Annotated in this window: 47 protein-coding genes and 1 tRNA gene; 23 read left to right on the forward strand and 25 right to left on the reverse strand. The window is 59.0% G+C overall.

The annotated features are described in order from the left end of the window. Positions 1 to 123: 123 nt before the first annotated feature. The 10 genes from Q672_RS30130 to Q672_RS30175 all read right to left on the reverse strand — a co-directional run bounded on the left by Q672_RS30130 (position 124) and on the right by Q672_RS30175 (position 10,650). Entirely contained in the window at positions 124 to 456 is a 333-nt protein-coding gene (locus tag Q672_RS30130) for a Spy/CpxP family protein refolding chaperone (RefSeq protein ID WP_022986250.1), read from the reverse strand. Positions 457 to 689: 233 nt separating this feature from the next. Beyond that, positions 690 to 1,364 carry a response regulator gene (locus Q672_RS30135; RefSeq protein ID WP_022986251.1) on the reverse strand — a complete coding sequence of 225 codons (675 nt, stop codon included), beginning with the start codon at positions 1,362 to 1,364 and terminating at the stop codon, positions 690 to 692. Next, positions 1,361 to 2,713, reverse strand: a complete 1,353-nt coding sequence (locus Q672_RS30140) for an ATP-binding protein (RefSeq protein WP_022986252.1) — start codon at positions 2,711 to 2,713, stop codon at positions 1,361 to 1,363. Before Q672_RS30140 ends, Q672_RS30135 begins: the two co-directional genes overlap by 4 nt. Before the next feature lie 177 nt (positions 2,714 to 2,890). Further along, positions 2,891 to 3,448, reverse strand: a complete 558-nt coding sequence (locus Q672_RS30145; protein ID WP_022986253.1) for a cob(I)yrinic acid a,c-diamide adenosyltransferase — start codon at positions 3,446 to 3,448, stop codon at positions 2,891 to 2,893. Positions 3,449 to 3,659: 211 nt separating this feature from the next. Beyond that, the gene (locus Q672_RS30150; protein ID WP_022986254.1) at positions 3,660 to 5,564 is read right to left on the reverse strand and encodes a TonB-dependent receptor plug domain-containing protein; all 1,905 of its coding nucleotides are present in this window, start codon (positions 5,562 to 5,564) and stop codon (positions 3,660 to 3,662) included. A 127-nt stretch (positions 5,565 to 5,691) separates the two neighbouring features. Then, the gene (locus Q672_RS30155) at positions 5,692 to 6,570 is read right to left on the reverse strand and encodes a ketopantoate reductase family protein (RefSeq protein WP_031226850.1); all 879 of its coding nucleotides are present in this window, start codon (positions 6,568 to 6,570) and stop codon (positions 5,692 to 5,694) included. A gap of 31 nt (positions 6,571 to 6,601) precedes the next feature. Further along, positions 6,602 to 7,552: a GGDEF domain-containing response regulator gene (locus Q672_RS30160; protein WP_022986256.1), complete on the reverse strand. Its 951-nt coding sequence runs from the start codon at positions 7,550 to 7,552 to the stop codon at positions 6,602 to 6,604. A 95-nt stretch (positions 7,553 to 7,647) separates the two neighbouring features. Continuing rightward, positions 7,648 to 9,192 carry an AmpG family muropeptide MFS transporter gene (locus tag Q672_RS30165; RefSeq protein WP_022986257.1) on the reverse strand — a complete coding sequence of 515 codons (1,545 nt, stop codon included), beginning with the start codon at positions 9,190 to 9,192 and terminating at the stop codon, positions 7,648 to 7,650. A gap of 73 nt (positions 9,193 to 9,265) precedes the next feature. Then, a complete protein-coding gene (locus Q672_RS30170) occupies positions 9,266 to 9,574 on the reverse strand; it encodes an MGMT family protein (protein ID WP_022986258.1) in 309 nt (102 codons plus the stop codon). 314 nt (positions 9,575 to 9,888) lie between these two features. Continuing rightward, positions 9,889 to 10,650 carry an SDR family oxidoreductase gene (locus tag Q672_RS30175; protein WP_022986259.1) on the reverse strand — a complete coding sequence of 254 codons (762 nt, stop codon included), beginning with the start codon at positions 10,648 to 10,650 and terminating at the stop codon, positions 9,889 to 9,891. 184 nt (positions 10,651 to 10,834) lie between these two features. On the opposite strand from Q672_RS30175, the gene Q672_RS30180 reads away from it, so the two are divergent. From Q672_RS30180 to rimI, 9 genes are all read left to right on the forward strand, one after another. Continuing rightward, a complete protein-coding gene (locus Q672_RS30180; protein WP_022986260.1) occupies positions 10,835 to 11,536 on the forward strand; it encodes a HugZ family pyridoxamine 5'-phosphate oxidase in 702 nt (233 codons plus the stop codon). A gap of 187 nt (positions 11,537 to 11,723) precedes the next feature. Continuing rightward, on the forward strand, positions 11,724 to 12,014 hold the full coding sequence (locus tag Q672_RS30185) for a co-chaperone GroES (protein ID WP_022986261.1): 291 nt from the start codon (positions 11,724 to 11,726) through the stop codon (positions 12,012 to 12,014). Positions 12,015 to 12,106: 92 nt separating this feature from the next. Then, positions 12,107 to 13,753, forward strand: a complete 1,647-nt coding sequence (gene groL / locus Q672_RS30190; RefSeq protein ID WP_022986262.1) for a chaperonin GroEL — start codon at positions 12,107 to 12,109, stop codon at positions 13,751 to 13,753. A gap of 1,094 nt (positions 13,754 to 14,847) precedes the next feature. Then, complete coding sequence (ltrA, locus tag Q672_RS30195) at positions 14,848 to 16,506, forward strand: group II intron reverse transcriptase/maturase (RefSeq protein ID WP_011587920.1); 1,659 nt, start codon at positions 14,848 to 14,850, stop codon at positions 16,504 to 16,506. 663 nt (positions 16,507 to 17,169) lie between these two features. Further along, positions 17,170 to 17,775, forward strand: a complete 606-nt coding sequence (gene rrtA / locus Q672_RS30200) for a rhombosortase (RefSeq protein WP_035482493.1) — start codon at positions 17,170 to 17,172, stop codon at positions 17,773 to 17,775. Then, positions 17,741 to 19,489, forward strand: coding sequence for a DUF3592 domain-containing protein (locus Q672_RS30205; RefSeq protein WP_235047204.1), 1,749 nt, complete (start codon positions 17,741 to 17,743; stop codon positions 19,487 to 19,489). The genes rrtA and Q672_RS30205 overlap by 35 nt, the downstream gene beginning before the upstream one ends. Positions 19,490 to 19,586: 97 nt before the next feature. Next, the gene (locus tag Q672_RS30210) at positions 19,587 to 21,137 is read left to right on the forward strand and encodes a 2-isopropylmalate synthase (protein WP_022986266.1); all 1,551 of its coding nucleotides are present in this window, start codon (positions 19,587 to 19,589) and stop codon (positions 21,135 to 21,137) included. Positions 21,138 to 21,194: 57 nt separating this feature from the next. Further along, the gene (locus tag Q672_RS30215; protein WP_022986267.1) at positions 21,195 to 21,941 is read left to right on the forward strand and encodes a hypothetical protein; all 747 of its coding nucleotides are present in this window, start codon (positions 21,195 to 21,197) and stop codon (positions 21,939 to 21,941) included. Beyond that, entirely contained in the window at positions 21,928 to 22,413 is a 486-nt protein-coding gene (rimI, locus tag Q672_RS30220) for a ribosomal protein S18-alanine N-acetyltransferase (protein WP_022986268.1), read from the forward strand. The genes Q672_RS30215 and rimI overlap by 14 nt, the downstream gene beginning before the upstream one ends. Positions 22,414 to 22,495: 82 nt before the next feature. On the opposite strand, the gene Q672_RS30225 is transcribed toward rimI, so the two are convergent. Continuing rightward, positions 22,496 to 22,912, reverse strand: a complete 417-nt coding sequence (locus Q672_RS30225; RefSeq protein WP_022986269.1) for a hypothetical protein — start codon at positions 22,910 to 22,912, stop codon at positions 22,496 to 22,498. Positions 22,913 to 23,066: 154 nt separating this feature from the next. Here Q672_RS30225 and Q672_RS30230 point away from each other — a divergent pair, with 154 nt between their 5' ends. From Q672_RS30230 to Q672_RS30245, 4 genes are all read left to right on the forward strand, one after another. Then, positions 23,067 to 23,402 (forward strand): DUF2834 domain-containing protein, encoded by a 336-nt coding sequence (locus tag Q672_RS30230; protein WP_022986270.1) that lies wholly within the window; start codon positions 23,067 to 23,069, stop codon positions 23,400 to 23,402. Between the two features lie 69 nt (positions 23,403 to 23,471). After that, positions 23,472 to 25,052, forward strand: a complete 1,581-nt coding sequence (prfC, locus tag Q672_RS30235) for a peptide chain release factor 3 (protein ID WP_022986271.1) — start codon at positions 23,472 to 23,474, stop codon at positions 25,050 to 25,052. Positions 25,053 to 25,157: 105 nt separating this feature from the next. After that, positions 25,158 to 25,559: an MmcQ/YjbR family DNA-binding protein gene (locus tag Q672_RS30240; RefSeq protein ID WP_031226859.1), complete on the forward strand. Its 402-nt coding sequence runs from the start codon at positions 25,158 to 25,160 to the stop codon at positions 25,557 to 25,559. Continuing rightward, the gene (locus tag Q672_RS30245; protein WP_022986273.1) at positions 25,556 to 25,861 is read left to right on the forward strand and encodes a hypothetical protein; all 306 of its coding nucleotides are present in this window, start codon (positions 25,556 to 25,558) and stop codon (positions 25,859 to 25,861) included. The genes Q672_RS30240 and Q672_RS30245 overlap by 4 nt, the downstream gene beginning before the upstream one ends. Before the next feature lie 8 nt (positions 25,862 to 25,869). Here Q672_RS30245 and Q672_RS30250 read toward each other — a convergent pair whose 3' ends face one another. The 4 genes from Q672_RS30250 to Q672_RS30265 form a co-directional block, all read right to left on the reverse strand. Then, positions 25,870 to 27,045, reverse strand: a complete 1,176-nt coding sequence (locus tag Q672_RS30250; protein WP_022986274.1) for a magnesium transporter — start codon at positions 27,043 to 27,045, stop codon at positions 25,870 to 25,872. An 81-nt stretch (positions 27,046 to 27,126) separates the two neighbouring features. Beyond that, complete coding sequence (locus Q672_RS30255; RefSeq protein WP_022986275.1) at positions 27,127 to 28,545, reverse strand: phospholipase D family protein; 1,419 nt, start codon at positions 28,543 to 28,545, stop codon at positions 27,127 to 27,129. Positions 28,546 to 28,709: 164 nt separating this feature from the next. After that, positions 28,710 to 30,518, reverse strand: coding sequence for a beta-ketoacyl synthase (locus Q672_RS30260; protein ID WP_031226863.1), 1,809 nt, complete (start codon positions 30,516 to 30,518; stop codon positions 28,710 to 28,712). Between the two features lie 225 nt (positions 30,519 to 30,743). Continuing rightward, positions 30,744 to 31,925 carry an acetyl-CoA C-acyltransferase gene (locus Q672_RS30265; RefSeq protein ID WP_022986277.1) on the reverse strand — a complete coding sequence of 394 codons (1,182 nt, stop codon included), beginning with the start codon at positions 31,923 to 31,925 and terminating at the stop codon, positions 30,744 to 30,746. Between the two features lie 341 nt (positions 31,926 to 32,266). Between Q672_RS30265 and Q672_RS30270 the strand changes: the two genes are divergently transcribed. The 6 genes from Q672_RS30270 (at position 32,267) to Q672_RS30295 (ending at position 35,827) form a co-directional block, all read left to right on the forward strand. After that, entirely contained in the window at positions 32,267 to 32,854 is a 588-nt protein-coding gene (locus Q672_RS30270; protein ID WP_022986278.1) for a superoxide dismutase, read from the forward strand. A 215-nt stretch (positions 32,855 to 33,069) separates the two neighbouring features. Beyond that, the gene (locus tag Q672_RS30275; protein ID WP_022986279.1) at positions 33,070 to 33,597 is read left to right on the forward strand and encodes a hypothetical protein; all 528 of its coding nucleotides are present in this window, start codon (positions 33,070 to 33,072) and stop codon (positions 33,595 to 33,597) included. A 103-nt stretch (positions 33,598 to 33,700) separates the two neighbouring features. Continuing rightward, positions 33,701 to 34,570 carry a hypothetical protein gene (locus tag Q672_RS30280; RefSeq protein WP_022986280.1) on the forward strand — a complete coding sequence of 290 codons (870 nt, stop codon included), beginning with the start codon at positions 33,701 to 33,703 and terminating at the stop codon, positions 34,568 to 34,570. Positions 34,571 to 34,648: 78 nt separating this feature from the next. Further along, on the forward strand, positions 34,649 to 35,317 hold the full coding sequence (locus Q672_RS30285; protein ID WP_152521842.1) for a hypothetical protein: 669 nt from the start codon (positions 34,649 to 34,651) through the stop codon (positions 35,315 to 35,317). A gap of 69 nt (positions 35,318 to 35,386) precedes the next feature. Further along, positions 35,387 to 35,471: transfer RNA gene (locus Q672_RS30290), tRNA-Leu, on the forward strand. 155 nt (positions 35,472 to 35,626) lie between these two features. Further along, positions 35,627 to 35,827, forward strand: a complete 201-nt coding sequence (locus Q672_RS30295) for a hypothetical protein (RefSeq protein ID WP_022986282.1) — start codon at positions 35,627 to 35,629, stop codon at positions 35,825 to 35,827. Positions 35,828 to 35,836: 9 nt separating this feature from the next. Here the strand turns inward: Q672_RS30295 and Q672_RS30300 are convergent, their stop codons facing one another. The 5 genes from Q672_RS30300 to Q672_RS30320 all read right to left on the reverse strand — a co-directional run bounded on the left by Q672_RS30300 (position 35,837) and on the right by Q672_RS30320 (position 40,430). Continuing rightward, the gene (locus Q672_RS30300) at positions 35,837 to 36,772 is read right to left on the reverse strand and encodes a patatin-like phospholipase family protein (protein ID WP_022986283.1); all 936 of its coding nucleotides are present in this window, start codon (positions 36,770 to 36,772) and stop codon (positions 35,837 to 35,839) included. Between the two features lie 2 nt (positions 36,773 to 36,774). After that, positions 36,775 to 38,259, reverse strand: coding sequence for a flavin-containing monooxygenase (locus Q672_RS30305; protein ID WP_022986284.1), 1,485 nt, complete (start codon positions 38,257 to 38,259; stop codon positions 36,775 to 36,777). A gap of 11 nt (positions 38,260 to 38,270) precedes the next feature. Beyond that, positions 38,271 to 39,044, reverse strand: a complete 774-nt coding sequence (locus Q672_RS30310; protein WP_022986285.1) for an SDR family NAD(P)-dependent oxidoreductase — start codon at positions 39,042 to 39,044, stop codon at positions 38,271 to 38,273. Continuing rightward, positions 39,041 to 39,682, reverse strand: coding sequence for a TetR/AcrR family transcriptional regulator (locus Q672_RS30315; RefSeq protein ID WP_022986286.1), 642 nt, complete (start codon positions 39,680 to 39,682; stop codon positions 39,041 to 39,043). Before Q672_RS30315 ends, Q672_RS30310 begins: the two co-directional genes overlap by 4 nt. Before the next feature lie 247 nt (positions 39,683 to 39,929). Next, entirely contained in the window at positions 39,930 to 40,430 is a 501-nt protein-coding gene (locus Q672_RS30320) for a DUF1289 domain-containing protein (protein WP_022986287.1), read from the reverse strand. A gap of 202 nt (positions 40,431 to 40,632) precedes the next feature. Here Q672_RS30320 and Q672_RS30325 point away from each other — a divergent pair, with 202 nt between their 5' ends. Continuing rightward, complete coding sequence (locus Q672_RS30325; protein ID WP_022986288.1) at positions 40,633 to 41,226, forward strand: DUF2846 domain-containing protein; 594 nt, start codon at positions 40,633 to 40,635, stop codon at positions 41,224 to 41,226. Between the two features lie 106 nt (positions 41,227 to 41,332). Here Q672_RS30325 and Q672_RS30330 read toward each other — a convergent pair whose 3' ends face one another. The 3 genes from Q672_RS30330 to egtB form a co-directional block, all read right to left on the reverse strand. Then, positions 41,333 to 41,857, reverse strand: a complete 525-nt coding sequence (locus tag Q672_RS30330) for an acyl-CoA thioesterase (protein WP_022986289.1) — start codon at positions 41,855 to 41,857, stop codon at positions 41,333 to 41,335. 152 nt (positions 41,858 to 42,009) lie between these two features. Next, complete coding sequence (gene egtD, locus Q672_RS30335) at positions 42,010 to 43,029, reverse strand: L-histidine N(alpha)-methyltransferase (RefSeq protein ID WP_022986290.1); 1,020 nt, start codon at positions 43,027 to 43,029, stop codon at positions 42,010 to 42,012. Next, positions 43,026 to 44,270 carry an ergothioneine biosynthesis protein EgtB gene (egtB, locus tag Q672_RS30340; RefSeq protein WP_022986291.1) on the reverse strand — a complete coding sequence of 415 codons (1,245 nt, stop codon included), beginning with the start codon at positions 44,268 to 44,270 and terminating at the stop codon, positions 43,026 to 43,028. The genes egtD and egtB overlap by 4 nt, the downstream gene beginning before the upstream one ends. A 270-nt stretch (positions 44,271 to 44,540) precedes the next feature. Here egtB and Q672_RS30345 point away from each other — a divergent pair, with 270 nt between their 5' ends. Continuing rightward, positions 44,541 to 45,311, forward strand: coding sequence for a 3-hydroxyacyl-CoA dehydrogenase (locus Q672_RS30345; protein ID WP_022986292.1), 771 nt, complete (start codon positions 44,541 to 44,543; stop codon positions 45,309 to 45,311). Positions 45,312 to 45,524: 213 nt separating this feature from the next. Here Q672_RS30345 and ppnN read toward each other — a convergent pair whose 3' ends face one another. Further along, entirely contained in the window at positions 45,525 to 46,892 is a 1,368-nt protein-coding gene (gene ppnN / locus Q672_RS30350) for a nucleotide 5'-monophosphate nucleosidase PpnN (RefSeq protein WP_022986293.1), read from the reverse strand. Positions 46,893 to 47,199: 307 nt separating this feature from the next. Here ppnN and Q672_RS30355 point away from each other — a divergent pair, with 307 nt between their 5' ends. After that, positions 47,200 to 47,415, forward strand: coding sequence for a hypothetical protein (locus tag Q672_RS30355; protein ID WP_022986294.1), 216 nt, complete (start codon positions 47,200 to 47,202; stop codon positions 47,413 to 47,415). Between the two features lie 145 nt (positions 47,416 to 47,560). On the opposite strand, the gene dinB is transcribed toward Q672_RS30355, so the two are convergent. Further along, positions 47,561 to 48,664, reverse strand: a complete 1,104-nt coding sequence (gene dinB, locus Q672_RS30360) for a DNA polymerase IV (RefSeq protein WP_022986295.1) — start codon at positions 48,662 to 48,664, stop codon at positions 47,561 to 47,563. A 94-nt stretch (positions 48,665 to 48,758) separates the two neighbouring features. Here dinB and Q672_RS30365 point away from each other — a divergent pair, with 94 nt between their 5' ends. Continuing rightward, entirely contained in the window at positions 48,759 to 50,378 is a 1,620-nt protein-coding gene (locus Q672_RS30365) for an FAD-dependent monooxygenase (protein WP_031226872.1), read from the forward strand. Positions 50,379 to 50,428 lie beyond the last annotated feature (50 nt).

Raw genomic sequence — 50,428 nt, forward strand, 5'->3', positions numbered from 1 at the left:
CCGGCTTTCTTCGTTCTGGGCTGGTCTGACGTTGGATGACAAACCCGTCACTTCAAATTGATCCTCAAAGCTATTCAGGCTTTAGCATCAAACGTCCGACTTCAGACGTCCGACCACACCCTGTTACTCGCCGCGCTTCTCTCGTTTCTCCTTGCGCTTGTCCTTGCGATCCTCCATCCGCTCTTTACGCTTCTCTTTCATCTCTGCCATTTTTTCCTGCTGTTCGGGGGTCAGGATAGCGTTGATCTTTTCCTGGGTCTCATCGTGCAAGGCTTTCATTTTTTCACCCTGCTCATCGAACACGGCTTGTAGTTGCGTACTTTGCGCTTCGCTCAGATCCAGCTTCTTGGTCATGTGCTCAACCATGCGTTCGCCACCCCGGTGATCCGGGCCATAAGCAAACGCGGTGCCAGTGATAGCGAAAACAGCAACAGCAACGATAGCGATCTTTTTCATGGTGCTCTCCTTCTGGACATGAGTCCCTGTGTTTTGATGGAGTCAGTATCACTGTAAAGATTGCAAGGAATATGCAGGGAATGTGGAAGAGCAGTTGAAAGTTTAAACGCGGATCAGGGCAGCAGGTTGTGAGCCGCTGTGCCTGCGTGTCCCAGTAATGGCGCGGGGAACAGCGTTCCATTTCAGGAAGGCCCCAGATGGCGCTTTTCAACTTTGAAAATTAAACTTTTCACTCAAGGCGTTTCCAGCCGGTAGCCGACGCCGTAAACACTGCCGATCCAGTCGTGGGCATCCGGGCTGCCGTCACTGAGTTTACGGCGCAGTTTGCGGATGTGGCTGTCGATGGTGCGGTCGGATACCACGCGATGATCATTGTAGATTTCATCCATCAACTGGTCCCGGGACCAGATACGGCCGGGGTGGCGTGCCAGGGTGTTGAGCAATGCAAATTCGATGGCGGTAAGGGCGATGGACTGGCCGGCAATGCGCGCTTCAAAACGGTCGTCATCCAGCACCAGTGCGGGTTGTGCTTCTTCTGCCGGTTGCGGGTTGGCGCGGCGCAGCACGGCTTTCACCCGGGCTACTACCTCACGGGGGCTGAAGGGTTTGCAGATATAGTCGTCGGCACCCAATTCCAGTCCCAGCAGCCGGTCCACTTCATCCACCCGTGCGGTAATCATCAGGATGGGAACCTGGCTGTGCTGGCGGATGGATTTGCACACGTCCATGCCATCGCCATCGGGCAGCATCAGATCAAGCAGAATGGCATCAAAGCCACCGTCCCGTGCCAGTGCCATGGCGGTTTGAGCACTGTCGGTCTGCTCGGTGTCGTAGCGGGCGTGTTGCAGGTAGTCGGCCACCAGCTGGGACAGGCGAGGTTCGTCTTCCACGATCAGGATACGGCTCATACGGACTCTCCCGGCAGGGTCAGGGTAATGCGTACACCGCCCAGGGGGCTGTGTTCAGCGCGGATACTGCCACCGTGGGCTTCGGCAATACGCTGGCAGATGGCCAGCCCCAGCCCGGCCCCGCCAGTGCGTCGGTTGCGCGAGCTTTCGACCCGGTAGAGGTGATCAAACAGATGGGGAAGGGAGGCGTCCGGGACGCCGGGGGCGCTGTCTTCCAGAACCAGGGTCCACTGTTTGCCGGTGCAATCCAGCCTGACACGCAGTTGACCACCGTCGTGGGTGTATTTGAGGCTGTTCTGCAGCAGGTTATCCAGCAGCTGGCGAATGCGTACCGGGTCCATCAATAGCCAGGCGGACTCCGGTAGCCAGCGGTCGACGATGAATTGCTTCTCGTCGAACAGGTGGCGATAGCTGTCCAGCACGTCGTGAGTCAGTTGCGCCAGATCTTCCTCAACCAGCTGGTAGCGCAGGTTGCCGCCATCTGCCAGCGCCAGGTCGTGGAGATCATTCACCAGATGGGTGAGCTGTCGCGTTTCGGTTTCCAGCGCCTTGATGGCATCGAGCGTCAGTGGGCGAATGCCGTCGCTGAGGGCTTCCAGTTCCCCTTGCAGAATGGCCAGCGGGGTGCGCAGCTCGTGGGCAATGTCAGAGAACCAGCGCTGGCGGGCTTGCTGCCCTTGCTCAAGGCGCAGGGACAGCTGGTCGAGCTGGTGCCCCAGACGGCCCAGTTCGTCGCGCCGTGGGCTGTTCAGGCGGCCGCTGTAATCGCCTTCCTGCAGGGCACGGGTGTGGTGGGTCAGGGCCAGAATCGGGGCGACCAGGTGACGGGCCAGCAACCAGGAGACCAACAGCGAGAGTACGACACCCACCGCGAGCATCCACAAGACAAACCGCAGTTGGCGCTCCAGAAAGCGGTCGTCCAGCTTGTCACGAATGGCCTCCTGATTGGGGTAGGTGAGATAGCCGGCCAGTTGATTGTTTGCCAGAATCGGAACTTCTACCCGGAGTCGTGGTGGGGCAGGCGGGCCCATTAACAGCTCTTTGTCGGTATCGAGCAGCTGCAAGTGGCGGTGATCATCATTTTTGCCGCGGTGACGGTCTTCGTCACCCGCCAGGCGATACAGACGTTTCAGGCGGCGGGGTTCTTCGAGCAGAAAATTCCAGCTGCCGGTTTGTTGGTACAGGGAGCCAAGGTGCTCGGCGAGACGTTCCACCTGTTCCTGCTGACGTTCGTCCAGGTAAGTGTTGAGGCTGCGGACAAATGACAGGTAATAAAACCCACTGGCCGCCAGGATCAGGACCAGAAAGGTGCCAAGAAAAATCAGGAACAACTTGTTGCGAATGCCCATGGCGACAGTTCAACGGTTTTGGAACACCCAGTGTACCGCGCCGCTGTGGGCGGGGGAGCATTTGCACAATGTTTTCATAAAGCGAGCGGAGCATAGCGACGAGCTATGCTCGATTGGATAGAAAAACCAAATTCGTTCCCGGTTTTCAGAAGAACGGAAAAGCCTTCCAACTCGTCCCTATCCCTTCGGTTGCCACAGGGTTTCGGGATGTTCGTGCCGCAGGTTGATCAGCCGTGCCATGACAAACAAAAGATCGGAGAGGCGGTTGACCAGTGCCTGACTCACCGGGTTTACGGCATCCTCATCGGTATCATGCAGGGAAACCAGGACGCGCTCGACCCGTCGTGCGACGGTGCGGCAGTGGTGACACCAGGCCGCATCGGGATGGCCACCTGGCAGGACAAACTCCTTCAGGGGCGGGAGTTCGGCATTGATCATGTCGGCCTGGGACTCCACTTCCACCAGGTCGTGGTCATCAATCACAGCGCGTCCGGGCACGGCCAGTTCTCCACCGATATCAAACAACCGTTGCTGAATGCCATCGAGCGCCCTGTCCAGGTCGGCATCCAGTGAGCGCGCACGGAGTACCCCAAGGGCACTGTTGAGTTCGTCCAGTTCGCCCAGAGCATGAATGCGCGGGTGTGCCTTGCTGACGCGGGAACCGTCCGCGAGTCCGGTATCGCCTTTGTCGCCGGTTCGGGTAATGACGCGATTGATACGGGTTTTTTCAGTCATACAAGCATCCTTTCCTGGGGCTCGATGTGGGAGCTTGCCTGCAAGCGATGGAGCCGCAAGCTTCACGCTACAAGCTGCAACACGGGAAAGCCAGGGGCTGGAACCTTGGACGCCGCGCCCGTGCACAATTTCTAAGCCCGCGGGCAGGGCGTTTACGTTGCGATGAGCTTATTTCGCGTTGCCGCTTGTAGCTTGGAGCTTGAGGCTGTCCTTAAAGTTCGAACCCGACCGCGATACGGTAATGGCGCTCCGGCAAGGGATACAGGGTGGCGCTGTTGGTCGTGGCGTTGTAGTTCCCGTAATCCGCGACCTGATGGTTCTCGAGGTTGTAGGCGCCGGCGCGCAGGTAAAGTCCGCGGTAGCGGGCGGTCAGCTGCAGGTCCGTGGTGCGATAGTGTTCCAGTTTCGTGTACTGGTTGGCCAGATCGCCGTCGTAATGACGGTCGCCCACATAGCGGTGGCTGAGCTGCGCAGACAGCCAGCGCAGCGCTTGCCAGTCGGCGATCAGCGCCATCGTGTGCTCGGGCACCAGCGGGACATCGTTGCCACTGTATTGGCCACCATCAAAACGGGCCTGTTGGGCACTGGCGTTGGCGGTGAACGTCAGGTCCTTGTCGACCTGCCAGCGGGAATTGATGCTGATGCCTTTGTGGACGGTGGGGTCGTCCAGGTTGCGATTGGTGAACGTGGCCGGGTCAAACAGGATTTCATTGTCGATCTCGCTGCGCCACAGGGTCAGGGTCGAATACTGGAATCCCTGAGACCAGCTGGCGCCGACGGTATAGGTTTTGCCTGTTTGGGGATCCACTGGCGGGTTGAAGGGCGACAGTTCATCCAGGTTGGCAATGCGCACGCTGCGCTGCGCGCCGGCGAACAGGGCCAGATTGCCGGTGAAGGTGTATCGCAGGCCGCCTTCATACATCTCGCCGTCCTGGTCCTTGTTGGCCCCTTCACCGCTGAGTGTGCTGTCCAGCTTGCGGGCACCGGCACTGATGGAAAATTTCGGGGTGAGGCTGATCAGGTCGTGGATATACCAGGCACGCTGGGACTGTTCCAGATCCCGGTTTCCGAAGCTGGTAATGCTGCGGTAGTCATATTCATAAAGATCGACACCCAGGGTCCAGTTATGCACTGCGCTGCCGGTGGCGCTCTGGCCTTCCAGCTTGGGGGTGACACTGTAACTGTCTACCCGGGTGTCACCGAAGCTGCTGCTGGAGACATAGTCGAAATCCTGGTGTTGGCGTCGACGGCTGACATCCAGGGTCAGGGCGCTCTGGTCCCCCAGGGCAATACGGATTCCCGGCATCAGCCAGTAGTTGTCCTGCTCGGCTTCATCCTGAGGGGTGCTGGTGCCTTGCGGGTCGTCGCGGAATTGGTTCTGGCTCGCATCGATGGTACGGCCACCGGGGAGCCCCAATGATTGTTGTTCACCGGTGGCGGTAAAGTAGGCTTGGAAGCCCTCTCCCTGATAACGCAAATCGCCGAAGACACTGTGATTGCGGGTGTCGTTATTGTCCCGATAGCCGTCGCTGATCAGGCTTTGAGAGGCCAGTGCGCCACTGATTCTGTCGCGGTTCCCGGTGGCATGGAACTGTCCTCCCAGTGCGTTATAGCTGCCACTGCTCACTTCCAGTCCGGCGCTTTGTTCGTATCGCTGCCGGGTGACGATGTTGATGGTGCCACCTGTAGCGCCATTGCCGTACAGGGCGGCCCCGGCGCCGGGAAGGATTTCGATACGCTCAATGGCCGCAAGAGGGATGCCGGTCAGGTTTGGCGAGCCAAGATCGATGCCGCTGAGGCGCCGGCCGTTGAGCAGAATCAGGGTGTTCTGGTTGCCGGTAGCGCCAAAGCCCAGCAAGTCCAGGCTGGCGCCGCTGCCATTGATGCCGTACAGCTGGCTGGCTTGCAGGCCGCCCACCGTGTCGAGGACCTCACTCAGGTCGCTGGCAGGCAGGCTGTTGAGGGTGTGACGGTCGAGGATCACTGCGCCAACGGGCAATTCCCGCGCCAGACTGGTGCTGGTGGCACCACTGACCTTGACGGTCTGGAGTTCATTGGCGGCCAGAAGTTGACCAGAAGCAAGCAGGCTGACAGCCACAACAAGAGAACGCTGCATCGGGATTCCAGGACAGATGACAGAAGTAGGCGAACAATGCTGGCTACGATGGCGAAAAACGCGGCTCAATGCCAGTGCAGAAGGGTAAAAAGTAGCAGGGTAAAAAACCTGGGTCGGGTGACCGTCGTCACTGGCCGCGCGTGAGTGACGCAATGATCGCCAAGTGTGCCGGCACGGCGATGCCAAGCCTGTTGGCTTGTGTCACCAACCAGCCATTGATGGCATCGATCTCGGTAGGCGCGCCGCGCTGTCGATCAGCCCGCATGGAGGAGGTGTTGCCCGCCGTGGCTTGCGCGACGGCTAGCACATTGTCCAGGGAATGCCCCGGCCAGTCCGGGTTCAGGGCTTGCAGTACCCGATCCGCTTCCTGGCAAAGGCGTGTAGCAGCGTCTCGCAGGGCTGGGTCGCTGACAATATGGCCATTGGGCACATCGTGGAGCGCGGTGAGCGGGTTGATGACTGCGTTGGCCACCAGCTTTTTCCACTGCGGTTCGCGGATATCGTCACACCATTGAAGATCTGGCCAGTGCGGGGTCAGGCTGGCAAACCAGTCGGGTTGTGGGCCGTTGCCCCCCATCCAGGTGGTGTTTTCGGCAATGATCTCATGGTCGGGATGCTGGCCCTTGACGGCACTGGTGGAGACGGCTTCTACCACCTGCCCGGAAGGTAACAGCTCATCCAGGGCTCCCAGCCCGTTTTGCAGTCGCAGCACCTGTGTCTCCTCGTTTATCCAGGGCAACAAGGGGCTTAACGAGGATCGCGTGTAGGGGGTTTTAACCGCCACCAGCAAATGCCTCACAGGGCCTGTAATAGCTTCAGGGGCCAGGGTGGGCAGTTGCAGGGCAAGCTCCGGGTTACCGGCGCGATGGAGTTGTTTTTTCAGGTCTGAGGACGCGCCGGAGCGGACGACAGTGACGCCATGACCGGCCCGGGTCAGGTACCAGGCGGCCAGGGTGCCCATATTGCCAGCGCCCAGCAAAAACCAGTGTGGGAGAGAGGATGTCATGGCCGCATGGTATGCCAGCGACCAGTGAAAGTCAGGCGCTGGCGGAGACGGCCACGATCCGTTTGCCGGACAGGGACTGGTCCAGTTCGGCACTGGCCTGGTCGAACATCTGCTCGGCACTGGTCCCGCCCTCGGTGGCGGTGAGGGCCATGCTGACCTGCAGGCTGATAAAACCGGCGGCGGTCTGGTAGGCACGATGGTTCAGATTTTCATACAGACGACGGAAACCAGAGGGGTCGCAGTTATCCAGATGGGGTTGCCAGGTGACCAGGGCAAAGAGGTCGGGTTGCAGGCGACATAGATGATCCAGCGGCCGTACCGCCTGACGGAGGCGACGACTGAAGGCGAGTACTCCCTGTTGCATGACCTTTTGACCGCGCTCACGTAGCAACGATTCGTAGCCTTCCACGCGCAGCAGGATCAGGCAGGCCGCGCCACTGCGTTTCTCTGCCTGCTTGATGGTGCTGTTGAGTGCGCGAAGGCCGTCCTGGCGGTTGCCGAAACCGGTGAGCGGATCAAGCAGAGCCTGACGTTTGAGCTGCCGATTGAACGACAGCATACGCTGGTAGTCGGTTTGCACGCGGTTATGGCGCTGGATAATCCGGTCGGCGGCCATGACCCGGTGCTGCAGTTGTTCGGTCATGGCGGATTTGGAGACAAAGTCGTCTACGCCCTGATCAAATGCCTGTTGGAGGGCGTCCACCCCTTCACGGGCGGTGAGCAGTAGCACATAGGTATAACGATTGTTGGCTTCGTCGCTCTGGCGAATGCGGCGGGTGAGTTCCAGACCGTCCATGCCGGGCATCAGCCAGTCTGCCACAACCAGGTCTGCGGGCTGCCCGGCGAGCTGGCCAAGAGCGTCCTGGGCGCTATGGGCATGACGAATACGGGTATAACCCGCGGCGGCCAGGGTGCGATTGACGACGGCTGCTGAAAAACGAGCATCGTCTACCACCAGAATATCCATTTCCGACACGTTCATTGGCTTTCTTGTTGTTTTTTGTAAACGTCAACTATAGCCGGTTTGTGAATTGATTGAAAATTATACTGTGACCCTGTTGGGATCGTCGCCGCGACTCAGTTCCGGAAGGTGGGGTGGCGCTGAATCAGGTAGATCAGTCCCAGCACTGGCACCCCCATCAGGCTGGCCAGTATGAAAAAGCCCGGGTAGCCCAGGTTGTCCACCATACTACCGGAATAGCCGCCGATGGTTTTCGGCAGCAGCGTCATCAGTGAGCTGAAAATGGCGTACTGCACGGCGGTAAAGGAGACATTGGTGAGTTGTGAGAGGAATGCCACAAAGGCGGCGCTGGCCAGCCCGGCGGTCAGATTGTCCGCGGAAATGACCGCATACAGAATTCGGATGTCATGGCCAGCATAGGCTAGCCACAGAAACAGCAGGTTGGTCGCCACGGTCAGAACGGCGCCCAGGTACAATACCTTGATCACGCCGTGGCGCATTGCCAGCAAACCGCCCAGAAAGCCCCCGGCAATGGTCATGAACAGGCCGAAGGTTTTCACCACCGCTGCGATTTCGGTTTTGGTAAAACCGATATCTTCAAAAAAGACATTGGAAATCACCCCCAGCACAATGTCGGATACCCGGTAAAACCCCACAAATACCAGCAGGAGCAATGCAAGGCGGGAGCCGTATCGCTGGAAGAAATCGAGTACCGGTTCAACGTAGCTCTCGTGCACCAGTTGCTTTTCGTAGAGCGGGGTCAGCCCGAGTAGACGAATCACCACGAACACCACCCCTATGGCGACTGCCAGGCGCAGGCTTTCTACTGCCAGACCGGCCAGGGCGCCGTTGTTCAGCACCAGTTCCAGGGCCTCCCGGGCATTGGCTGAGATGCCGCGGGTGAGCACATAGGTAGCGACAAAGGCGAGGATGCCCGCGACGAAAATGCTCAGAAACTTCAGGTACTGGCCGCTGCTGTATTGATACGGTGACGGGCGGGGGTTGGCCGGCTCGCGAATGATCAGGGTGGTGACTGCGCCTACCAGCATGGTCAGGGCCATGACGCCATAGGTGGTCTGCCAGGCGGCGTAGCTATAAGCCTCGCTGGTGGAGCCCAGCACGCTGGCCAGCACCAGTGATCCCGCGCCGGAGGTGAGCATGCCGATCCGGTACCCGGCGATATAGGACGACGACATCAATGCCTGCATCTCGGCGCCGGCGGATTCGATGCGGTATGCATCAATCACGATGTCCTGGGTGGCAGCAGTGAACCCGAGCATCACCACGGCGAATGCCATCAGGTTCAATGCCCCGGGTTGGGTGGGGTCTACCAGGGAGATGCCAAAAATCGACAGGGCAACGGTAAGCTGCGCGATCAGCAGCCAGGCCCGCCGGCGCCCCAGCCATTGGGTGAGGCCGGGGACCGGCAAGCGGTCAATCAGCGGTGCCCACAGGAACTTGAAGGAGTAGGCAAGCGCGGCCCAGCTGAAGTACGTCACGGTGGAGCGATCCACACCGGCTTCGCGCAGCCATAACGACAGGGACGAAAAGATCAGCAGTAAGGGAATTCCTGCCGAGAACCCGTAGAAGAACATGGTGACAACACGGGGATGCAGGAAGGCTTTCAGGGAATCCTGCCAGCTGGAGGCTTGTGATGGCATGTCAGATTAACGGGCTCTTCCAGTGGGCGAAGGGATCATCATAGACACTTTGTCAGCGGGGAGCGATGCGGGTTCAATCGTTCCAGGTGACAAAAAAGCGATTGGGGACCTTGCCGCCCGTTACTGCCACTTTCTCGTCCAGCAAGCGCTGGATCTGTCTCTCCCCTGCAGGTGTGCCGGCCAGGGCAATGCGGCCATCACCGCGCAGTACCCGGTGCCAGGGCAGGCGCGAGTCGCTGGGCAATTGGCTCATCAATCGCCCAACAAAGCGGGCATGGCGGGGAAAGCCGGCCTGTCTGGCCACAGCGCCATAACTGCTGACCCGGCCGGCCGGGATGGCGGCGACAATCTGGTAGACGGCGTCTCGGAATTCATTGTTCATGGGGAAAGCTTCAAGCCACAAGCAGCAAGCTGCAAGAGAAAACATACGGTTCATTGCGTATTAGCGGGGAGGGGCTGGAGCGTCGGTTATTCGCTCCGCTCACCCTTCGGGCGTTCCTTCGCTGCGCTCTGTGATCTCTGTGGTGAGACAGGTTTTGATCCTGGTCTTGGAATCGCGCCGCGAGCGACGCTCCTACGGAAAGGGGGGAGGATTAAATCGGGCTTTTCGCTGAAACCCGCGATCAACCCAAAAAAGCCGCGCTCCTTTCAGAACGCGGCTTTTAGCGTGTTGCCTGCGTGACGCGTGCCAGCGGCTTAACGCAGCCCGCCGTCCATATCGATGCAGCGACCGGTGAAGTAGTCGGTTTCGAAGATGAAGGCCACGGAGCGGGCAATATGCTCGGCTTCACCCAGGCGACGCAGGGGGACCGCTTGTACCAGACGATCACGGGCTTCCGGCTTCATGGCGGCCAGCATGTCAGTGTTGATGGTGCCCGGGGCAACGGCACCGGTACGGATGTTGTAGCGGGCCAGTTCTTTTGCCCAGACTTCAGCCATGGCTGCAACGGCGGATTTGGCGGCAGAGTAGTTGCTCTGGCCGAAGCTGCCGTGTCGGGCCAGCGAGGAGATGTTCACGATCACGCCTTCCTCGGTACCCAGTTCCAGCATTTTGGCTGCGGCTTCACGACCACACAGGAAAACACCCGTCAGGTTGACGTCGATCACGGCCTGCCACTGTTGCAGGCTCATCTTGCCAACCACTTCGCCGTCCTTGTACTTCACCAGCAGACCGTCACGGGTGATGCCCGCGTTGTTGACCAGACCGTGCAGGGCACCAAAGTCATTACCCACGTTGTTGAACAGGGTTTCAACTTCTTCTTCCTTTGCCACGTTGGCAATGTAGGCACGGGCTTCGCCGCCAGCGGCTTCACAGGCTGCCACGGTGGCGTCCAGGTCTTCCTGGTTCAGGTCCACACAGGCGATGCGGGCGCCCTTGCTGGCGAAGTAGCTGGCAATACCACGGCCCAGACCGCGGCCGGCACCGGTGACAACAATGACTTTCTGGTTCAGATCCATGGTGATTCCTTAGACTGTCGGTTCACGTTGAGGGCGATTATGGGAGTGGCCTCGGGCAAGACCAATGACCGGATTGCTCAGTGGGGCTGGAAAACCGGGAAAGCGGCAGGGCTGCCAATCGCTGCTATTATCAAAACAGCACGCCAGGAAGGTGGTGCGGCAGCCGAGACAAGGAGAGGAAAGCATGCAATTGGAAGCCGACGCCCAGTCGTTCATGTATCAGCATAGCCATGCGGCACTGGCCACGGTGGATGCCGGGCTGCATCCGCTAAGCACGGCGGTCAATACGGTGCCGGACCAGGAAGGACGCTTGATTGTGCTGCTCAGTGACTTGGCGGAGCATACCGCCAATATTCGCCAGAACGCGGCCGTTTCGCTGATGTGGGTCGAGCAGCAACATAGTGACTGGCAGGCGGCGACGCGGTTATCTGTCACGGGGGAGTTGGTGCTGATCCCGGCAGAGCAGGGGGAGCGCTACTTGCAGATTTTCCCCCATGCCCGCGACTACCTGGCGCTGGACTTTCGCTTCTATGCCTTGCGTCCGGAAAAAGCACGCTGGATCCCGGGCTTTGCACGTGCCGAGTGGCTCAATTGCGATGCGGTTGCCCAGCCATGGGGCTGGGACCTGGCCCGGGAGCAGGCCATGGTCGGGCATATGAATGATGATCACAGCGACGCCGTGGATCATTATCTCAGCCTGTTGGGCCAGCCGGGAGAGGGCGCAAGGATGTTGGCCATTGATCCCTGGGGGGCCTGGCTGTGGCATCAGGAGCGCCTGCGCCGCCTACCCTTTCCTGCCCGGGCTGAGGATGCCGGGCAGGTCCGTGAAACCCTGGTGATGCTGGCGCGTACACGACCGGAAGATTTTTTCCTCGCGCGCCCTTGAAAGCCGACCCCCAACCCCCATTCCTCTGCCCTGCAGACAGTCAGCAGCAAGCGCCTGTTTCCTGTTGACTGTACTGTCATCATTACTATGATTGGCACTCGACTCGTTAGAGTGCTAATTCGGACTGCCAAGCCGGCCCTGTCGTTGGCTTGGATGTCATCAGAACTAAACTGGGAGTTTAAGGAAAATGAACATCCGTCCTTTGCATGATCGCGTGCTGGTTCGCCGTGAAGAAGAAGAAACCAAGTCCGCTGGCGGTATTGTGCTGCCCGGTTCTGCCACCGAGAAGCCGTCCCGTGGTGAGGTGATCGCCGCCGGTAATGGCAAGATCGCCGACAACGGTGACGTACGTCCGTTGGACGTGAAGAAGGGTGACAAGGTGATCTTCGGTCAGTACGCCGGTAACACCGTGAAGGTGGAAGGCGAAGAGCTGCTGATCATGAGCGAATCCGAGATTCTGGCCGTCATCGAAGGCTAAGGGCTGGGCGCTGATGCCCGGTACCACAGGATCAAGAACACTACAGTCCCCCGTTATCGGGGATGGAAAAGATTTCGCAGAGGTAAAGAACAATGGCTAAAGAAGTACTGTTTCGTGATGACGCCCGTGCCCGTATGGCCAAAGGGGTCAACATTCTGGCTGACGCTGTAAAAGTTACCCTCGGCCCGAAAGGTCGTAACGTGGTGCTGGAAAAATCCTTCGGCGCGCCCACCATCACCAAAGATGGTGTGTCCGTGGCCAAGGAAATCGAGCTGGAAGACAAGTTCGAAAACATGGGTGCCCAGATGGTGAAGGAAGTGGCGTCCAAGGCGAACGACGAAGCCGGCGACGGTACCACCACTGCCACCGTACTGGCCCAGGCCATCGTCAACGAAGGCCTCAAGTCTGTTGCCGCAGGCATGAACCCGATGGACCTCAAGCGTGGGATCGACAAGGCGGTAGACGCGGTTGTCGGTGAGCTGAAGAAGCTGTCCACTCCCTGTGACAGCACCAAGAGCATCGAGCAGGTCGGCACCATTTCTGCCAACTCGGACAAGTCTGTAGGCGAAATCATTGCCCAGGCCATGGAAAAAGTAGGTCAGGAAGGTGTGATCACCGTTGAAGAAGGCCAGTCCCTGCAAAACGAACTGGAAGTGGTAGAAGGTATGCAGTTCGATCGCGGCTACCTGAGCCCTTACTTCATCAACAACCAGGAAAAAATGCAGGTTGAACTGGAATCCCCGTACATCCTGTTGGTTGACAAGAAAATCTCCAACATTCGCGAACTGCTGCCGGTTCTCGAAAACGTGGCCAAGCAGGGCAAGCCACTGATGATCATCGCCGAAGATATCGAAGGCGAAGCGCTGGCGACCCTGGTAGTGAACAACATGCGTGGCATCATCAAGTGTGCGGCGGTGAAGGCGCCGGGCTTCGGTGATCGTCGCAAGGCCATGCTGCAGGATATCGCTATCCTGACCGGTGGCACCGTGATCAGCGAAGAAGTGGGTCTGAGCCTGGAAAACGTTTCCCTTGAAGACCTGGGTACTGCCAAGAAAGTGAACATCGACAAGGAAAACACCACCATTGTTGATGGCGCAGGTCAGCAGGCGGACATCGATGCCCGCGTTGAGCAGATCCGTCGCGAAGTGGAAAACTCTTCCTCTGATTACGACAAGGAAAAACTGCAAGAGCGTGTGGCCAAGCTGGCCGGCGGTGTTGCCGTGATCAAGATCGGTGCTGCCACCGAAGTGGAAATGAAAGAGAAGAAAGCTCGCGTTGACGACGCCCTGCACGCGACCCGTGCTGCGGTGGAAGAAGGTGTGGTACCCGGCGGTGGTGTGGCTCTGGTGCGCGCTCTGGCCAACATGGGTGACATCGAGGGTGAAAACGAAGAGCAGAATGCCGGTATCGCCATTGCGATTCGAGCCCTGCAAGCGCCGCTGCGTCAAATCGCTTTCAACGCCGGTGCGGAAGCATCCGTGATCGTTCAGGAAGTGCGCAACGGTTCTGGCAACTATGGCTACAATGCCGCCACCGGCGAGTACGGTGACATGTTGGAAATGGGTATCCTGGATCCCGCCAAGGTAACCCGTACCGCGCTGCAGGCAGCGGCTTCCATCGCTGGCCTGATGATCACCACCGAAGCCATGGTGGCTGACAAGCCGGAAGAAAACGCCGGGGCCGGCGCCCCGGATATGGCCGGCATGGGTGGTATGGGCGGCATGGGCGGCATGATGTAGTGCGACGTGAAGTCGCGAGGTCGCTAGCCTTTGCGGGCTACTTCGGGGGCTCCGCTCCCAATTAACCGCAGAAAATAGCGTATTCCTTACCCGGTGATCGGGTCTTCGATCCGGCGCCGGGTATCTCCCTTAGGGGAGTAATACCCAGCTGGACCTTGTCTGGCTAAACGGCTTCCCATGCTAATGGGATGAACGTTTATTCGGTGAAGACCGATGAATGTGCATCCGAGAAGTGGTGGGGGTATGCGTTTGCATGCCTCCATTGCTTTTCCCGTGCATTTAATCCTCTTGGGCTTCCTGCCCTCAAACGTTTCTTGGCCTCGGCCATAAAACGCGGATTCCTGTGTCTGGAAGAACGTGCTGGCACCTCTCGGTGTAAGCCGTTTCTGTCATTGTTTCGTTCACGCAGCGACTAGGTGTGAAAGCGAAACCTGTTGTTCGACCAACAGTAGCCTATGGGCAGTGCGTTGCTGGTAACGGCAAGGTGCGAAGCGCCCTGACAATGTAGTCCCACTCTGTGGTCTGGTTTGCCCGTGAGGGTTGCCGGGGATTCTGCCAGCAACAGGCGGATGAGACGCTAGGCTGGACGGTAGGGTCAACGTAAGTGAACTGCTGATAAACACCGTCAACCGCATGGAGCCAAAGTTGCTGACAGGCTTCGACCAAAATGGTGTGTGGCTGGCTATCCCTCTTACATCTGGGGATACGTCGACACTGAGCCACCGGTGGATAGGCAGGACCTAACCCGTTCGTGTGACAGACTCGGAACACGGTAAGCCCGTATCTTCGCCTGGATCCATCAGGCAGGTGGACCGCAAGGGAAGCTGATGGAGGTGCGGGTAAAGGAGGATGGAGAAAGCGAATGCTTGCCTGTAATGGGTGGGATAGGGGTTCGAGATTTGCCCCGACGCGAAAGCGTGCAGACTTCCATCTGGTCTTTGATCGCGTGAAGGCAGGTAAAACCGCCAGAAAGAATGCCGACGTAACAAGTCTCTTGTTGCCCGGTTAAACAATGTGCCCTGAGGGTGTGGACTGCGCCCTCAGGGGAAATGCGTCTGCGCCTTCTCGGGTTCCAATCTGAGGAGGATAGCAAGATGAACGCATCGCTATTGATGCCTGCATTCTCCCACCCTGCCACCAGTTGGCACATGATTGATTGGGAAACCAGTCATCGTCGGGTGAGGAGGTTACAGGCTCGTATCGCGAAAGCAGCACGGGAACAGCAGTGGAGGAGGGTGAAAGCCCTGCAACGCTTGCTAGTCCGCTCGTTCGCCGCCAAAGCCTTGGCGGTAAAACGGGTCACTGAAAACCGGGGTCGCAAGACTCCGGGTGTCGATGGCGAATGCTGGGACAATCCAGCATCAAAATGGGAAGCGATCCACCGTCTGAAACGGCACGGCTACAAGCCGCGTCCGCTCCGGCGGGTGTGGATTCCGAAGGCCAACGGCAAACGCCGTCCCTTGGGAATACCGACGATGCACGACCGGGCCATGCAGGCGTTATACCTGCTGGCTCTGGAACCGGTGTCCGAGACCACGGCGGATCGTAACTCATATGGCTTCCGGCCCATGCGCGCTACGGCGGACGCAATCGAGCAATGTTTTGTTGTGCTTGGTCGCAAAAGCTCGGCGCAGTGGGTGCTGGAGGCTGATATACAGGGTTGTTTCGACAACATAAGCCATGACTGGCTGCTGTCCCATGTCCCTATGGACAAGGCAGTGCTCGGGAAATGGCTGAAAGCCGGGTTCATGGAATCCGGTAGGACACACCCGACCCACGCGGGAACGCCTCAGGGCGGTATTATCTCGCCGGTTTTGGCCAACATGGCTCTGGATGGTTTGGAAGAAGTGCTAGAAGCTGCTTTCGGGCAGCGTAACACCAAAGCCAGCTACCGGACCAAGGTCAACTACGTGCGCTACGCCGACGACTTCGTTGTCTCCGGTATCTCGAGAGAGCTGCTGGAGAGGGAGGTCAGGCCCATCGTCGAAGCCTTTATGGCGGAGCGGGGGCTTGCATTGTCCGCGGAGAAGACGGTGGTGACGCATGTGGAGGAAGGGTTCGACTTTCTGGGTCAGAACATTCGCAAGTATGGAGGGAAGTGCTTGATTAAGCCTGCCCAACAGAACGTGAAGCGGTTTCTGGCCGAGGTGAAGTCGGTGTTGGACACGCACAAGACCATGCCTGCGTGGTGGATCGTCAAGACTCTGAATCCCAAGATTCGAGGCTGGGCGAACTACCATCGGCACGTGGTTTCGAAAGCGACGTTCAACTATGTGGACTATCGGATCTGGAAGATGCTGTGGCAATGGTGCCGCCGACGTCATCTCAATCGACGGAAGCGGTGGGTGAAGAACAAGTATTTTCGCCCCCTCGGCCAGCGCAGCTGGACATTCCAGGGCATGGACCCAACAGGCAAGCGGTATGCGTTGTGCTACGCCAGTGATGTGCCCATCAAAAGGCATATCAAGATCAAGGCCGAAGCGACACGGTATGACCCCACCTTTGCTGGTTATTTCGAGGAACGCCTGGCGTATCTCTGGAAGAACAGCGAGAAAGGGAAGTCCAAGTTGCTACAGCTTTGGCTCCGGCAGGAGAAGCGCTGTCCTTGTTGTCGCGAACTGATCACACGGGAAACCGGGTGGAACATCCACCACGTGATCGAACAGCATAAGGGCGGTACCGATAAGCTGGATAATCTGGTGTTGCTGCATCCGAACTGCCATCGGCAACTGCACTCGAAATCAATATGTTGATGATAGATGGGTGTTGAAATACAATATGTGGTGTCCTTGATCCCCAAGGGCGTTCGAATGGAGGGTCATACTTTGACCAAACTTTTGAATGTCCCCAAACTTCGCCTGGAGATAGCGCTTTAGGTGTCGGTCAGAAGGGGACCAAAGATGGAGAGCTAGTAGGAAGTACGTAGCTGGGGGCTGTGCCCCCTTCTGCGGACTGGCCCCAACGCTATTTGGGGGTTTGACTGTGATGGGTGCTGAGTAGACCGACGTAAGCTTACGACCTTGAAGTCGAGTACTGGGTACTAGACCAATCGAGACGTAAGCGAAAGAATAATCTCGGTACCCGCTCTCGCTAATACTGTGATGCTGGCTCATCCTTCGGGATGGGTTAACAAAGGCTTGAGCCGTATGCGGGTAAACTCGCATGTACGGTTCTTAGGGGAGGGGGGGCCAGTAATGGTCGCTCCTTACCCGACAATCAGCCGGTCATTCGACCCCTTAAAAACAAAGGCCCCGCTTCGTGCGGGGCTTTTGCTTTTAAGGGCAGCTCACAGGCGCGAAGCGATCGTTGGTGGCGCGGCTGGAACGTCTGCCGTGTGGCAACGATCAAGGCTCGTGTTGTAGCGAGTCGCTTGTCGCTTGTGGCTTAATGTCCCTTCACGTTTTGCCGGACTCCCCATGCAACCCAGAGACACAAAACTTCGTCCCCAATTCGTCGCCTTTATGGCGGTGCTGGCGGTGCTGGGTGTGGGGCATGAGTGGGCGAACCCCTGGCTGGAATTTGATCGTGCTGCGATAGAGCAGGGCCAGGTGTGGCGGATTGTGACCTGCCATCTGGTGCACTTGAATGTCTGGCACTTGCTGTTGAATCTGGCCGGGTTGCTCTTGTGCGGTGTGTTTTTTGCGGACTTGCTGGACCGCTGGCGTTTCTGGAGCTGGCTGGGGTTCTGCAGCCTTGTGGCAGGTTTGGCTCTGTATGGCCTGGATAGCCAGCTGCGTTATTACGTCGGCTTGTCTGGTATTCTTCACGGCTTGTTGGTGCTGTGCCTGTTGCTGGGCTGGCGGGGCAATCCGTGGTTGCATTCTTTGGTTCTGTTGATCATTGCCGGGCGTTTGTTCAGCGAGCATAACCCGGGCTATGACATCAATTATCTGCACAACTGGATTGATGGCAGTGTGTATGTCAATGCCCATCTCTATGGGGCCGTGTCCGGTCTGATGTTGTGGGGGCTGCTATGGGGAAAAGCGTGTGTTGCCAGACAAAAAGAACAACAACGACAGTGATAGTAGTGAGACGTCCCAACGGGGGGGAATAGGGGGCTATCTGTTCGGCGGGATTTTCCTTTTCGCCGGGCTGGCAGTGATGGTTTATGTGGCGGTGTTGCCCGGGGTTCGCTACCTGCAATCAGGGTTCTGGGAACGGGTGCCTGCCACGGTGTTAAGCAGTGAGCTGCTCACCAGTCGCTCTGACGGCTCTACGACCTATTCAGTGAGCGGGTCCTACCGCTATCGTTATCTGGGGCGTACTTACACCAGTACCAGGATCAGCCAGTACAGTGGCTACGACAACTTCGATGATTATTGGCAAACCCTATCGGGCCAGCTTAATCATGCCCGCTCGCGCAATCGTACGGTAATGGCCTGGGTGAATCCGTCTGATCCGGCACAGGCCTACCTGGATCGCTCCTTTCGCTGGAGCTCGCTGCTGTTCGGTCTGACGTTTGGCGGCGTTTTTGCGCTGGTCGGTGGCGGTATCATTTTTTTGATGCGTCGTGGCGTGAAAGAAAAAGCACAGACTCAGGCCACTGGCCGCTATGGCAGCCGGGAAAAATCCGGTCATTGGCTGATGATCGGCTTCGGCGCCATTTTCATCCTGTTGCCTTCCCCTGCGTACCTGCAAATCTGGAAAGAGGTCAGCCGCGGGGATTATGCCATTGTGCTGGTGTTGTTGTTCCCCATGGTGGGGGGTGGGATTGCGTTGGCCGGTTGGAAAATGCGCCAGAACTTCCGTCACTTCGGGCCAACGCCTCTGGTGCTGGACCCCGAGCCGGGCCACGCTGGTGGTCAGGTTGGCGGGCAAGTGCATCTGGGGCGTGCCCTTCCCGACCAGGCAGCGTTGACCATCTGGCTGAGTTGCGTGCGTTGTTACTACAGCGGTTCGGGCAAGGATCGCAAGACCCGTGAGGACGTGCTTTGGCAGACCCGTCAGCGGGCCTGGTGTCGGCCTGCCCAGCACGGCACTGATATTCAGTTCTGTTTTGATGTGCCTGCCGATCAACCAGTGACCCGTGATCGCGAGCGCAGTGTGACCGGAAGGCAGGACTGGATTCGCTGGCGAGTGGCCCTTAAAGGGGATGTGGAGGGCCGCGAGCTCAAACGTAGCTGGGAAATACCGGTAGCGGCGGGCAGTAGTTCCAGCCGTTACCAGTTGCCGGAAGCCCATGTGGACGCTGACGAACGGGACCGCGAATTACAGGCACTGCAGTCTGCCAATGAGCAGATTCGGGTGGAACAGACCGGGCAGGGTTTGTATCTGGAAAGTCGGGCCTGGCGCCATCTCCCCATGAAGCTGGGTTTGCTGGTCTTTGGCGGCATTTTTGCCGGTGTGGGCACTGGCCTGCTCGTGGCGGCGGCGTCGGAGGGGATCATGCTTTACTTTATGGGGGGCATATTTGCGCTGATCGGCTATCTGATTGTGTTTAGCACGCTCTTTACGCTGGGGCGCAGCCTCCAGGTGTGGGTCCGGGGCAGTGAGGTGAAAATCGTTCGTCGCTGGCTGGGCCTGCCCCTCTATCGCCGAGAGGGACGGTTGCTCCGGGCAGAGCAGATCAGCCTTCATGCCGGCATGAGCAGCACCAGCGAAGGACGCAAGACGGAGTATCTGAGTCTGCAGGCCCAGGTAGACGGCAAGACCCTGCGGTTGGCTGAGGGTATCAAGGGGCGCGAGGTTGCGGAGGCCCTGCGCGAAGCCGTGTTGAGAGCCCTGCGACTGGTGTAGACTAAACACCATTACTGACGCCACAGACGCCTGGCTTGGGCCAGCAGCAAGTTGCAACGCTTCCGCGTGGCCGACCTTTATTTTGCGAGAGACCACCATGAGCAAAGATCGCCTGATCGTGTTTGATACTACCCTCCGTGACGGAGAGCAGAGCCCTGGTGCCACCATGGACCAGGACGAAAAGCTGCGCATTGCCAAAGCGCTGGAACGCATGAAGGTGGATGTCATCGAGGCCGGTTTCGCGATTGCCAGTCAGGGTGACTTTCATTCGGTCAAGGCCATTGCCGATACCATTCGCGAGTCCACTATCTGCTCCCTGGCGCGGGCCAAGGAAGCCGACATCGACCGCGCAGCCGAAGCGCTGGCCGGGGCCGAGTCCGGGCGGATTCATACTTTCATTGCCACCAGCCCGATCCACATGCAGCACAAGCTGCGGTTGGCGCCGGATCAGGTCATTGAACATGCGGTAGCCGCGGTGAAACATGCGCGCAACCATATGGCCGATGTGGAATTCTCCTGTGAGGATGCCGGCCGTTCGGAAATCGATTTTCTGTGCCGTATCATCGAAGCAGTGATTGACGCCGGGGCCCGCACCATCAATATCCCGGACACCGTGGGTTACGCGATTCCGGAACAGTTTGGTGACACCATTGCGCAGTTGCTCACCCGTATTCCGAATGCGGACAAGGCAATTTTCTCTGTGCATTGTCACAACGACCTGGGGCTGGCGGTAGCCAATTCCCTGGCTGCGGTCCAGGCCGGTGCGCGTCAGGTGGAATGCACCATCAACGGCCTCGGGGAGCGGGCGGGCAACGCCTCTCTGGAAGAGATTGTGATGGCGGTGCGCACCCGTCAGGATCTGTTCAACGTGGACACGGGTATCAATGCCCGCGAGATCGTGCCGACCTCCAAAATGGTGTCCCAGATTACCGGTTTTCCGGTGCAGCCCAACAAGGCCATCGTTGGCGCCAATGCCTTTGCCCATGAATCGGGTATTCACCAGGATGGCGTGCTCAAACACCGCGAAACCTACGAAATCATGTCGGCTGAGGACGTGGGTTGGCACACCAACCGCATGGTGCTGGGCAAGCATTCCGGCCGTGCCGCGTTCCGGGCGCGCCTGGACGAGCTGGGTATCAGCTTTGCCTCCGAAGCGGCCATGAACGAAGCCTTCCAGCGTTTCAAGGATCTCGCAGACAAGAAACACGAAGTCTTCGACGAGGACCTGCAGGCATTGGTCAGCGATACCAAAAAGGCAGCAGAAGAAGAGCATTACAAGCTGGTGCTGCTGGAGGCGACGGCGCGTACCGGTGAAACTCCGGAAGCACGTGTAGTGCTGAACATCGCCGGCCAGGAAACCATGGCCACGGCCACTGGAGCTGGCCCCGTAGACGCGGCCTTCAAGGCCATCGAATCCATGGCGCAAAGCCACAGTACCCTGCAGCTGTACTCGGTCAACGCCATCACCGCCGGAACCGACAGCCAGGGTGAGGTGACCGTGCGTCTTGAAAAAGGAGGGCGTATCGTGAACGGTCATGGTGCCGACACCGATATCATCACCGCGTCCGCCAAGGCCTACCTGAATGCCCTGAATCATTTTGCCGCGGGTCTCGAGCGTGCTCACCCTCAAGCCGCGGACGGCGTATGAATGTCCCTGGCGTGATAGTGGGGTGCTTCAACGGTGTCAGCACCGAGGAATCGCCCCATGAATGAAGCTTACCGGCAAAGTTACTTGCAGGCCCTGGGGCTGACGCCTTGGGTGGCCCGTGCGCCACTACCCGGCGCCGCGCCGAGTCCGTGGCTGGAGTGGGAAGACGAGACCGAAGATTCTGCGCCCCCTGCGGCAACGCCGGCATCGTCTGATCCGGTGGACCCGGCCCCTGCGCACCAGCCCCCGACGCCTGCGGTGTCCTTGAAGGATTCCCTTCAAGAGGCCCCCAAACCGAAAGCGGTGGAGACAACCGCTGACGCCCCTGCGCCCCAGAAACCGGTCCCTGTTCACGGCAAGGGGCTCACGTTCACGCTGGAAGCCCATCAGGGCACAGACACCTGGTTGCTGTGTGCCCAGGAAGATAGTCAGGCGCCCGGGCTCGGACGGTTTGAGGCTCCCTTGATGGCCAGTTTACTGGCCCTGTTCCAGGGGCGCCCCGGCCGTCCCCGTCGTTTTTACTGCCCGCTGACCGATCAGCCCATGCAGGCGGATGAAGCGGCCCAGGCGCTGGCGGCTTTTATTGCCGGGCTTTCGGCGCAAGCAGGGGGGAGTCGTGTGCTGATGCTGTTACCCGAGTCGCTCAATCAGGCGCTGTTTTCGCAACCGCGCTACCAGGCTTTTGATCTGGGTGGGCGCAAGGCTCTGGTAGTGAGTTCGCTCAGCGAAATGCTGGAAGATCCCGCCACGCACAAGAAAGCCAGCTGGCAAGCGATGCAGGAACACGGATTTGACGGCACCTGAGCTTCCCCTCGGGCCGGAGGTCATCCGCGCCATGGAACGGGACGACCTGGACGCGGTGCTGGCCATTGAAGAGGCCAGCCAGCTTACCCCCTGGAGCCGCAGCCACTTCCGGGACTGCCTGGATAATGCCAACTATTTGTGTCAGGTCGTGACGATCGGCGATGAGCTGGTCGCGTTTCTGATCCTGTCGCGTATTCTCGATGAAACCCATGTACTCAACATCGTGGTTGCCCCGCGTTGGCTACGGCGCGGCATTGCCCGACGGTTGCTGGTACAGGCCATGGATGCCGCCTGCAGTGATGCCATGACGGTGATGTACCTGGAGGTGCGCGAAAGCAACGTCAGCGCCCAGGCGCTGTATCGTTCGCTGGGTTTCGAGATAACGGGGATCCGCAAGAACTACTACCGCAAGGGGGATGGTCACGAGCATGCGGTGTTGATGCAATGTCTGCTGGGAGGCGGGCATAAATGACAGTTGCAAGAGACGAGTAACGAGTGGCGAAAAGCAATACCCGTGGCATTTGGTTTTCGAAACTCGAAACTCGCCGTTGTCTTTATTCCACCACTTTCCAGCCCTTTTCGGTTTCCCGGAAGGTCAGTACACGTTTTTCCTCAAAGGTATCGCCTGCCTGAAAATTGCCATACTCCACCCGCAGGGCGCTGAGTGCCATGATCATGGCGAAGCGGTCCATGCCTGACAGGCTTTCGTCAGCTTTCACCTGGTTAGCATAGTCCGAGAGACTCTCCCGAGCTTCCAGTTCGTAGCTCACCTCAATGGTGTAGAGGCCGTTGCCATCTTCGTAGCCGTTGTGCTTTTCCAGCGAGGCAATCTCCAGCAGCTCGGCAAGGTGGGCGTTTTCCAGTTCTGCTTCCAGTACCTTGCGGGCTTCGCCGGTGTCTGGAGTCTGGCTGCAGGCAGCGAGCAGCAACGCCAGGGAAAGCAGGCAGGAAAGTCGGGCAACAAGGTTCATGGCAGGGGTCCATCAGCAAAATGAAAGTCTCACTCTAGCACTGCCTGCGAGGAGTCCCAATCCGGTAGCACCGGAAAAGCGTAAAAGCTGGACAGGCTGTCACAAATTGCCAACCATGGCAGCACTGACTGGATGGATCCAAGGGAGAATACGCGTGTCTGAAACGCTTTTTCGCCGCCTGTTGATCATGGTGGCCCTGATCTTTTGTGGCGCACTTCTGGTGCTGGCGGGCCCGCCCTTGCTGGAGAACCCGGATATCATTGGGGCTTTTGCTGCCGGCTTCGTGAATCCCTTTGCGGCTGGCTATGCCACGGATGTGATCCTTTGCTGGGTGATTCTGGCCATCTGGGTGCTGTTTGAGCGCCAGCGCTACCAGATTCGCGGGGGCTGGCTGGCCCTTGTACTGGGGATCGTGCCCGGTGTGGCGGTGGGTTTCGCGCTGTACCTGCTGATGCGCCAGCGTCAGCTGAAAGGCTCAGGCATCGTCTGATCGCGCTGCGACAGGGGCGCAAGGCTGCTATACTCGCGCCCTCGAAATTGCCAGTCAGAGACCCGCTTCATGAGCCTGCAAGACCAGGTGGCCAAGCGCCGCACCTTCGCGATCATTTCGCACCCGGACGCCGGTAAGACCACCATTACCGAAAAACTGCTGCTGTACGGAAACCTGATCCAGAGCGCAGGTACCGTGAAGGGCAAGAAGTCCGGCAAGCACGCCACCTCTGACTGGATGGAGATGGAGAAGGAGCGGGGCATTTCCGTGACGACCTCGGTCATGCAGTTCCCTTACAAGGGCGCCACCGTCAACCTGCTGGATACCCCCGGGCACGCCGACTTCTCGGAAGATACCTACCGAACCCTTACCGCCGTGGATTCCGCCTTGATGGTGATCGATGCCGCCAAGGGGGTAGAAGAGCGAACCGTCAAACTGATGGAAGTCTGTCGTTTGCGGGATACGCCGATTCTTACCTTTATCAACAAGCTCGACCGGGATGTCCGTGACGGTATCGAGGTGCTGGATGAAATCGAGGACGTGCTCAATATCGAGTGCGCGCCGATCACCTGGCCCATCGGCATGGGCAAAAGTTTCAAGGGGGTCTACAACCTGCTGCGCGACACCACGGTGTTGTACAAAACCGGGCAGGGCCACACCGTGCAGGACGTGCGCGAGATCCAGGGACTGAACAATCCCGAGCTGGATGCTGCAGTAGGCGCTGATTACGCCGAAGAGCTGCGCGATACCCTTGAGCTGGTGCAGGGCGCCAGCCACGAATTCGATCTGGAACGCTTCCTGGCAGGCAAACTGACACCGGTCTTTTTTGGTACTGCGCTGGGTAACTTCGGTGTCGACCATATGCTCGATGGCCTGGTGGAGTGGGCGCCGCCGCCCCAGCCCCGGGATGCCACCTCGCGCACGGTAGAGGCCGCCGAAGAGAAAATGACCGGTTTCGTGTTCAAGATCCAGGCGAACATGGACCCCAAGCACCGAGACCGGGTGGCCTTTATGCGCATCTGTTCCGGCAAGTACAAAAAGGGCATCAAGCTCAAGCAGGTGCGCACGGGTAAAGACGTACGTATTGCCGATGCGCTGACCTTTCTGGCGGGCGAGCGTGACAATGTGGAAGAGGCGTTTTCCGGTGACATCATCGGCCTGCATAACCACGGCACGATCCAGATTGGCGATACCTTCACTGAAGGCGAAGATCTTAACTTCACCGGGATTCCCCACTTCGCACCGGAGCTGTTTCAGCGCGTGGTGCTCAATGATCCGCTCAAAAGCAAGCAGCTGCATAAGGGGCTTACCCAGCTGGCCGAAGAAGGCGCGACCCAGGTGTTCTTCCCGCTGCGCAATAACGACGTGATTCTGGGGGCGGTGGGTACCCTGCAGTTTGATGTGGTCGCCGCCCGTCTGAAAGGGGAGTACGGTGTTGACTGTCGCTATGAACCGGTGAGTGTGGCCACCGCCCGTTGGGTGGAAGCGGACAGTGACCGAGAGATGGCTGCGTTTGAACGCAAGGCCCATGATAATCTGGCCCGTGACGGTGCCGGCCACCTGACCTATCTGGCGCCGACCCGGGTCAACCTGCAGCTGGCGCAAGAGCGGCATCCGGATATCTTGTTCCGTGAGACGCGGGAAATCTGAGAAGGCAGTTAACAGTTAACAGCGAAAACCGAAGAACCTGCCCCTGCTAAACATGGCCGTTTTACTACGGGTCGGGCAATGGAACCTGCATTGAACGAGGTGGACATGGACGTTGATACCGCTCGCCAATATCTCCTCGGCAAGCCCGAAGCGATGGAAGACTATCCTTTCGGGCCTGATGTGGCGGTGATGAAGGTGCGGGGCAAGATGTTTGCCACCCTGGGTGAAGAGCAGGGAGAAGGGCGCATGAACCTCAAGTGCGACCCGGACCAGGCGCTGGCACTGCGTGATATTTTTGCAGCGGTGTTGCCGGGTTATCACATGAACAAGAAGCACTGGAACACCGTCAGGCTGGACGGTTCTATCCCGGTGGGCGAGATCGAAAGAATGATAGATCACTCCTATGCGCTGGTGGTGAAAGGCCTGACCAAAAAGGTCCGGGAAGGCATGGAAGTACGGCATGGCCGCGACGCCTTGTATGGCGTGCAGAATGGAGAGGACGCATGATGGCGGTCATCATTGGTGGACTGATTGTGATCTGGCTGGGGCTGACGATGGCCGCCGCCATGCTGCGCTGGCTGGGTATCGAGTTGCATTATCTGGCGCGCATCATCGCACCGCTATTGCTGGCCGCCATGGAAACCGCGATGTTCCTGCTCGCGATTCCCGGTACCGAGCGCCTCCCGCTGGCGTGGCACTGGCCGATGACGGGTGGCCTGATCGCTGCCGCCTGGCTTGTGAATGGCGCGGTCAGTGGGTTGTATTGGTTCCAGCAGAGGCCCCCAAAAAACGAGGCGGTTTCCGAATAGTCTCAGTGTCAGTTGATCAGGGTGGTGGCGAGCAGCAACATCAGCCCCATACCGAGGATGTCGGTGAAGGTGGTCAGGAAGATGCTGCTGGCGGTGGCCGGATCTGCGCCGAAGCGTTTCAGCGTCAAGGGGACCAGCACCCCGAACAAGCCACTACCGATACAGGCCCCCGTCATGGCCACGATAATGACAACCCCCAGCATCACCGGTTGCGTGGCGCCAGTGGCCAGTGCGTAGAGTGTCATGGCAATGCCGGCGACCGCCCCGGAAAGCACGCCGTTGAGTGCGCCGAGCAGGATTTCCTTTCGCAATAACCGGTGTACCGGGTAGTCGCGTAACTTACCGAGAGTGAGCCCTCGCAATGTGATGGCCATGGCCTGGCATCCGGTGTTGCCACTCTGGCCTGCCAGCACCGGCAGGAACACGGCCAACGCGACAATACGGGTGATGGTGTCTTCGAACAGCCCGACCACAAACGCCGCGGCAAAGGCTGTTAACAGATTGACCTGCAACCAGGGATGACGCATGCGAAAGGCGGAGAGTATCGGGGTATTGATCTGCTCTTCTCTCGCCACACCAACCTGAGCGCCTGCCTGGCCGCTGATCTCGGCGGCGATACGTTCGTAGAGTTTCCAGCTTCTGACAATGCCGATCAGCGTGCCGTCAGCATCCACCACCGGATAGCACGGATAGTGGCGGCTGAGCACTTCGGAAATGGCGTCCCGGATCGGCGTGTCCAGCGCAAAGGCGAACGGTTCAGCGATCATGATGTCTGCCAGGGTCTGGGCTGGCTTGGCGAGAATCAGATCCCGCATCACGACCACCCCGACCAGCGTTTGGTTGTCTGTCACGTAAATGTAGGTGATGTCGGCGATGTCCTTGGTTTTCACCAGAAACGCCAATGCTTCTGCGGCAGTGCTCTCGGGGGGCAGGATGGCGGGGGCCGGGGTCATCAGCTCGCTGATGCTTTTCTCGACCCCGGAAATGGCGGCATGGGTATCGCGAATGCGGCGGGGCTGATTGTCGAGGAGGTGGGCCGCCACGGAGGCGGCCTTCTCTGCGGGAAGTTGGCCGAGAACGGCCTGAATGTCGTCGCTTTCCAGTCGGGCCAGGAGCTGTGCGCCTTGCTCATCACTGGTCTCGCGAAGGGTTGCTGCAAGCGTGTCTGGATCTGGAACCGTCATGTCGGACTCCCTGTCGCAACCTGATCTGGTCATTCCAGTGTATGCCTTTCCGGCAAGGGGTGCCTGTTTTTCAGAGGCTCCCTAGAAACTACTGATACCGGTGAATTCCATGACCCGGTAGAGCCAGTATGTCCAAAGACGCTCATCCGCATAGGTCGCATAGTCGGTGCTGTGCGTTTCACCGCGACGGTTTTCCCAGCGTCGGGCAAAGGTATCCGTCGCCTTGACCATGACCGGGTGTGCGGCAGGGGCGGTGAGTCTGACGCTGGTTTCCAGATTCAGGTTATCCAGATTGCGGCGGGTGAAGTTGGCCGAGCCAAGGATCAGCTCTGCGTGCTCCGCGTTGCGCCACATCAACATCTTGGTATGGCACTGTTCGCCTTGGGTATTGCACCAGCGCAGCGGGATTCCTGCTTCGTGCAACTCGGCCCCCACGGGGCGATTCGGGATGCCGTTCTTTTCACGACCAAAGGCATCCTTGTTTGGGTCAAGTAATACCCGTACCTGGACGCCGCGTTGGTGTGCATCTTTGAGGGCCTCAATCAGCGGACGGTGGGACAGATAAAAGACAGACACTTCCAGCGCGTCACCGTCTTTGCTGCGGGCGATAGTGTCCAGCAAGGCGTCGCGGATGGCCGCCTCGGTGAGGACCTCCAGCGTGGTGTTGTGATCAATCGCTGGTGTTGGCTGAATGGCGGGCCGGGGAGGAAGGGTAATGCCCGCCAGTTCGGCAATTTTCCATTCGCTGTGTGCCACGGCGCCTACAGAGGAGCCACTGAAGCGCAGGGCGATGTTGCTGTGCGCGCTGCTGCCATCGTGGGGATTGGCGCTGGTGACCAGCGCGGTCCAGTCGCTGCCTTCGTCGACAACCAGGGTTTTGCGGTGGTTGGCCTTGAAGTTGGGAAGGGCCAGATAGCTGCGCAGGGTTACCTTGCCATCCCCCATGGGGTTGGGAAGCCATCCCCCATCGATATCATTGCCAAGCCACTGACAGCACAGGCGCCACAAACCAGACCAGCCCGGGTTGGAATCACGCAGTGCTGGCAGCGGGGTCATCACAACGGTCACCCCGGCGTGTTTCAGTTGTTCCAGAGACGTGCTGCGCAGTCCGCCGTAAAGGGTATTGAGGGGGTCGGTGATCAGAACCACTGGCACTTGTTGCTCACGCTTGGCCAGTAACGCGTCAGTGAGTTCCCGGGACAGGGCGCGGTGATTGTCGTCGTCGGCGCCCTTGAAATCGTTGAACAGGAACATGTCCACGAGCACCAGCCGTTGTGCCTGGTCGATCAGACGGAAGATGTCGTCAAAAATGGCCTGGCGCATGCCGCGCTGTCCGTCAGGCGTTTCCCAGGTGTCGTCGACCAGCAAGGCAAGGTTATGGGCCGGCAGGGGCCCATCATGCAGGGTCAGTCCGTCGGGTAGCGGCTTATACCGGTGCCAGAGGGCGGTGGCGGCAATGACCGCGATCAGCGCCAGCAGCGCGAGTTTGATTTTTGTCATGCCGGCACTTTAGGGCGGTGCGGGGTTGGCAGCAAGATCTTGGGACCCTCTGAATCACTCCTTGCGTACTCAGCGCGGCCTGGAGTGTGCAGCAGATGTGCGCTCCAGCCTGAAAGGCTGAGCATGCGAGGCGTTATTCAGAGGCTCCCTTGTTCTGCAGAGCCTCAGCGGTCCAGCTGAAACTCCCTTAGCCCGGCATCGTCATCAAAGGCCATGGCATCACCGCCGGCCAGTTGTACGGCGTCACGTGTGAGGCTGACCTGTTCATCCCCCATGACGCCCTCGTTGAACTTGTACACGGGGGCGGGGGCTTCTGTCAGGCAGTGGTGACGGTAAGCCGCCTTGCAGGCCAGGGTGGTGTCTCTGGCGCTTTGCCAGGCGCTCATGGCCTTGTTGCCATGGCGCTGACGGAGCATGGTTTCGGTGACCGAGCCAGACAGGGCCACGGCGGTGGCGTTGTTGCCACCAAACCCCTTGGAATTGATCAGACTGGCCTGCAGGTCATCCTGCTGCTGATGCTCCAGACAGAAGTTCAGGTGCTGGCGGTGCACGTCGTCGGCGATATGATCGATGGTACGAATACCCGGGAGGATGCCGTGGGCGAAGCTGCCCAGTGTCGCCGCCAGCTGGTCGCCCCCGGCGCTGCCCAGCGAGTGCCCCACATAGGATTTGATGCCGACAATGGGCCAGTTTTCGATACCGAAGGCGGCCGCAGTACGATCCAGAATGACCGACTCTGTCACCCGGTTCTGCGGGGTGCCGGTGCCGTGGGCATGCACAAAACTGTGTTGCTGCAGGCCCCGCTCGCCGATCAGTTGGCGGGTGAGGGCGGCGGCCTTGCCCATGGTCAGGTAATTGCCCACACCGGGAGCGGAGATGGATTTCTTGGCCCCGTCAGCGTGGATAAACACATCCGGCACTGCGCCAAGAATATCTGCGCCGAGTTCCAGAGCGAGGGTATCGTCCATCAGTACAGTGAACTGGGCGGACTCGGCCATGGTAAAACCGCAGTTGGCGGAGAACGGGCGGCAGGCACGACGCACATCCGCCTGGCTGGCGCCATCCAGTGCGGCCAGATCCTGGTCTTCTGCCAGCGCGCCCATGGCACGGTAGCCTTCCATGATTTCTGCCACCAGCGGGGCTTCGCTGGTGCCCACGATGGCCACCCGGCACTTGCCGCTGCGAATGGCCTGTACCCCTTTTTCCAGGTTGTAGAGGAAGGTGGCACAGGCTCCGAGCATGCCGCCGGTGGTGCCCACCGAATGCAGCACATAGGCATTGAGGAAATCGGCGGTCATCTCTCCCAGCCCCAATGGCACCTGTTTGGAGGTAATGCGGTGGCCATTGGGTGGGAAACGCATCACGCCACCCAATCCATAGTCGTCCATTTGCGACATGGCGTTGCTGGCATATACCGCGATCTGGTCCGGCCGAACCTTGCTGGCCACGGCGGCCCAGTCCATCCCCAGATCCCCCAGCGCGTCGCTGATCCCGAAGATCGCCATTTGCAGGGCTCGGGGGTGGCTGCGTGACGCATACAGGGCACCGGGATCGAAGCCATCAGGGAGCTGGCCCGCGGCGCTGACCCGGCGGGGGGCATCGTGGGGCACATTCAGGTTCAGTCCCGCAGGCAGGGTGACCTTGCTGCGACGCTTGTCGATAGGGGTGACCTGCCAGCCTGCGGGTAGCGGGTCAGGCAGATCCATGTTGCGCATTTCCAGGGTAACGGGAATGTCGCTGGTGCCGCTGATGGCGGCATGAAGGCGGTGCTCTGCGGGCAGAGCACGAATCAGGGTGTTGGCAAGTTGGGCGTCCGGGGTCTGTCCGGTCAGGCGAGCCAAGCTGGTCAGGGTCTCCTGTCGGGCCGATTCCGCGAGGGCGTCGATGACCAGGCGCTGGTAACCAAAATGCAGCGCGCTGCGACCTGCGGCATTGATGCCGCCCATGGCGGTAATAACGGGTAATGCGGACATGAGGCTCCCGGGGACTGTACCAAGCCCAAAATGGTGACTAGCCGGTCAGGGTACAGGTGAAAGGGGGCTTTGCGTATACGCCGGGTGGCCAATTTGGCCTTTAAAGTGCAACAGAGTTTTAAAGTGAAAGCGGATGTTTCGAGGTGGGAGAGTGGAACCGGGGAAGAAACTGAGCAACAAAAAACGGGGCCAGCAAGGCCCCGTTTTGTATGGCCGGTGGCAGTGTTACACCAGCTCGATGGCCACGGCGGTGGCTTCACCGCCACCGATGCACAGGCTGGCCACACCGCGTTTGCCGCCAGTGCGTTTCAGCGCGTGAATCAGGGTAAGGATAATGCGTGAACCGGTAGAACCCACCGGGTGGCCCAAAGCGCAGGCGCCACCGTGGATGTTTACCTTTTCATGGGGAATGCCCAGGTCGATCATCGGCATCATGGCAACCATGGCGAAGGCTTCGTTGATCTCGAACAGATCCACGTCGTCCACGCTCCAGCCCGCTTTCTTCATGACCGCTTCGGTGGCACCGATAGGGGCAATGGTGAATTCGCTGGGGTGCTTGCTGTTGGTGGCATGGGCGAGGATGCGGGCCAGTGGCTGCAGGCCACGGTCGTTGGCCACAGACTCGCGGGCCAGCACCAGTGCTGATGCACCATCGGAGATGGAGCTGGCGTTGGCTGCGGTTACCGTGCCGTCTTTGGCGAAGGCCGGACGCAGGGTCGGGATCTTTTCGATGTTGGCGTTGCCGGGTTGTTCATCGGTATCCACCACCACTTCACCCTTGCGGGTTTTCACGGTGACCGGAACGATCTCGTCCTTGAACCAGCCGTTATCGATGGCGGCCTGGGCGCGTTTCAGGGACTCGATGGCGTAGTTGTCCATGTCTTCGCGGGAGATGCTGCGCTTGTCTGCCACTTCCTGGGCGAAGGAGCCCATCAGTCGGCCGGTTTCGGCATCTTCCAGACCGTCGAGGAACATGTGGTCATAGACCTGACCGTGTCCCATGCGCATGCCGCTGCGAGCCTTGTCCAGCACGTAGGGGGCATTGGTCATGGATTCCATGCCACCGGAGACAACGATGTCGTTGGTGCCAGCCTTGATGGAGTCGTAGGCGAACATGGTGGCTTTCATGCCAGAGCCACACAGCTTGTTGATGGTGGTGGCGCCGACATTATCGGGCAGGCCAGCCTGACGCATGGCCTGACGGGCGGGGCCTTGCTTGAGGCCGGCAGGCAGCACACAGCCCATGATCACTTCCTGCACGTCTTCCGGTTTCAGGCCGGCACGAGCCACGGCTTCACGGATAGAGGCGGCACCCAGTTCAGGGGCGCTGACTGCAGACAGGGAGCCCTGGAAACCACCCATGGCGGTACGGGCACCATTTACAATGACGATTGCATCATCAGACATGCTTTTCTCCTGCCAAAGTTCACTGGCGTGATAGGTATCGTGAAAATTGGGGCGCATTGTACTTGAAACAAGGAAGGGGCGCCCCATGTCACAAGGACCTGCCGGTCACAGCCAGTTGCAGATGAGATTCATACTCTTTTGCAGCAAGGGTAAAACCCTGTAATTACAGGGTTTACGCTGGAGATAGTGGCCCGTAGCTTGTTATGATCCTGTCTCCATGGATTGACGCAGAATCCATGGAGACAGGATTTATCAGCCGCTGACTTCAGCGATGCGTTGTCAGCGGAGAATTCCACCCCGGCCGTGTGCGCGGCCGGGAAACACCGTCAGGGGAAATGACTATGGCTTTTGAACTACCGCCGCTGCCGTTCGAGAAGAACGCACTGGAACCGCATATCTCTGCCGAGACTCTCGAGTTTCACCACGGCAAGCACCACAACGCTTACGTGACCAAGCTCAACGAAATGGTTGCCGGTACCGACAACGAAGGCAAATCCCTGGAAGACATCATCAAGAGCGCGCAAGGCGGTCTGTTTAACCAGGCTGCCCAGGTATGGAACCACACTTTTTACTGGAACAGCCTGAGCCCGAACGGCGGTGGCGCTCCCGCTGGCGATCTGGGTGCTGCGATCGATAAGGCATTCGGTTCTTTTGACGAGTTCAAAAGCCAGTTCAATGCCAAGGCGACCGGCAACTTTGGTTCCGGCTGGACCTGGCTGGTGAAGAACAGCGATGGCAGCCTGGAAATCGTCAACACTGACGACGCCGACACCCCCATTGCGCACGGCAAGGGCCAGACCCCGCTGTTCACCGTGGACGTGTGGGAGCACGCCTACTACGTGGATTACCGCAATGCCCGTCCCAAGTACCTGGAATCCATCTGGAACCTGATCAACTGGGACTTTGCCGCGGAAAACTTCGCTGCATAAGTTGGACTGAGATAAACGGTGTTCTTCCTTCGGGCACCGCTCAGGAAACTAAAAGGGCCGCTTTGCGGTCCTTTTTGTATCTGTCTGGCGACGGTTGGGTAACTCTGATAGCGTCACCAGCACTCCGCAGCCGCTGAGAGTCCCTGATTACGCATGCCGTAATCCCTGATCGGGACTTTCTGGTAAGGCGGCCAGTACAACAACAAAGGTGCGATATGCGTTTTTTGACAGCCATTTTCCTGTTCGCCGTAATGAACGTTTCCCCGGTCTGGAGTGCCGATGATTCCACTCCGCCCGCGACCGAGAAAAGCGATGCCCAGAAAGACATGGATGCTCTGGCTCAGGCGGGTATTCGACAGGCTCTGGAGGCCATCGCCAAGTCGGGCGGCATGTACCCTTTCGGCCTGATCAGTGTTGATGGCAATTTGCAGGTAGTGGGGTATTCCGGTGCAAAAGAAGAGGCCCCGGACCCGGAAGACTGGGCCAAGGGGTTGTTCATGAAGTTGCGTCAGATTGGCAATGAGCAGCCGGAAGTGAACATGATGTCGATCTATCGCCTTCATGAAATCGAAAACGATGAGGGCGAAAAGGTGGTTGGCGTCTGGGCAGAAGTCGATCACCGTGAAGTGCGTCCCTGGGTGATCTTTATCCCACTGCTTGAGAATGAAGATGGCAAGCATGAAATTGGCGAGGCTATCTACTACGCGACAGACCAGCCTCTGTTCGAGAAGCGTGGGGAGTAATAATCGTGGTTTCCCGAGCGACAGCGTCGACAGTATAGACGTTGTCTGTGAAGTATGATTGCGCCCCTGGGGCGTTGGATGATTAGGATACAAGGCATCAGGCATGACACGAGATCGTGAAGTCAATCTGGGTGATCTGGACGATATTTCCGTTGATGAACCGGTACGCCCGGGCAAGCCCGTCGCAGCGGCGCCCTCAACGGGCAAGCCCGCCGATAGGGGGAATGGTTCGGGGAAAGCGAAAGCCAAGCCTGCCCCTCAAAAGCCAGCACCGACCGGTGGGGGCGGTTGGATGGCAGCTTGTCTGGTTCTGGTCGTGCTGATTGCGGTGCTTGCAGTATGGTTTCACCGGCAGGTGGGTGTGCTTCAGGCCCAGTTAGACAATCGGCTGACAGAGTCCAGTGAGCAACTCGGTAACCTGCAGTCGCGTCTTTCCGCGACGGATGAGAGCCTTAATCAGTCCTCCGGGAAATTGCAGGACCTGGTGAGGGCACATAGCAAGGCGCTGGAAGATAACCGAACAGAAATTCGCAAGCTCTGGGACCTCAGCAACAAGCGCAACAAGGCGGACATCGCCGAGCAGGGCAAAAAGCTTTCCGCGCTGGGGAGCTCGGTGGAGTCGGTGAAGAAAGCCCAGGCAGGGGTCGATGGCAAGATCAAGGGCCTGAATCAGGAGGCTGCCACGCTGAAAAAGCAGGTAGAGAGTGCAGTGTCCGCGGTCAATAAGAGCAGTCAGCAATGGCAGACCCAGATCAGCCAGATGCAGACTCAGCTGGATGTACTGGTCGAAAATATTGGGCAGCTCGAGCGACAGCAGCAAAACGTGAAGACCGCACTGGCCAAGTTGGAAAAGGCGCAAGGTAGCCTCACGGCACTGGACGCCAGAGTAGATGATACCGAGGCTGCGGTAGCAGCGTTCGATGCGTACCGCTTGCAGGTGAATAGTCGCTTGGACAAGCTGGAAGGCCGTTAAAACGCCTTCCAGGGGGGAGGGAGAGGGTTGCGTTGTGTCCCTTTCCCAATAAAAAAACACAAGAAAGGGCATGTGGCCATGGCCAGACTGCCAGAAACGAAAGAGCGCAGGTTACAGGGACTCAATCAGGATGTATTGGCTGTTCCTGCGCCGGCGAGTGATAACGCCCCGATTCCTCTCGGAGTGCACAAGAAAAACACACCTGTCAGGGTATCGGATAGCGGCCGCTCAGGAGTGGTTTGGTTTTCCCTTGCCCTGGCGCTTGCTGCTGCGACGGTTGCGGTGACCCAGTGGTTCATCAACCAGGACACACGTCAGGAGCTGAGCGACCTTCGTCAGGAGTTTTACCAGCTTGCTTCCGCACAAACGGCATCGGTTGCTCCCCCTCAGTCTCCAAGCGCTGAAAAGGGGAGCAGCGTTGGCGTTTCAGATCTTGCCCGGCTCCGTGAAGATTTCCGTGAGCTGAACAGCAAGGTGCGAGCAATGACGGTTTCGCTGGCGAAGATGGGAAACCAGAGTGAAGAAAATGCAGCCTTGGCCAAGCGCCTGGACGGGATGGATAAAAGTCTTGGTGCCCTTTCTGGCCGTTTGACGGCACTGGCCAATCGCCAGAGTCAAGACGCACCGGTTGTTCAGCAGGTGGCTACGCCCAGCCTGGATAGTCAGCAAGTGTCGGCCCTGTCGGCCAAGGTTAACAAGATCGACAAGGACCTGCAGGCACTCTACCGCATCCTTCAGGGAGGCTAGTGCACGGCGGAAGTTTTTCGCTGGGCCCTCTGGCAATTGCGCATTGCCCTGTTAGAATAGCCGCCCATTGCGCCAGTGGTGGAATTGGTAGACACGCCAGATTTAGGTTCTGGTGCCGAGAGGTGTGGGGGTTCAACTCCCTCCTGGCGCACCATCTCAGAAAAAGGCCGTAGCAGCTTGCTGTTACGGCCTTTTTCGTTTTCGGGTGCCTTCCCGGCCTCACTTGAGCCGTCTGTGATGGAGCGTTTCCATGGCGGGTTTGAAATCCGCCCTTGGCAGGCGTAGAACCAGAGATCTGGTGGAGGTGATATGCGTGACTCGAACAATAACGACCGAGAGCCACACAAGGTTCGCAAGATCGAGAAGGAAAAGTGGCTGCTGTTTAGTCTGGTTGCGATGGCTGTCGGGGCAATTGTGCTAGGCGTTATGGCCCATTCAGAAGGACAGCTGGCACGAGGAGCGCTGGAGCAAATCCAGCGCTCGCTCAGTGATGCCGTTGAGCAACTGTAGCTGGCGACGCTAAAGCGCGGCTCGCACGGTGGCCGGCGTGCTGGCTATGGCGGTGGCCAGCACGTGTTTGCGGCGGCCGGGGTCCATCATGTTGTAACCAAACGCCTTCAGGTCTTCTGCCTGGGGCTCGATCCGGATCACACGCTTACCTGCTTTTTCCAGTGCTGCGACTTCCCGATCCACAATGCCTGTCATGTAACGCCGGACACGTCGTTCGATACGCTCGAACGGGTGCCAGGGCTTGTCGGGTTGGCGCGACGCCATGGGGGCGAGGATGACGACCTCTTCCACGGCAGCGTCTACCAGCATATCGGCGGAGGTGGGGGAGGCGACGCCGCCGTCAATGTAGGTACGGCCATCCACGGTGACCGGTGGGCACCAGCAAGGCACCCCATAGGAGGCACATACGGCATCATCGATACGCACGCTGGGGGCGCCGCCTTTACCGAACGGAATGCGCCGGCCGCTGGTGGTATCCACGGCCATGATCCAGGTGGCGGGGTGGCTGACCCAGGGGTTGCCATTGGCCGCACCGTTGACCAGCTTGCGGAAGGCCTGCATGTCGAATTGACCGGCGGGCATCAGGCCACACAGGGCGGTTAGGGCGGATACTTCACCCCGCAGCCCTTTGCGGATCAGTTGTTTGCCGGTCAGGCGGGCGCCGGGCAGGGGCGGCAGGGCGCCTCCGGTATCGGTGTCGTGATTCCAGTGGCATGTATCGCTGGTCCCTTGCTGACAGGCCAGCAGCTGATCGACGCTGATGCCGCTGCCTAGCAGGGAGGCAATGACGGCTCCGGCGGAGGTGCCGATAAGAATGTCTGCGTCACGGCAGTCCCAGCCCAGTTGTTGTTCCAGTTGATGTAGGGCGGCAATGCTCCAGGCGCCGCCGGCAACACCGCCGCAGCCGATCACCAGGGCGCGGCGAGGGGAGGTCGGGTTGGCCATGATCAAAATACCTGTTCGGTGGCGGGTTGCTGATGGTAGCTGTCGGCATCAAAGTGGTTGAGCAGCCGCTGCATTTCCAGGGTGCTCCAGGGGAAGCCGACACTGTTGAATCCGTTCTTGTCCAGGTAGTAACTGGAGCAGCCACCGGTGTTCCAGACGGTGCCTTGCAGATCCTTTTGAACCTTCAGGTTATAGCGTTGTTGAACCTCTTCTTTCACCTCGATACGTGCCAGTTGCTTCTCGCGCATGGTGGTGAGGCTGCTGACGATATAGCGAATTTGCGCTTCGATAACGATAAAGGCCGAGTTGTGGCCGATGCCCAGATTGGGGCCCAGTACCATGAAGGCGTTGGGTAAACCGGCAATGGTGGTGCCGCGATAGGCCTGCATGCCGTCCCGCCACATGTCACTGAGAGAGTCGCCGGCATCGTTGAAAATATGGTCGGCGATGGGCGGTTCGGTAACGAAGAATCCGGTGCCCAGAATGATGGTGTCGACTTCGCATTCGCTGCCGTCGTGGCCAACCAGGGTATTGCCCCGCACTTCTTTCAGTCCGGTGTGAAAGACATCCACGTTGGGCTGGTTCAGGGCGGGGTAGTAGTTGTTGCTGAGCAGGACCCGCTTGCATCCCAGCGTGTAGTCGGGGGTGAGTTTGGCGCGTAGTTCAGGGTCCTTGATCGCGACCTTGAGATGGGCGAGGCCCAGCTTCTGGATCTGGCGAAGCATGGCCGGGCGCCGGAAACCGATGCCGAATGTTTCAAAGCCCCCATAGAGCATCTTGCGCCAGGCATTGAGGGTGAAGGGGAGGCGGAAGAAGTTCTCCTCCACTTTGGGAATGCTGTGATCCGGTTTGGGGAGCACCCATTGCGGCGTGCGCTGGAACAGGGTGAGTTGTTGCACCTTGGGCTGAATCTCCGGCACAAACTGGATCGCGGAAGCGCCGGTACCAATTACGGCGACGCGCTCCCCCGTCAGATCGTGCTGGTGATCCCAGCGTGAGGAATGGAACAGCTTGCCGGTAAAGGAGTCGAGGCCCGGGATGTCCGGGATCACCGGTTCGTGCAGATACCCGGAGCAGGCCACCACGGTGCGCGCCAGGTACAGGGTATCGGCGGTTTGGACCTCCCACAGGTTGCGCTCCTCACGCCACTGCGCCCGCTCCACCCCTTGGTTGAAACGGATGTAGGAAGGCACGCCGTAACGCTGGGCAGTGTCACGGACATAATCAAGAATTTCGGCCTGGCCGGCAAAGGCGCGGGTCCAGTCCGGTTTCTGGGCGAAGGAGTAGGAATAAAGCGCGGACGGCACATCGCAGGCGCACCCGGGGTAAGTATTGTCGCGCCAGGTACCGCCAAGATCGGCGGCTTTTTCCAGAATGACCACGTTGGTGATTCCGGCTTCCTGTAACTTGATGGCCAGGCCGATACCGCTGATGCCGGCACCGACAATCAGCACATCGTGAACGGGTGTGTTGGCATGTTGAGTCATGGTCATTCCGTTTATTGGTTAGGCTGTGGACTGAAGAAGTCCATGGCTTTGTTGGTGAGGTTCAGGTTGGCCACCTGCTTGGCCAGGCTGTAGATGTCCGGGTAAATCACCCGTGCGCCCCCGGTGCGAAACGCACGGTAGATGCGATCGGCAAGCACGTCCGGTTTGCCGGTAGGAATAAAGCGCGATACCGGCCCCCGTTTCACCTGACTGCGGGCATGGCTTTCCAGCCCGGAATAGATCGGGCCGGGGTAGACGGTGACCACATTGACGCCCTGTTTTTTCAGATCCAGGCGGGCGATTTCCGATGCCAGACCGATGCCCGCCTTGGCCCCGCCGTAATAGCTGCAACCGCGAATGGGTACGCGCCCGGCCATACTGGACACGTTGATCACGCAGCCATGGCGGTGCTCGATCATGTTGGGCAAGGCCAGATCCATGAGCCGCATGGGGGCGGTAAAGTTGATGTCGATCAGGCGTTTGCCCCGCTCCCAGCCAGTGCCAGTGAGCGTCATGATGTCCATGATGCCTGCGCAATTGACCAGCACATCCACCGGCCCGCGACGGTCTACCAGCGACTGCCACCACTCAGCCAAGGCGTCGATATCCGTCAAATCACAGATTTCGGCACAGGCATCATGCTGCCGGGCGACGGGCTCCAGTGCGTCCGGGTTCAGGTCCACCAGGGTCAGGCTGGCATCAGGGTGCTGTTGGCGAAAACGGGCGGCCAGTTGCGCGCCAATGGCGCCAGCACCACCGGTGATCAGAATATGGGTTGGGTTCATTGGGCTGCGTCTCTGTGCTGGTTGTCGGGGGTGTTGTGGTTGGCGATGGCGAACCAGCAGGCATCCCGTGCCCGCTTCAGGTCGTCGTCATCCAGAGTGAGGTAGTTGAGCCGCTCTGCCTTGAAGACGCCGACGAAGGCTCCCCAGAACAGGGCGATGGCCAGGTCCGGCTTCAGGTGCTCACCCAGTAGACCGTTGCGCTGCCCGACGATGACCATCATGCCAAGCGGGATCAGCAGCGCCTGTTCCTGGCTGCGACTATGGGGGGTCAGGTAGCTGTGGTGATCCTGCATTTCCAGAAACTGGAAGCTCTCGGGGTCTTGCCGGGCAAAGGTGGTAAGGCGGGCCCAGAGCGTATCGAACAGGGCGCGGCTGGGGTTAAGCAGGTCCAGGTCGCTAAGCAGGTGATCCTGCAGGCGCTGTTTGGCATCGCAGAATACCGCGTTGATTAGTGCTTCCTTACTGTCGAAATAGCGGTACAGCGTCCCGACCCCGACCCCGGCTTCTGCCGCAATCGGGGGAACAGGGGTGCCGTGCAGGCCTGACTCGGCAAAAACCTTGAGCGCCGCGCGCAGGATGGTGTCCCGTTTCTGGGCTTCCCGGCGACTTGCCGGTGTGGCGGTGGCTACAGCTGTCATGGTGGCCTCTCATTCAGAAATGAATGTTCATTCCGTAAATGTGCCATTGATCAATGGTGTTGTTTAGGGGGGTAAAGAGTCAGATTGGGACAAATGCGGGGCAAGCTTCCAGCGACAAGCGGCAACGCGGGTTGGTGATGGGTCATCGGGGGGCGCCGTGCCCGCGATGAACCAATAAAGGGGCCCTATGAGTGCGAGCACGTCCTGTCAGCCACGCTGAGCATGCAAGGGGGCATTCAAAGGCTCCCTAGATTAGCCCCTTCTCCCGGGCCGCGTGCTCGGTGAGTTCGGCGACCAAACGGACCGGGCGTGCATAGGAGCGGTCGTAGTGGGCCTGGGACAAGGCATGACACTCAAGGCTGATTTGCTCGTAGAGCTGGCGGGGGGGAATGTCTTTGGCGCTGGCCAGAGGCTGAAGCCCGAAGCGGTCGTAGGGGATGGTCTGGCGGCCAGCGGCCTTGAGCAGCTCCGGGATCCAGCCCTGGGGGGATAGTTGGGGCTGGTAACGCAGATTCTGGAAATCCATTTGTTCGGCCAGCAGGGTGGCGTTGTGCACGATAAAGTAGTTATCCACCACTTGGGTGAGCAGTAGATCCAGACGCTTCCAGACGATGGTCTTCTGCTCGTCTGTGTAGGCATTCCAGTTCACCACTTCGTGGCTGAAGCGACGGCAGCCACGGCAAACCGTATCACCAAAGACGGTGGAACAGACGCCAATACAGGGGGTACGAATACGATTTACTGCCATGGAGAAAGCCTACCAGAATTCCCGTTGCTGGGGAGTGGCCAGTGATCCGTTCGTGCAGATTTTGCGCATACCCCGGGTCGCCCTGTCTTGAGCAGGGCGTGCAAATCGGCCATAGTTAGCCGGTCCCGCAGGGGATTATCGTGCAGGCAATAATAAACAGGGCCGACCGGACACCCCGGATACGGTTCGACGGAGAATAATAATGCGACTGGTTGTGCTGCTGGCGGCCTTGAGCTGGGCGTTGTCTGGCTGTTCTGGTATGGGGATGGGGTTTCCGTCCACGCCCGGTGCGTTTCTTGATGCGCCAGAGGGGAAAACCTTCGAACCCATCGATACGCTCGACCCGCGTAATGCGATGGTCTACATCTACCGCCCGGTGACCCGTTGGGGCTACGAAGAAGTACAGGCTCCGGTCTTCTTTCTCGACGCCACCCAGCTGTTTGGTCTAAAGGCCGGAGCTTACACCTGGCTGGAGCTGCCTGCGGGTAACCATGACTTCTACGCCCGCCGCCCCCTCAGCGTGCTGTATCTGAAGATGGTCTTCGAGATGGATCTCAAGATCGAGGGTGGCCAGGATTATTACTTCCGCTATTCGGAATTGAAACCACTGGATATGGAAGAAATTGTCGCCAACCCCGAAGACTATCAGCAAGCGGGCCCGTTACAGCAGGTGCCAAAGGCCATTGCCATGCGGGAAATTGCCGATCTGCGGCTGGATGAGGCGGGTGTCTACTATGCAGGCAAGGACACCAAGGCCCCGCGTTGGGCGCCGTTCTATACCTATTCCGTGGATTGACCGTCACCCATCGCGGTGAGTTTTGCGTGCCGAAATAATAAAGCCCCGGGAGTCCGGGGCTTTATTATTTCGGGCCGGTAACGGCGATCCTGGATGACGGCCCTGGCTAGTCTGCCTCAGTGAGCCGTTTTTTCGACTGCAACAAACGTTTCCATTGCTCCACATACTCAGGCAGCGCCGGGGACTGCAGGTTCATGCCGGTCATTTCCTGCACGGTCTGCGGGCTGACGGATTTGCCACCGTAGACGTTCGCGACTCGCAGCAATGCGTGGGTGTGCAATTTACGCAGGGATTCGAAACGCTGGTCGTAGTAAACGTATTTGTCATCCCAGCCCAGAATGCGGGTGTGTAGCTGAAACTGCTGATAGGGGCGTAACTCGCGAATGTAGGCGATTTCGGTATTCGCCACTACCGCATTACAGCGGGCATCGACCATGCGATTGAGCAATCCGGTCACTACCGCGTGTTCAAGGCGGCTGCGGTCCATGAACTTGAGATATTTGGCATTGTTCAGATGCATGTTCAGATCGATGTCCAGCAGGCCCACCCGGAATTCCAGGGTGACGACATCGAACAACTGGTGTGTGGGCGGCCGTTTACGACGACGGGCCGCGCTGATCAGTTCAAGCATCCAGGTTCCCTCAGCCAGATTGCCCCACGCCGGAATTATGGTTTTATGGCGTTTCAGTCGATCAGGGGCGCACAAAAACGCGGTTCAGTATAACGGTACCAGACCGGGTTCACACTACACACTTGGTCAGGTGCACTGAGTTTTACAGTCTATCAGGTGGCTGCGAGGTGAAGGCTGAATAGCTTATCCGGGTCTGTCCAGCAGCCAAGGGGCTGGAAACCCGCGTCGCACAGCTCTTTCGAGAACCCCTCGACGGTAAATTTATAGGAGCTCTCGGTATGGATGCGGGTGCCTGCGGGCAGGCAGCACGTGTGCTGCCCCAGCAGCAACTGTTGGTCGGCAAGGCACTCCAGATGCATCTCGATGCGATTCAGTTGGGGGTTATAGAAGGCAAGATGTCGCATTTGCGATACGTCGAAGTGGCAGTCCAGTTCACGGTTCAGGTGGTGTAGCGCATTCAGGTTGAAGGCGGCGGTGAGTCCCTGGCTGTCGTTGTAGGCGGCGTTAAGGCGTTCGGTGTCCTTTTGCAGGTCCGCCCCGATCAGTAGTGCTCCCCCCGGGCCTGCCAAGTGGTGCAGGCCACGCAGAAAGGCCGCCCGTTCAGTCGGATCAAAGTTACCGATGGTGGAGCCGGGAAAAAACACCACCCGCCCCGGTTGTTGCCCGTTTTGCGGCAGCGCTAGCGCCTGGCAGTAATCCGCGCATACCGCGCTGATGTTTACGCCGGGGAACTCAGCGGCCAGTCGCTGGCTGGCTTCCAGCAGACAGGCACGGGAAATTTCCAGCGGCATGTACTGTTCTGGAGCCCAGCGCTCCAGCAGCAGACGGACCTTTTCGCAGCTGCCGGCGCCCGGTTCGGCAATGGTATGACATCTCCCAAGATGTTGCCGGATGTCCTCGGCATGGCTATCAAGGATCGCCGATTCGGTTCGGGTGGGGTAGTACTCCGGGGTGCGGGTAATGGCATCGAACAGGCGGGAGCCTTCGCTATCGTAGAAAAATTTGGGGTGCAGGCTGGGCTGTGCGGCAGTCAGTGAACGGGTCACTTCGCTGAGCATGTTGGTGGCCGGGGGCTGCAGGTCGTAGAAATTGAGGTTGCGGCGTAACTGGCGATGGGGGCCCAGTGGCGAGTCAGGGGACGTGAACGGGGAGGCGGTAGCGACTTGGATCATAGAGTTTCTGCCAGGCGGATGCCGCTGAACTGCCAGCGGTGGTGTGGGTAAAAGAAATTACGGTAACTGGCGCGGATATGGTCCCGGCTGGTGGCACAGGAGCCGCCTCGTAGCACCATCTGGTTGCACATGAATTTGCCGTTGTATTCCCCGACTGCTCCGCTGGCTGGCCGAAAACCGGGGTAGGGCAGATAGGCACTGGCGGTCCACTCCCAGACGTCACCAAACAGATGTGCCAGCGGCGTGTCGAGGGCATGGCCGGGCTGATACAGGCCGTTGTCCACAAAGCCCCGGGCCGGTTGTGTCTGGCTGGCGGCCAGCTCCCATTCCTGCTCGGTGGGCAGGCGCTTGCCCGCCCAGCGGGCATAGGCATCGGCTTCGTAGTAATTCACGTGGGCCATGATCTGGCTGTCGTGGAGGGGTTGCAGGCCGGCAAGGGTAAAGTGGTCGCGATGACCTGAATGCCAGTACAGCGGACCCTTGATGCCCTGTTGCTGAATCCAGGCCCATCCGTCGGATAGCCAGAACTCGGCTCGCTGATAGCCTCCATCGTCGACAAAGGCCCGGTATTCACCCTGTGTCACGGGCCGGTTTGCCAGTGCGAAGGGGGCCAGCCAGACCGGGTGACGCGGGCCTTCGTTATCAAAGGCAAAGTGGGAGCCCTCGGGATTGCCGATGTCCACCAGTCCGCCTGAGAGTGGCTGAAAAGTGAGGTTTCCGACGGGCCGGCCGGGAGGCAGAGGTTGTCCCAGCGATGGCGCCAGCGGATTGAAAGACAGACTGTATTTGATGTCGGTGAGCAACAGCTCCTGGTGCTGTTGCTCGTGATTCAGCCCCAGCGTGACCAGCGCCGTCAGATCGGGGCGTTGCTCGATAAGCTGCACCATGGCGGTGTCAACCTGCTGACGCCACTGCTGGACTTCCTCACCGTCTGGGCGTGACAGCAGGTGCCGCTGTGGCCGCGGGAATTGCTCACCAATACCGTTGTAGTAGCTGTTGAAAAGGTATTCGTAGCGGGGGTGGCGAACCCGGTAGCCAGGCAATTCGGGTTTCAGCAGGAAGGTTTCGAAGAACCAGGTGGTATGAGCCAGATGCCAGCGGGGCGGGCTCACGTCCGGGCAGGCTTGCAACCCCATTTCTTCGGGGCAAAGCGGTTCGCACAACTGCTCGCTGAAGCGGCGGATGCGCCAGTATTCACTGGCCAGCGTGTGGCTGACGTCCTGTCGTGCGGTATCTGGCAAGGTTCTCCCTCCCGTGCCGTGTCCGTGAGACTGCATTGACGCAATATCACCTTAATGCACTGACGGTTTGAGCGAAAGCAACAATGAGACGGTTATCCCGGCTCGGTATACTCCGGGCATAGTGAGGAACCACTCAATAACGACTTGCCTCCAGGAAAGGGCCTCCCTAACCGTGGAGACAAGATACAAGCGCTTCACGCATCAGCACACGCTGAGCATGCCAGGCGTTATTCAGAGGTTCCTTATGGCCCCATACCGTAAGGAGAGCATATGAATATTACCGATATTGTTGCCGTTATTACTGGTGGCGCATCTGGCCTGGGTCACGCGACAGCGCAAGCCATCACAGCCAAAGGCGGTAAGGTGATGATTCTGGACCTGAACGAAGAGCAGGGTCTGGCGGTTGTCGCTGAACTGGGTGACAACGCGGCGTTTGTGAAGACCGACGTGACTGATGAGGCCTCTGTGCAGGCGGCGGTGGCGGCCACCGTAGAGAAGTTTGGTGCCATCCACGTGGCAGTGAACTGTGCGGGTGTGGGCTCTGCCATGAAGACCGTTGGCCGCGAAAACAAGCCTCATGATCTGGGTGTGTTCAGCAAGGTTGTGCAGATCAACCTGATCGGTACCTTCAATGTGACCCGTCTGGCCGCTGCCGCCATGGCAGAGAACGAGCCGGGTGAAGACAACGAGCGTGGCCTGGTAGTGAACACCGCTTCCGTTGCGGCCTTCGATGGTCAGGTTGGCCAGGTAGCCTACTCCGCCACCAAGGGTGCGGTTGTTGGCATGACCCTGCCGATCGCCCGTGATCTGGCACCGCTGGGCATCCGTTGCAACACCATCGCCCCGGGGATCTTCAATACCCCGCTGATGAACGCGGCACCGGACAAGGTGAAAATGCCGCTGATCGAAATGACCCAGTTCCCCAAGCGTTTGGGTAACCCGGAAGAGTTTGGTCAGCTGGTATGCCACATGATCGAGAACAAGTTCCTGAATGGCGAAACCATTCGCCTGGATGGCGGTATCCGCATGCAGCCGCGTTAAATAGTCGCGGTGATCGATTAGCGGCCAGCTACTAGCTGAAACCCAAAAAGCCCCGGACTTCCGGGGCTTTTTGGGTTTTTATCGCAGATTTGAGGGAATGGTTTGCAGCACTCCCCATGCTGTAGGTGCGTAGGCTATTTTTTCCGCTCACCCCTTCGCGCCGCCAGCGACGCTCCGACAGGCAGGGTTATCCTCACCGCTCGAAGCTGCCTTTCAGCCCTCTAACGCATAGCACGGCTCGTAATGGCTGCCCGGCAACTTCATGCGCTGCTGAACGACAAAGGCTTTTAGCAGTTCATCAAGGTGAGTCATGAGTTCGCCCGGGGCGTGCAGCTTGTAGGGGCCGTGTTGTTCGATGGCATGGATGCCCTGTTCTTTCACATTGCCTGCCACGATGCCAGAAAAGGCTCGTCTCAGGTTGGCGGCAAGTGTGTGCACCGGCTGGTCGGGGCTCAGGTTCAGGGCGGCCATGGCGGCATGGCTCGGCTCGAACGGGGACTGGAAATCCAGCGGGATAGTCAGTCGCCAGTTAAAGTAAAAGGCATCGTCATTGTCACGGCGGAACAGGGTCAGCTTGTCGATGCCATGGCACAGGGTTTTCGCGACCGCTTCCGGGTCATCGATGATGATCTGGTAACGCTGTGCCGCCTGCTCACCCAGGTTAGTACGAATAAAGGCGTCCACCTGGCGAAAATAGTCGGCGCTGCTGGCGGGCCCGGTAAAGACTACCGGCAAGGGCATGTCGATATTGTCCGGGTGCAGCAGCACGCCCAGCAGGTAGAGAATTTCCTCGGTGGTGCCGACCCCCCCCGGAAAGACAATGATGCCATGGCCGACACGCAGGAAGGCCTCAAGCCGTTTTTCAATATCTGGCATGATCACCAGTTCATTGACGATGGGGTTGGGGGCTTCCGCGGCGATAATGCCCGGCTCGGAAATCCCCAGATAGCGGCCTCCTTTGAACCGCTGCTTGGCATGGGCCACATGCGCCCCTTTCATTGGGCCCTTCATGGCCCCGGGGCCACAACCGGTGCAGATATCCTTGTGGCGCAGGCCCAGCTGGTAACCCACACTCTTGCTGTAGTCGTATTCCTCGCGGGAAATGCTGTGCCCCCCCCAGCACACCACCATATTGGGGGAGGCGCCGGCACGCAGAACCCCCGCATTGCGAAGGATGTGAAACACCGCATTGGTGATCCCGTGACTGCTATTGAGATCGAAGCCGTCGTTGTTCTGAATCTCGTTGGCCACGTAGACAATGTCACGCAGCACGGCTGACAGATGCTCGCGGATACCGCGGATCATGCGGCCATCGACAAAGGCGCCGGCAGGGGCGTTATCCAGTTTCAGGCGTAGTCCGCGATCTTCCTGAATCACCTCGATGTCGAAATTCCGGTAGGTTTCCAGCACCTCGCGACTGTCGTCGGTGGGGGTGCCACAGTTGAGTACCGCCAGGGCGCAGCGGCGCAGCAGTTCATGCAGGCCACGCCCGGAGGTATCGCGCAGGCGTTCGACTTCGTGCTGGCTGAGTACTTCCAGGCTGCCTTCCGGGGCAACGATGGTCGACAGGGTGTCGGTCATGGGCGGGGTGTCCTCGCAAGTCCTTTCAAAGGGATAGAGTAACGCAAATTGGGGGCAGCGCGGCGTGAGATTATGTCGGCAAAAGGTGTGGGTGACCCCGTGCATTTTTACATTTCCCCCCGGAACGCCTGACATGCCGAGAGCGTCTTAATGAACACACCATGACAACGGGCTGGCATGCTGAGTGCATGGCGGTAATGGCAGGACGCAGGTGGCGCATTGTCATAAATATGACTTGTCCTGTGACTAGTCTTGGCGGGTTTCGAGGCCTCAGGCCCCGACCGAACATGTTTAACCGGAGCAAACCATGTTGCTCAAGTATCTCAATGAGCTTGAACAAGCAGTAAAGGCGGTGGCGGATCACCCAGATGCGTCCACCATGGATCGTTGTGCTCACTGTGTGGCTACCCTTGATGCCTATCTGGATGCCCAGATGGAGCCTGTCAAACAGCGCGGTCGCGAGTTGATGGACGGCATGATGCCCCCGGAATTGCTGGAGCGGGTCGGACACTCGGTTCATTGAGTTTAAAGTTGAAAGTTGAAAAGACGCGAGCCGGGTTTTGCCTTTCTGGACGACTGTGTCCGCAGCCATACCGCTGAGCGCGGCAAGGAAAGCGCAAAACCTTCAGGCCTGATGCGCGTTTAAACTTTGAACTTTCTATTGCTATTCAGCTCTTCCCTCGCCGCTGCCGTAGCGCCTTGTCCCATTCTTCGGGAAACAGGTCGGGTTGTTGCGGGGCTTTCAGGTCGCGTAGCCTGGCGCCAATGCCTAACAAGCGTGCCGGGCCCTGGCGGCGCTCCCAGAGCTGTTGAAGCAGTGCCTCAAAATGGGCAGGATCCAGATCGGTGCCCGCCTTGTCGCAACTCAGACTGACAAAATCCTGGTATTTCACTTTTGCGGTCAGGCCGCTGATCAGGTAGTTCTGATCCAGCCGCTCAAAGCGTGCTTTGAGTTTCTCAAGTAACCCGTCGAGCTCACGCAGCCAGTCGTTCAGCGTGGGTTGGTCCTTGTCATACGTGCGCTCGACAGAGACCGATTTACGGCGTCGGCCGGTTTGCACCGGGCGGTTATCCTCCCCCCGGCTCAGGTGGTACAAGCGCTCGCCGAAGCTGCCGAAGTGCTGTGCAAGCGTCAGCCGGCTCAATCCTTGCAGGTCTCCACAGGTGTGCAGATTCAGGCTGGTCATTCGCTCGGCCGTCACTCGCCCCACACCGGAAATTTTTTTGACCGGCAATTCGGCCACAAAGCGTTCCACCTGATCCGGCGGTATCACAAACAGCCCGTCGGGTTTGCGCCAGTCGCTGGCCACCTTGGCGAGAAACTTGTTGGGGGCAACCCCGGCTGACACCGTGATACCGATTTGCTGGCGCACCTCGCGGCGAATGGCATCGGCAATGCGGGTGGCACTATTGTCATACTGCTCACTGGCGGTGACATCCAGATAGGCTTCGTCCAGCGACAAGGGCTCAATCAGTGAGGTATAGCGCTTAAAAATGTCATGGATTTGTGTTGATACCTTGCGATATTTATCGAAGTTGGGCGGCACAATCACCAGATCCGGGCAGAGTCGCAAGGCCTGGGATGATGCCATCGCCGAATGAACCCCGAACTGGCGGGCAGGATAATTGCACGTTGCAATAACGCCTCGGCGGTGCGGATCACCCCCCACCGCCACGGGGCGGCCGAGTAAGGTACGATCGTCGCGGACTTCCACGGCGGCATAAAAGCAGTCGCAGTCTACATGAATGATCTTGCGCGGCGGGTGACTCATGGTAAAACTCTGGCGTAGGGTGCCAGTCGTCTGACGTCGGAAAGCTGCATAAGGAGAGTGTAACATCGCCACCACCATTCACCGTACGCCCCGGGTGTTGATTGTCGGGGCTGGCCCCAGTGGCCTGACGTTGGGGGTCAGCCTGCGCCGGCAGGGGATCGACTGTCTGATACTCGACCGACTGGAGACGCCTTCCCCGTATTCCCGGGCGTTGGGTCTGCACGCCCGCACCCTGGAAATTTTTTCGGCACTGGATGTGCTGGCTCCGATCCGCAAGGCCTCCAGATTGCTCAAGGGCGTGTCGGTTTACGGCGACAAGGGCTTCCTGTTCGATCTTGACCTGACCACCCTGAAGGCTCCCTTTCCCTGGGTATTGAGCTGTCCACAGAGTCAGGTGGAAGAGACCTTGATTCAGCGCTACAAGGCGCTGGGTGGCGAGATGCTGCGTGGGGTGGAGTTACTGGATTTCACCCAGGACGGGAGTCGTGTGACTGCGCGCATCCGCCAGGGGGCTCAGGTGAGCACTGTAGAGAGCGCCATACTGGTGGGAGCTGATGGCGTGGGTTCTACCGTGCGCGAGCAACTGGGGATTGGCTATAAAGGGGTGGATTACAAGGAGCATTTCCTGTTGGCAGATGTGCCCTGGAAGGCCCCATGGCGTGAAGACAGTTCCCACGGCTTTCTGCAGGAAGCAGGGCTATTGGTGGCGCTGCCGTTGCCCAATGGCTGGCGTTTGATCATGGCAACGGATGAGGAACCCGGGGAGCCCGTGACCCTTGACCCCTTTGAAGAGCGTCTGGGCTCGATTCTCGGTGAGGTGCCAGCACTGGGTACGGCACACTGGTTGAGCCAGTTCACCGTACAACGTCGCCTGGCCCAGAACTACCGCCGAAACCGTGCTTTCCTGGTCGGTGATGCTGCACATGTGCAGAGCCCGTTGGGGGCGCAGGGCATGAATACGGGTATTGCCGATGCCTTCAACCTGGGATGGAAGCTGGGCTATTACCTGAAGGGCTACGGGGATGGACGACTGTTAGACAGCTATGAACAAGAGCGTCGCCCGGTGGCCGAAAAGATGCTGTACGGCGTGGACATGCTGTCGCGTGCTTCGCTGGTCAAGTTGCCCCTGCTGCGACGCAGCCGTGATTCCCTGCTGAAAATGGCAGGCAGCCGCCCGGGGATTGCCACCCGCTTGCTGCGTACGGCCAGCCAGTTGGATGTGCACTACCGCAACTCACCCATGGTCACCAGTGGCCCTGAAGCGGAGCTGGGCTGGCGTCATCAGGGCCCGTTACCCGGCGACCGTTTGCCAGATGCGGCCATGCGTTCTGTGCGCACTGGGCACCTGCATCAGCTCCATGATCTGCTGAAAAAGCCGGTGCACCATTTGCTGTTGCAACTGAGCGCGAACCCCGAGCACAACGAAAAGCTGGTGCTGTATGCCTTCAGCGACCGGTTGGGCCAGGATTACCGTGAGCGTGCCCACCTGACCGTCATTGCCTCCCGGCATACCCCTGAAGAACAGATTCCCCAGGAAGGTACCACCCGTATCTGGCAGGATCACGAGGGGGAATTTGCGGCAGCCTTTGGCGAGGGACCACGTTTGTGGCTGATGCGCCCTGACGGGCATCTGGGGTACCGCGCGCCGGTGGGCAATGCGGATCACTTGTTGGGGTATCTGGATGCGGTGCTGCAGAGAGTTAACAGTGAATAGTGAACAGTTAACAGCGACGCAGTTACGCGTTATGTGATCTGAAAGGCATG

It is taken from the genome of Alcanivorax sp. P2S70 (assembly GCF_000475295.1).
Taxonomy (GTDB): Bacteria; Pseudomonadota; Gammaproteobacteria; order Pseudomonadales; family Alcanivoracaceae; genus Alcanivorax; species Alcanivorax profundi.

Coding starts and splice junctions, on each gene's coding strand:
- Q672_RS30255 (WP_022986275.1), bottom strand. CDS start 28,545: ATGACAAAAATCAAACTCGCGCTGCTGGCGCTGATCGCGGTCATTGCC.
- Q672_RS30310 (WP_022986285.1), bottom strand. CDS start 39,044: ATGAACCCAACCCATATTCTGATCACCGGTGGTGCTGGCGCCATTGGC.
- Q672_RS30305 (WP_022986284.1), bottom strand. CDS start 38,259: ATGACTCAACATGCCAACACACCCGTTCACGATGTGCTGATTGTCGGT.
- Q672_RS30280 (WP_022986280.1), top strand. CDS start 33,701: ATGACACGAGATCGTGAAGTCAATCTGGGTGATCTGGACGATATTTCC.
- Q672_RS30330 (WP_022986289.1), bottom strand. CDS start 41,857: ATGCTTGAACTGATCAGCGCGGCCCGTCGTCGTAAACGGCCGCCCACA.
- Q672_RS30140 (WP_022986252.1), bottom strand. CDS start 2,713: ATGGGCATTCGCAACAAGTTGTTCCTGATTTTTCTTGGCACCTTTCTG.
- Q672_RS30265 (WP_022986277.1), bottom strand. CDS start 31,925: ATGTCTGATGATGCAATCGTCATTGTAAATGGTGCCCGTACCGCCATG.
- Q672_RS30315 (WP_022986286.1), bottom strand. CDS start 39,682: ATGACAGCTGTAGCCACCGCCACACCGGCAAGTCGCCGGGAAGCCCAG.
- ppnN (WP_022986293.1), bottom strand. CDS start 46,892: ATGACCGACACCCTGTCGACCATCGTTGCCCCGGAAGGCAGCCTGGAA.
- groL (WP_022986262.1), top strand. CDS start 12,107: ATGGCTAAAGAAGTACTGTTTCGTGATGACGCCCGTGCCCGTATGGCC.
- Q672_RS30155 (WP_031226850.1), bottom strand. CDS start 6,570: ATGACATCCTCTCTCCCACACTGGTTTTTGCTGGGCGCTGGCAATATG.
- Q672_RS30275 (WP_022986279.1), top strand. CDS start 33,070: ATGCGTTTTTTGACAGCCATTTTCCTGTTCGCCGTAATGAACGTTTCC.
- Q672_RS30285 (WP_152521842.1), top strand. CDS start 34,649: ATGGCCAGACTGCCAGAAACGAAAGAGCGCAGGTTACAGGGACTCAAT.
- Q672_RS30210 (WP_022986266.1), top strand. CDS start 19,587: ATGAGCAAAGATCGCCTGATCGTGTTTGATACTACCCTCCGTGACGGA.
- Q672_RS30180 (WP_022986260.1), top strand. CDS start 10,835: ATGCAATTGGAAGCCGACGCCCAGTCGTTCATGTATCAGCATAGCCAT.
- Q672_RS30325 (WP_022986288.1), top strand. CDS start 40,633: ATGCGACTGGTTGTGCTGCTGGCGGCCTTGAGCTGGGCGTTGTCTGGC.
- Q672_RS30345 (WP_022986292.1), top strand. CDS start 44,541: ATGAATATTACCGATATTGTTGCCGTTATTACTGGTGGCGCATCTGGC.
- egtD (WP_022986290.1), bottom strand. CDS start 43,029: ATGATCCAAGTCGCTACCGCCTCCCCGTTCACGTCCCCTGACTCGCCA.
- prfC (WP_022986271.1), top strand. CDS start 23,472: ATGAGCCTGCAAGACCAGGTGGCCAAGCGCCGCACCTTCGCGATCATT.
- rrtA (WP_035482493.1), top strand. CDS start 17,170: ATGCAACCCAGAGACACAAAACTTCGTCCCCAATTCGTCGCCTTTATG.
- dinB (WP_022986295.1), bottom strand. CDS start 48,664: ATGAGTCACCCGCCGCGCAAGATCATTCATGTAGACTGCGACTGCTTT.
- Q672_RS30175 (WP_022986259.1), bottom strand. CDS start 10,650: ATGGATCTGAACCAGAAAGTCATTGTTGTCACCGGTGCCGGCCGCGGT.
- Q672_RS30215 (WP_022986267.1), top strand. CDS start 21,195: ATGAATGAAGCTTACCGGCAAAGTTACTTGCAGGCCCTGGGGCTGACG.
- Q672_RS30240 (WP_031226859.1), top strand. CDS start 25,158: ATGGACGTTGATACCGCTCGCCAATATCTCCTCGGCAAGCCCGAAGCG.
- Q672_RS30295 (WP_022986282.1), top strand. CDS start 35,627: ATGCGTGACTCGAACAATAACGACCGAGAGCCACACAAGGTTCGCAAG.
- ltrA (WP_011587920.1), top strand. CDS start 14,848: ATGAACGCATCGCTATTGATGCCTGCATTCTCCCACCCTGCCACCAGT.
- Q672_RS30300 (WP_022986283.1), bottom strand. CDS start 36,772: ATGGCCAACCCGACCTCCCCTCGCCGCGCCCTGGTGATCGGCTGCGGC.
- Q672_RS30160 (WP_022986256.1), bottom strand. CDS start 7,552: ATGAACGTGTCGGAAATGGATATTCTGGTGGTAGACGATGCTCGTTTT.
- Q672_RS30320 (WP_022986287.1), bottom strand. CDS start 40,430: ATGGCAGTAAATCGTATTCGTACCCCCTGTATTGGCGTCTGTTCCACC.
- Q672_RS30355 (WP_022986294.1), top strand. CDS start 47,200: ATGTTGCTCAAGTATCTCAATGAGCTTGAACAAGCAGTAAAGGCGGTG.
- Q672_RS30150 (WP_022986254.1), bottom strand. CDS start 5,564: ATGCAGCGTTCTCTTGTTGTGGCTGTCAGCCTGCTTGCTTCTGGTCAA.
- Q672_RS30270 (WP_022986278.1), top strand. CDS start 32,267: ATGGCTTTTGAACTACCGCCGCTGCCGTTCGAGAAGAACGCACTGGAA.
- Q672_RS30145 (WP_022986253.1), bottom strand. CDS start 3,448: ATGACTGAAAAAACCCGTATCAATCGCGTCATTACCCGAACCGGCGAC.
- Q672_RS30250 (WP_022986274.1), bottom strand. CDS start 27,045: ATGACGGTTCCAGATCCAGACACGCTTGCAGCAACCCTTCGCGAGACC.
- Q672_RS30245 (WP_022986273.1), top strand. CDS start 25,556: ATGATGGCGGTCATCATTGGTGGACTGATTGTGATCTGGCTGGGGCTG.
- Q672_RS30165 (WP_022986257.1), bottom strand. CDS start 9,192: ATGCCATCACAAGCCTCCAGCTGGCAGGATTCCCTGAAAGCCTTCCTG.
- Q672_RS30130 (WP_022986250.1), bottom strand. CDS start 456: ATGAAAAAGATCGCTATCGTTGCTGTTGCTGTTTTCGCTATCACTGGC.
- Q672_RS30225 (WP_022986269.1), bottom strand. CDS start 22,912: ATGAACCTTGTTGCCCGACTTTCCTGCCTGCTTTCCCTGGCGTTGCTG.
- Q672_RS30135 (WP_022986251.1), bottom strand. CDS start 1,364: ATGAGCCGTATCCTGATCGTGGAAGACGAACCTCGCCTGTCCCAGCTG.
- Q672_RS30185 (WP_022986261.1), top strand. CDS start 11,724: ATGAACATCCGTCCTTTGCATGATCGCGTGCTGGTTCGCCGTGAAGAA.
- Q672_RS30170 (WP_022986258.1), bottom strand. CDS start 9,574: ATGAACAATGAATTCCGAGACGCCGTCTACCAGATTGTCGCCGCCATC.
- Q672_RS30260 (WP_031226863.1), bottom strand. CDS start 30,518: ATGTCCGCATTACCCGTTATTACCGCCATGGGCGGCATCAATGCCGCA.